This is a genomic window from Streptomyces sp. bgisy159 (assembly GCF_965341775.1).
In the GTDB taxonomy this organism is placed as follows: domain Bacteria; phylum Actinomycetota; class Actinomycetes; order Streptomycetales; family Streptomycetaceae; genus Streptomyces.
The window spans coordinates 1-56752 of the sequence record NZ_CBDQZH010000035.1 but is presented as its reverse complement, the minus strand read 5'-3'; the positions used below and the strand labels follow the sequence as shown (position 1 = coordinate 56752).

Here is a 56752-nt window from a genome sequence, read left to right as displayed (position 1 = left end):
CGGGTGGCGCGCCGGGCGGACGAGGGCCCCGCTCCGAACGAGCGCCGACACCACGGGTTTCGACGGCAGCGCACCTCCGCCTCCGTACGGGCGCCGGACGCCACACGACGCCGAACGCCACACGGACGCCGGGCACCGGACGCCGCACGGGCACCTGGCTGGACACGTGCACCGGACGCCGCGGGGCAGGGAAGGCAGCCCAGACGGCAGCACACAGACGGCAGCACGGACGGCAGCGCAGACCTCGTCACCCCCCAGACCTCAGCGACCCCAGGCACCGGCCGCCGGACACGCGCCGGCGGACCCGCGCAGGCGCCGGCAGCCGCGCAGGTCTCGGCAGCCGCACAGGCGCCGGGCAGGAGCAGACAGCGGGCGGACGCACGCCGTCAGCAGTCGCAGGCGCAGCACTCACAGCATTCGCAGCACTCGCACCCCTCGCAGCAGTCACAGCCGCCGCAGCAGTCGCTGCACCAGCCGCCCCGCTTCTTGCGCGACCACGGGCCCTCGAACTCGTCCGCGCAGCACACCTTGCAGGTGCAGCACAGCCCCAGCGCGACCGCGCACCCGGCCAAGAACCCCCGCTTCTCCGGCCGGTGCGGGTCCCCGAAGGGCGACCCCGGCGCGCCGAACGGCGTCTGCGGAGCCTGGGACGGCCCGAACGCCCCCTCGACGACACCCGTGACAGCGCTCCCACTCCCGCTCCCGTGCCCGCACGAGCTGGCCCCGAACGCCCGGTCCACCGACCGCCCCAGCTCGTGCGCGAGCAGCAGATGGGCGAGCTTGCCGTCGACGAAGTCGACCTCCCGCAGCGCAAGCCGGATCCCGTGCAGGGCGTCGTCGGCGAGGCGCCGGGCCTCGTTGAGGGAGGTGCCCGTGGCCGTCAGGGGGTTCCACGCGCCCGACGCGGCGTCAGCTTCCCAGTCCTCCACGGCGTCCAGCAGATGCGCGAGCCGCCCGAACAGCCGGCCGGCCTCGGCGAGCGGCTCGGCGTTGCCGGGCCGGCCGGCGAGCACCGCGGTGTGGGCGAAGGCGGCCGCGGTGGCCGTCTCGGTCGGCTCGGTCACGGTCAGCAGCGGGGTGCCGGGGCCGGCGAGCGCCTCGATGCCGGTCTGCCGGTCGACCGCGTCGAGGAGGACCGCCGTGTCGAACCCGACGGCGATGCCGCCGCGCTCCCCCGCCCGCCCCCAGCTCCCGGCGACCCGGCGGGCGGCGAGCGCCACCGGACGCCGGGCCAGCAGCCCGTCTCCGTCGGCGACGTGGTCGCGCACCTTGGCGGAGGCGAGCACCAGCGACACGGCCGCGGCGAGCCGCGCGCCCTCGCCCCGGGCGACGGAGGCGGTGCGCATCCCGCGCAGCGGGCACGGCCCTGCCGTACGCCGCCACCCGGTGGCCCGCTCGGCCTGAGCCTCCGTCAGGACGGAGATGAGCAGCCCGTCGTAGTTGGTGACGACGCGGGCGAACTGACCGTGGTCCGCGCGCAGCGCGAGGCACAGTCCGCACAGGTGCGCCATCCACTGGGTCTTGAGTGTGTCCCCGAGCCGGTGCCGGCACGGCCTGACGATTCCGAACACGACGGATCCCCCGTTGCTGCGATTGCTGCCGATTGCTGCGCTTGCTGTCCCGCAAGGTCGAACCGCCGCATGTTATCGACCGATCATCATCCCGGACCCGCCCCGTACGGCCGCCGGGGTTCACCCGTACGCACCGCTCATCACCCGTACGCGGCGATGAGTCATATTTCACTCTCAGTCAGCATCCGTACACCGTAGGACCCTTGGCAGGCCCGGGCTCTGTACGGATTCGCTGTGCACCAGTACCGTCACAAACCCCCCGCGCGGCGTCTATCCACTTGGCGCGACATCCGCATCATGGACGACCATGGGGATGCGGAAAGCAAGAAAGACCGCTGTGAGAGGAGGCGTCCATGGGATCGGTGCGCAAGGCGAGTGCCTGGCTTGGCCTCGTCGACGACAACGATGACGAGCGTTACTACGACGACGACTACTCCGAGGGGACCGACGCCGGGGACGCCTGGGTCACCGACCCCCGGGTGAAGGTCGCCACGGACACGGCAGAGGAGAAGGGCCGCCGGATCGGCACCGTCACCCCGGACAGCTTCCGGGACGCGCGGGCGATCGGCGAGCTCTTCCGCGAGGGCGTCCCGGTGATCATGAACCTGACGGCGATGGAGCCGGCCGACGCCAAGCGCGTCGTCGACTTCGCGGCGGGGCTGATCTTCGGGCTGCGCGGCTCGATCGAGCGGGTCTCCACCCGTGTGTTCCTGCTGACCCCCGCCAACACCGAGATCGTCAGCGGGGACCCGGCCGCGCACCGCGCGGACGGCTTCTTCAACCAGAGCTGAGGCAGGGCCGCTCACCGGCCCCGCCCCGCCGCCGGGCTCAGCGGAAGGCGTCCAGCCCGGTGAGCGCCTTGCCCAGCACGAGCTGGTGCATCTCGACGGTGCCCTCGTAGGTCAGCACCGACTCAAGGTTGGTCGCGTGCCGCATCACGGGGTATTCGAGGGAGATCCCGTTGGCGCCGAGGACGGTCCGTGCCGTACGGCAGATCTCGATCGCCTCCCGTACGTTGTTGAGCTTGCCGAAGCTGACCTGCTCGGGACGCAGGCGGCCGGCGTCCATGCGCCGCCCCAGGTGGTGGGCGAGCAGGATCCCCTTGTGCAGTTCAACCGCCATGTCGGCGAGCTTGGCCTGGGTGAGCTGGAAGCCGCCGATGGGCCGCCCGAACTGCTCGCGGGACGTCGCGTAGGCGAGGGCGGTCTCGAAGCAGGAGCGCGCGGCACCCATCGAACCCCAGACGATTCCGTACCGGGCGTGCGAGAGACAGCTGAGCGGCCCGCGCAGCCCGGTGACCTCCGGGAGCACGGCGTCGGCGGGCAGCCGTACGTCGTCGAGGACGAGTTCGCTGGTCACCGACGCCCGCAGGGACCACTTGTGCTTGATCTCGGGCGCCGAGAAGCCGGGGCTGTCGGTGGGCACGACGAACCCGCGGATCCCCTCCTCGGTCCGCGCCCACACCACGGCGACCCCCGCGACGGAACCGTTGGTGATCCACATCTTGCGGCCGTTGAGGATCCAGTCCGAGCCGTCGCGCTTGGCGTGGGTCCGCATCGCGGCGGGGTCGGAGCCGTGGTCGGGCTCGGTCAGTCCGAAGCAGCCGATCACCTCGCCGGCGGCCATCGCGGGCAGCCAGCGCTGCTTCTGCTCCTCGCTGCCGAACCGGTGGACGGCGTACATCGCCAGGGAGCCCTGCACGGACACCAGCGAGCGGATCCCGGAGTCGGCGGCCTCCAGTTCCAGACAGGCCAGCCCGTACTGCACGGCACTGGCCCCCGCACAGCCGTATCCCTCCAGCGACATGCCGAGCGCGCCGATTCCGCCGAGCTCGCGCGCGAGATCCCGGATCACCGGCAGCTCGCCGCTCTCGTACCACTCGGCCACGTACGGCAGCACCCGCTCCGCGGCCCATCGCCGCACGGTGTCCCGGACGGCGAGGTCCTCGTCGTCCAGCAGGTCGTCGATACCGAGAGGATCAGCAGGGTCGAACGCCACCACGAGGCCCCCAAAAAACTAGCACCGCTAATTACAACGCCGTCCCCGACGTTACCGCCGACCGCCGCCACCGCACCACCCGCGGCCACCGGCGGCGAACAGCCGCCCACGAGAGCACTCACCCCTTGCCCCGGCCGGGCGCGGAGCGCACGTGGGCGGGCAGGGCCCCCACGGAGACGGGCTGCACGCGCGCGGGCGCCCGTTCCTCGCACTCGCGCGGCGCCGGCACCTCCACCGCCTCGCACTGCATCGTCCGCGGCAACCGCAGCGCCATGGCCGCCCCGAGCAGCAGCAGCCCGGCGCTCACCAGCAGCGTGACGTGCAGTCCGTGCACGAAGGAGTCGCGGGCCGCCCGCCGCAGCGCGTCCCCCGCCGGGCCGCCCAGGTGCCCGGCCACCTCGTACGCCTCCCCCAGCGAGTGCCCGGCGGACCGCGACGCCTCGGCCGGCACCCCGGGGACCGAGGCCAGCCCCGGGGCGTACGCCGCGTTCATCACACTGCCGAGCAGCGCGATCCCGATCCCGGCCCCCAGCTGGTACGACGTCTCCCCGACCGCCGCCGCGCCCCCGGCCTGCTCCGCGGGCGCCTCGCTCAGCATCGACTCGTACGCCGCGAACAGCGTCGTCTCCAGCCCGAACCCCAGGAGCACGAACCCGGCCAGCAGCAGCGCCGGGGCGTCGGCACCGCCCATCGCGGTCAGCGACGCCACGGCCGCCGCCGTCAGGCAGAAGCCCCCGCACACCATGCTCCGGGGCCCGAACCGCCGCAGCAGCCGCGCACCGGCGAGCCCCGCCGCCATCGCCGCGAAGGTCAGCGGTAGCAGTCGCAGCCCGGTCTCCAGCGGGGACAGCCCCAGCACCAGCTGCAGGTACTGCGCCGCGATCAGCTCCAGACCGACCAGCGCCAGCATCGCCAGCACGATGCACGCCACCGCCGTGCTGAACGCGGGCCGCGCGAACATGCGCAGGTCCACCAGCGGATGGGCGCGCCGTCGCTGGCGCCGCACGAACAGCGTCAGCAGTCCGCCGCCCGTCGCCAGCGCCAGCACCGTCAGCGGGCTGTCGGCCGACTCACCGCCGCCCAGCCGTTTGACGCCGAGCACCATGCCGAACAGCCCGGCCGCCGCCATCAGCGCGCCGGCCACGTCCCACGGCCCCTCACCGCTGCCCCGCGACTCCGGCAGCAGCATCCGCCCCACCGGCAGACTGACCAGCATCAGCGGGATGTTGACGAGGAAGACCGACCCCCACCAGAAGTGCTCCAGCAGGAAGCCGCCCAGCAACGGCCCCACGGCCGCGCCCACGGCGGCCACCGCGCTCCAGATCCCTATGGCCAGCGCCCGCTCGCGCCGGTCCGGGAACACCTGCCGCAGGATGGACAGCGTGGCCGGCATGATCATCGCGCCGCCGACGCCGAGCAGTCCGCGCGCCACGATCAGTACCTGGGCGTCCGGGGCGAAGGCGGCCAGCGCGGAGGCGACCCCGAACAGCGCGTAGCCGAGCAGCAGGACGCGTCTGCGCCCCACCTTGTCGCCGAGCGTCCCGAAGAGGATCAGCAGCGAGGCGCAGACCAGCGGGTAGGTGTCGACGATCCAGAGCAGCTCCATGGCACCGGGCCGGAGGTCCTCGGTGACGGCGGGTACCGCGACGTGCAGCACGGTCGCGTCCACGGCGACCAGCAACAGGCTGACGCAGAGCACGACGAGGACGACCCAGCGGCTGGCACCGGCCCCGGCCGCCCGACGGCGCGACGCCGAGGCGGCCGTGGTCGTCCCGGACATGTACGTACCTCCCAGGTTTTCCCCCGCGTCCGGCGGGCTCGCGGGGTGGGGACGCCCCGCGGCTCGGCCGGGGAGGAGCGGTGTCCCCGGCCCGCGCAGACGAACGACGAGTGACACGCAGCGTACGCGAGTTCGCGCGCCGGTCACGTGGCGGACCTCTCACACCCCACGGAGAACCCGTGTGGCGTACGCCACTCCCACGAGTCCCTCCAGCACGCCGATTCCCATAGGCCCCGGCTTGCACACGCCTGCCGGGAACCGGGGTGCGCTCGGGCCCCCGTACTGACCGCAGGGGCGCGCGAGGCTCTGCTCCGTTCGCGCGGCACCGGAGCGCGACCGGCCCGCACGGCGCGCGCGCCGCGGGGCACGCCGCCGGAGCCGACACCGACCCACCATCCCGGCGCGCTCCGTGATCGCACGGCGCCCTCGCCGACCTGTGCGCTCCACCCCCGCTCCGCGCGCCCTCCGCCCTCCCGCCGTCGGGGACCAGCCGCCGCGGCTCACCAACGGCCGGTGACGGGTGAACGGCTCCGGTCAGCAGTGAATGGCGTCCGACCATTCGGTGAACCGTTTCGTAAGCCGACTAAAACGCGCCCGCACAGCAGCCAAAACAATTGGAAGCGCCCGCGTTCTCGGATTGCCCATTCCTACGGAATAAACATCATCCTGAGAGCAATCCCACATCACATCGTCATCACAAAGCCGTTGATTCGCCGGGTAACGCAGCTCACGCGCTGTAACGTCAATCGGGTGCGTACCGAACGAAACCTCACCCGTCTGGACCGGGTGTTCGCCAGGCTGGACCGGGAGCCGGAACGACCGGCGCTCCGCGACATGCCCAGCATGAGCCGGCACCGGGTGGCCCTGTTCGCGGCGACGCTGGCGTTCTACCTGGCCATCGTGTGGCTCGTGGTGACGACCTCCTGGCTGGTCCGGCTGGACTGGCAGGTCATGTTCTTCCGCCCCTATCAGCAGTGGCCGGAGGTCCACGCCTTCCTCGACTACTACGTGGTGCTCGGCCAGCGCGGCCCGACCGCGGTGATGGTCGCCGCCTGGCTCGGCTGGAGATCCTGGCGCCAGCACACCCTGCGCCCCCTGCTCACCCTGGGTGCCTCACTGCTGCTGCTGAACCTCACGGTCGGCGCCGCGAAGATCGGCATGGGGCGGCTGGGACCTCACTACGCGACCACCATCGGCTCCAACGAGATGTGGCTCGGCGGCGATATATTTCCGAGCGGTCACACCGCGAACGCCGTGGTCACCTGGGGAATCCTGGCCTACCTGGCGTCCACGCCCAGAGCCCGCCGCTGGCTGTCCGCGCTGTCCGCGGTGACCTCGCTCGGCGTGGGACTCACCACCGTCTACCTCGGTACCCACTGGCTGAGCGACGTCCTGCTCGGCTGGGCCGCGGGACTGCTGATCCTGCTGGCGCTGCCCTGGTGCGAGCCGCTGATCGCCCGCTCCGAGGCGTGGATCCTCGCCCTGCGGGACCGTCTGCGCGACGGCCGCACCGGTACGGCCCCGGCCCCGGTGGTGGTACCGCTCCGGGCCCGGCCGACCTCGGCCTCCTCCCTGGGCGAGGCCGCGACGGGTGCGGCTGCCGAGACGATCACGGCCCCCCACGAGACGGCCGCGGTCCCGGATGCCGGCGTCCTCCGGACGGCCGCCCCACCCCAGGAGGCAGCCCCGGACCGGGACGCGGTCCTGGCCCGGGAGGCAGCCCCGGCCCGGGAGGCGACCGCCGTACGGGAAGCAACCCCGGTACAGGAGGCGACCGCCGCGCGGAAGCCAACTCCGGCCCCGGCGCAGGAGGCGACCGCCGCACGGGAGGCAGGTGCCGTACGGGAGGCAGCCGCACGGGAAACGCGCGCCGGGCAGGAGACGGCGACCGCCCGGGACACCGCCCCGCACCGGGAGCCGGCCGCCCCGGTCCGTGGGTCCGCCGCCAGGCCGCCGGCCTACCTGGCCCCCGGCCCGCACCACGGCCGCTCCGAGCGCACCCCGGTCACTCCGGCCGGCAGCCGCAGACCGCCGCACGCCGACCGCGCCCCGCGCTCCGCGGCCACCTCCGCGGCCCGCCCGCTGACCGGCGGCTGACGGACCGGGCGCGGCGGGACCACCGGTACGCACCCACCCGGTCCCGCCCGCTCACCCCTTCCAGGCGCGGGCCACCCGCCCGTCGCGCACCTCGAAGTTCAGCCGTCCCACGCGGTACTCCATGGTGATGATCGCTCCCGGCGGCAGCGACCGCACCGTCGACCACCCGCGCTCGCGCGCGAGCCGCTCGGCCCGCTCGGCGTCGAGGCCGACATAACCGTCGGGGCTGTCCTGGGGCTCCGGGGGCGGAGTGGGAATGGGTGCCATACCGCCACGCTAGGCCGCCCGCCGCACGTCCGGAACCCCGGTGCCACCAACGGCGGATCACTCCGGTCACACTTCTGTCACAGGATCACGACACGCGCGCCGACCGCGATCCGTCACCGTCGGCCAGAATGAAACGCAGGGTCCCACGCCTCTCCGGTGTATTCGAACGCAATTCCCGATCGCGTCGGCGTTCCTTCGCCGAGTGGCCGGAAAACCCGCCGGAAGAAGCATTTCGTCAGGAGCGTCGGATTCGGATTCCGGCCGCTCACGGAGACCCCGCACCGCATAGGAATTGCACGGCATCTCCACAGAACCTCCGTACAGGTCGGCCGGGCCGTCAGCCGCCCGCTCCCGGCCCGTCCGCCCGGTCCAGCGCCCGGGACAGCCGGTCCCGCACCGTCCTGATCACATCGCTCAGCCCGGTCGGTTCCAGCACCTCGAAATCGAAGCCCATGAGCACGATGTGGATCACCATCACGTCGAGGCTCGCCGCCCCCGTGCGCAGTACGCAGGCATCGGGCCCGTCGGCCTCCAGCGTCCCGGCCGAGGGCGAGATCCGGTCGGCGGCGTCGGCCAGGGGCACCAGCAGCCGCACGGCCGCCTGCTCGGCGTACGCGCGCGTGGAGACACCGTGGGAGACGTAGGCGGCCAGGTCGTCGGCGGGCGGTTCGCGCGGGGCGAAGCGCGGACCGTGCGGCGGTCTCGGGGTGAGGCGGTCCACCCGGAACGTCCGCCAGTCGGCACGGTCCACGTCCCATGCGACCAGGTACCAGCGCCGCTCACTGCACACCAGGCGGTGCGGTTCGACCGTGCGGCGGGACACGGCGCCGTCGCCGCCCCGGTACTCGAAGCGCAGCCGCTCGGCGTCCCGGCACAGGTGGGCCAGCTCGGTGAGGACTGCCGGGTCGACGGCCGAGGAGCGCGGGCCGCGCAGCATCGGCACGGTGAAGGCGTTCAGGGCACCCACCCGGCGGCGCAGGCGCTGCGGCAGCACCTGCTCCAGCTTCGCCAGGGCGCGTACGGAGGTCTCGCCGATGCCGTCGATGCCCTGCCCGGCGGCGGTGCGCAGGCCGACGGCGACGGCGACCGCCTCGTCGTCGTCCAGCAGCAGCGGGGGCAGCTCGGCGCCCGCGCCGAGCTGGTAGCCGCCGCCGGTGCCGGGGCTGGCGTCGACGGGGTAGCCGAGCTCGCGCAGGCGGTCGACGTCGCGGCGGACCGTGCGCGCGGTGACGCCCAGCCGCTCGGCGAGCGCGGCACCGGACCACTCGCGGTGGGCCTGGAGCAGGGACAGGAGGCGCAGGAGGCGGGCCGAGGTGTCCAGCATGGGGGCCAGCCTGCCAGGAAGCTCCGACGCTCAGGGCCGGTAGGCGAGTTGGGGCACGTCGTCGAAGCAGTTCTCGGTCATCTCGCCCTGGGTGACCCAGCCCTCGCCGTCCTGCCAGCGGGCCACCGACAGGCAGGCGCGGCTGGTTTCCGGCGGCTCGGCGCGCGCTGCGAAGGAGACCGGCAGGAGCAGCCCGTCGGCGGTGAAGTCCCGGGTGCGCGCGATCCGGTCGTCCACGCACGCGCGCGTGACGCCCTCGGCGGCGCAGTCCCGCGCGGCCCGCGTGAACCACAGGGCGGCCGCCCACCCCTCCAGCTGCCACTGGGAGTGCGTCCGCAGGTCCTCGGTGGCCTTGCGGAACTCACGTACGGCGGGGTGCGAGGTGTCGTCGTAGTTGCGGCTCTTCCCGGTCGCCCACAGGGCGTTGCGGCAGCGCGGGGCGTCCCGGTAGTCGTCGAGGACGGCGGAGGTCCAGTTCTGCACGTTGGTGACCTTGGCGGTGACCCGGGCGCCCACGTCGTCCATCGCGGCGCACAGGCGTGCGTTGCCGTGTGTGTCGAGGGCGTCGAAGACGAGGTCCGCGCCGCGCCGCTTCAGGTCGGCCGCGACCGCGCGGAAGTTGGGCAGCGCGAAGTCGACCTGCTCGGTGACGACCTTGTAGCCCTCGGCCCGCAGCCCGCGCTCCACGAGCCGGGCGTAGGCGGCGGACGCGGCCTGGTTGTACGACACCACCGCGGCGGTGCGGGCGCCCTGCTCGCTCTTGAAGTACCGGTAGACCTCGGTACCGCCGTACAGTTCGCCGTCCCAGCCGACGGTGCCGTCCCGGGGCGCGCTGCTGCCGTAGATGCTGTACAGGTGCGGCCAGGTGTCGTAGGCGGGGCCGATGGGCTGGCCCCCGATGTCGGGCACGCGCGCGTGGGAGACGCGCGGGGCGCCCGCGTAGTCCAGGACGGTGGTGGCGACCAGGGCGACCACCCGGTCCTCCTCGAGCAGCCGGTGCACACAGGTGTTGTTGCCGACGCCGCTGCCCCCGTCGTCGCACTCGCGCACCTCGACGCGGCGTCCGGCGACGCCCCCGCGCGCGTTGAGGCGGTCGAAGTAGGCCTTGGCCCCGTCCCGCGGCCCGGTGAAGGCACCGCCGCCGACCGGGCTGGTGGCACTGGTGATGATGCCGACGCGCAGGGGCGGGGCCTGCGCGGTCGGGGTGCCGCGGTGTTCGAAGTCGCTCTCCGGGAGCCGGCTGCCGCAGGCCGCGGTCAGCAGGAGCAGCAGCGCGGCAGCCGCGGTCTCAGCAGCCCGGCATCGCCGTCGGCGAGCCATTGCCGCTCAGCGAGACCAGGGCGCACAGCGTGGTGACGGAGACCTTCCAGGTGCCGTCCTCCTGGACCGCCTTGCCGGAGGCGTTCGGCAGCGCGGTCTGGCCGGACACGATCAGGTCGTAGGTGACGGTGGCCTCGGTGGGCGAGGTGAATTCCACCTGTGTCACCCGGGCCTGCGCCTGGCGGCCGCGGGCGTCGTTGCCGAACATCCCCAGGACGGGGCCCATCCGGTCGCCGTGCTCCAGGACGGCCTGGCGTTCCGCCATCGAGGTGTCGGGGTCGAAGAACTTCTCCCAGTTCTGCCGGATCTCCTGCTCGGCGGCCGCCGGGTCCGCCGGTCCGCCGGCGGCCGACGACTCGTTCGCCGACCCGCCGGGCGTGGAGGTGACCGCTGTCGGGGACGTGGTCGCCTGACCGCCGTCGTCATCGTCGCCGCCGCACGCGGCGAGGGCCGGGGCGAGCAGCAGGACCAGGGCGGCGGCGATCGCCGTGCCCCTCCCCGCCGACGGTCCCGTGGGCCGTCCCGCCTTCCGCCGCCTGAGGTCACTCCCGAGAACCATATGGGTCACCCCCGGGTGTCGGTCCGGGCCCTGTGCGCCCGATGCTTTCAGGGTCGGCTCGCACGGGGCATAGTGCAAGCCATCGGCACATCGACACATCAGCACATAGTCCCCCCTTTCAGCCGGAGAGCGACTTCACCCGAAAAGCGACCTACGACAGGTGGGAGCCAGCGATGCGGACGGCGCGACTGCGGACCGTGCACCCGGTCGTGTGGGCGGGCTGGGCCGCGCTCGCCGCCGGAGCGGTGCTGTGCGTGCTCGGCTGGTACGGCGTGTCCGGCGAGCGGTTCGCCGAGCGGCAGCTGCCCTACCTGGCGTCGTGCACGGTGCCCGGTGCCGCGCTGATCGTCGCCGGGGCGGTGCTGCTCGCACACGCCCGCGACAGCGTGGCCGCCGGCCGGGTGGAGGAGCTGTACGGGTTGCTGGTGGCGGCCGAGCAGGAGGGCGACGCGGAGCCGGGTCGGCCGGCCGCGGCGCCCGTGGCGGTCAGCCGGGAGCTGCGGACGGTGCCGGGCGGCACGCTGTGGCACCGCGCGGACTGCCCGCTGGTCGCCGGGAAGCCGGAGGCGGTGCCGGTGGACACCGGGTTGGCGGCGAGCGGCGCCCTGCGCCCCTGCCCGGTCTGCGAACCGGACGCGGCGGACGGCTGAGCATGTCCTCGCTGACGTACGACCTCACCGTCGCCGGTCTCTCGGTCGGCAGCGCGGCCGCGTTGACCGGCATCGGGCTGATCGTGACGTACCGCGCGACGGGCGTGCTGAACCTCGCGCACGGGGCGGTCGCGATGGTGTGCGCGTACGCGCTGCGGCAGTGCGTGTCGGTGTGGGGATGGCCGCTGTGGCTGGGCGCTGCGGTCACGCTGCTGGTGCTGGCCCCGGCGATCGGGCTGGTGCTGGAGCGGTTCGTGTTCCGGCCGTCGGCCGTGCCGGGCGGCGACCCGGCGCGGTCCCTGGTCGCGTCGATCGGGGTGTTCGTGCTGCTGGTGGGCGGGGCGGCGCTGGTGTGGGGCCAGGGGGCGCAGCAGGATGTGCCGCGGCTGCTGCCGGCGGACCCCTGGGGTGCGTTGGCGGTCGTCGTGGCGCTGGCGGCCGCGGTGGCGGCGGTCGTGCGCCGGACGCGGTTCGGGCGGGAGCTGCGGGCGGTGGTGGACGACCGGCGGCTGGCGGTGCTGGGCGGCATCGACGCGGACCGGGTCGCCGCGGCGGGCTGGGCGTTCGGCTCGTTCACGGCGGGGCTGACGGGCGTGCTGCTGGCGCCGTACGTCCGGCTCGACCCGTACGGGCTGCCGCTGCTGGTCATGGAGGTGATGGCGGTCGCGGTGGCGGCCCGGATGCGCAGCCTGCCGGTGGCGATCGCGGTGGCGTTGGGCGTCGGGGTGGCGCAGAGCCAGCTGACGCGGCTGCACCCGGCGGGCTGGCAAGAGCCGCTGCTGCAGGCGCTGGGGGCCAATCTGTTCGTGGTCGCGCTGCTGGTCGCGGCACTGGCGCTGCCCGGCGTGGGCAGCGGTGACGCGCTGCCGCGCACGGCCACCGCGCGTGTGCCGGCCCCGCCGGGGGCGTGGGCCGTCGCGGTGGTGCTGTTCCTGCTCCCGCTGGGCCTCGCGGGCTCCGACCTGCACACGTCGGTCCAGGTGCCGGCGCTCGGCGTGGTGCTGCTGTCGCTGGTCGTGGTGACCGGCCGGGGCGGTCAGATCTCCCTCGGGCAGGCGGCGTACGCGGGGCTGGGGGCCCTGTTCACCGCCCTGCTGGCCGCAGGCCGCTTCCCGGGGCTGCCGCGGCTGCCGGAGCTGGCGGCGCTGGTGGTGGCGGTGCTGCTGGTGGCGCCGCTCGGCCTGCTCACCGGGTGGCCCGCGATCCGGCGCCACGGCCTCGCCCTGGCGCTGGCGACCTTCGCGGTGGGCGTCGGGGTGAGCCGTTTCGTGTTCGCCCAGCCGTACGCGACCGCCGGGCTGGCGGTGCGCCGCCCCGCCGGTTTCGACGGGGACCGCGCGTACTACGTCCTGGAGCTGGCGTTGTTGTGCGGCGCCCTGCTGGTGACGCGGCTCCTGCGCGGGGACCGGGCCGGCCGGGCGCTGGCGGCCGTGCGGGACGACGAGGCGGGCGCGGCGGCGTCGGGGGTGCGGGTCCCGTCCCTGAAGCTGCTGGCGTTCGTCGTCGGGGCCGCCCTGGCCGCGCTCGGCGGCGCACTGCTCGCCATGGGTCTGCGCGCCTTCGACCCCGGTGTGTACGACCCCGTCCGCAGCCTGCTCTGGTTCGCCGCGGTCGTCGTCCTGGGCGCCGACACCACCCTGGGTGCCCTGGCCGCGGCGGCCCTCCTGGTCGGCCTGGACGCGGGCACCCGGGGAGGTGTGGCGGCGGCCCTCGTCGGCCTCCTCGCCGTCCTCGTCGGCCGCCTCCCCCAGGGCCCGTACGAGGCGCTCCGCGCGCTGGGCCGCCGCCGAACCGGCACCCTCGCGCTGACCCCGGCGGGCCGGCGGGCGCGGGCCGGTCTGACGCGAGCCCGGCTGACGCGGACCGGCGGGCCGAGCACCGGCGGGTCGAGGACCGGCCCCAGCGGGCCGACCGGATCTGGGGGGCCGACGGAACCAAGTGGCCGCACCCGACCCACCGGACCGACGGGACCGGCTGAACCGACCGGACGTACCAGCCGCACCGGCCCCGGCCCCACCAGCGCCGCCGGCCCCGTCGGCCCCACCCGACCCACCAGACCGACGGGACCGGCTCCCGCCCGCTCGGGCGGGGCTTCCACCGCGTCCGGCCGGCCTCTCCCCGCCTCGGTCCGAGGCCGGCCTCCGGCGGACACCGCTCCCCCGGCCCGACCCGCTGCCGAGCCGCGCCCCCTCACCCAACCCCCACCTGCCCACCCCGTCCCCCCGCCCGAGCCGTCCCGCCCCACCGGCGAACCCCCACCACCACCCCGGCCGGCCCCCGCGGCCACCTCACCCGACCGTCCCCCCGGGCCGCGGCCCCGCCTCACAGCCGTCGGACTGCACGCCCGTTACGGCGGCTTCACCGCGCTCGGCGGGGTCGGGGTGGAGGTGCGGCCGGGACGGGTGACCGCGGTGGTGGGGCCGAACGGGGCCGGGAAGAGCACTTTGTTCCACTGCCTCGCGGGAACGCTGCGGCCCGTGCGCGGCCGGGTGCTGTTCGGGACGCGGGACATCACGCGGCTGCCGGCGCACGCCCGTGCCCGGCTGGGGATCGCCCGCACGTTCCAGCAGCCGGCGATGTTCTCGTCGCTGACCGTCATGGAGAACGTCCGGGTCGGTGCCGAACAGGGCCGGGTGCGGGATCCGGCGGCGGTGGCGCGCGCCCTGGCGCTGTGCGGGCTCGACGGCGCCGTGCGGGGGGCCCGCGCGGAGGGCCTGCCGACCGGGACGCTGCGCCGGGTGGAGCTGGCCCGCGCCCTGGCGGGCACCCCGCGGGTGCTCCTGCTGGACGAGCCGGCCGCCGGGCTGGACGGCGCCGAGGTCGCCGCGCTGACGCGGCTGCTGGCGGCGCTCGCCGCCGACGGCACCGCGCTGCTGGTCGTCGAACACGACCTCGACCTGGTGGCCGACCTGGCCGACGTGGTCCATGTGATGGCGGCGGGCCGGATCGTCGCCTCGGGCCCGCCCGGAACCGTGCTGGACGCCCTCGACGCCCTCGACGCGGAGGGGGCGCCGACGCCGTGACCCTCGCCCTGCGCCACGCGCGCGTGCGCTACGGCCCCCTGGAGGCGCTGCACGGCGTCACCCTGGCCGCCCCCTCCGCGGGCCTGACCGTCCTGCTGGGCCGCAACGGCAGCGGCCGGACGACGGTGCTGCGCGCGCTGGCCGGGACGGTGCCGCTGTCGGCGGGGTCGGTGGTGTGGGACGGCGCCGACGTCACCGGCGTGCCCGCGTTCCGGCGGGCCCGCCGGGGACTGTGCCTGGTTCCCGAGCGGCAGGCCGTGTTCGGCACGCTGACGGTCCGGGAGAACCTCGAACTGGCGGCCGAAGTCCTCGACCCTGCACTCGCCGCCTATCCCGCGCTCGCGGACCTGTTGCCGCGCCGCGCGGGCACGCTCTCCGGAGGCGAGCAGCGGATGCTCGCCCTGGCCCGCGCGCTGCTGTCCCGCGCGCGCGTGGTGCTCGTCGACGAGCCGGCCCAGGGGATGTCCCCCGCGGTCGCCGCCCGCACGTACGACCTGCTGGCCGCCCTGCCCGCGTGTGTGGTCCTCGCCGAGCAGCGGCTGCCGCCGGCGCTGCGCGAGCGCCCGGGGTTCGTGTACGAACTGCGGCGCGGCACGGTCGTGTTCAGCGGGGAGACGGCCGAGTGGCGGTCCCGTTCGGAGGGGGCAGCGGAGGGCCGGACACGGCCGGAACGCGGTCCTGGCCGCGCGCCGCCTCCGCCGGGATGACCAGGAGGGTACCGGGCCTCAGCCGGTCGGGGCGGCGGCCGAGCGTCTCCCTGTTGGCCCGGTACAGCGCCCGCCACCCGCCCTCGACCCGGTACCGGGCGGCGACGGACGACAGCGTGTCGCCGGTCCGCACGGTGTGCATGCGGCCCTCCAGCCCGTAGCGCCGGGAGCAGGCCGGCCACGCCGACCAGCCCTGTACGGCCAGTGCCTCCCGCGCGACCTCGGTCTGCTGTTCCCGGGTGGCGAGGTCGGCGCGCGGGGCGTGGGCCAGGCCGCCGTACTCGACCCAGGTCGGCTGCCAGAACTGGAGCCCGCCGTAGAAGCCGTTCCCGGTGTCGGCGTGCCAGCGTCCGCCGCTCCCGCAGTCGGCGACGCAGCCCCAGGGCCACGCGTCGACGACGCACGCGTAGGGGACGGGCGCGGGAAGCGGGCCGGGCGGGGGCGGCGGAAGGGCCGCGTGGGCGGCGGGGCAGGGGGTGGCGAGCAGGGCGGCGGCGAGGGCGAGCAGCGGGGCCGTGCGGAACATCGGGCCACGGCAGGCGGGCCGTCGTGGTGCCCTCGCAAGCCGCGCCCCGCACGGCGGGAGCCCCACCCGGTCGGCGGACCGGACGGGGCTCGTGCCGTGGGATCGCCCCCTTCGCCGGGGGCCGGGCTCAGAGGACGAGGCGCTGGCCGGGCACGATCAGGTCGGGGTCGGCGCCGATGACGGCCCTGTTGGCCGCGTAGAGGCGCTGCCAGGTGGTTCCGTTGCTCGCGGCGATGGCGCTCAGCGTGTCGCCGGCGCGGACGGTGTAGTCGCCACGGGAGCTGCCGCGGTTGGTGTGTCCGGCGGAGCGCCCGGACGCCGGCGCGGTGGGCTCGGCCCGTTCGGCCGGAGCGGTGTGCCTGGTGGTCGTCTTCTGCCGGGTCGCGCCCGATCCGCCGGACGCCGAGCCGGTCGCGGGCGCGCTTCCGGACGCTCCGGCGCGCGCCGAGCAGACCGGCCAGGCGCCCCAGCCCTGGGCGCGCTGGACCTTGGTGGCGACGGCGATCTGCTGTTCCCTGGTGGCCCCGTCGGCGGTCGGGGCGTAGGCGGTGCCGCCGTACGCGCGCCAGGTCGAGCCGGCGAACTGCAGTCCGCCGTAGTAGCCGTTGCCGGTGTTGATGTGCCAGTTGCCGCCGCTCTCGCACTGGGCGATGCGGTCCCACACTCCGCTGTCCGCCGCGGCGGCGTCGCCGGTCGCGGCCAGCAGTCCGAGCGGGGCGAGGAGTACCGCCCCGGCGAGGACCGCCGTGGTGCGCTTCTTGCGCGCGGTGTCGCGAGTGGTATCGGCACATTCGGACATGTAATTCCCTCTCGAACAACCCGGGACTTCCCCCAGGGCGGGGCGCTTCCCGCGCAGGGGCGCGGTGGGGCGCTCCGCCCCGTCCGCCGGCGGTGGTGCTGCGCGATCCTGCTCTGCGCGGCCGGCGGACGTCCCCGGGCGGTGCTCGGTGCACACGGCGGAGGAATGTAGGGACTGCGCGCAGCTCTCATCAACCAACTCCCCGTTCATGCAGGCCAGTTGACCGTTACCGCAGGTAGCCCGGCCGGCGATCCGCCCGCTCCGTGAGGCATTGCCCCGATATGGCCGACGGCAACTCGGGCAAACTGTGATTCAGTTCACGGACCCAATCACCGTTACCTTGACGTTACTTGACGGTGAGTGGTCGATTCGGCACCGAAAGCGACCGTCCGCGTCCGACGGTCGGATTCCGTTCGCCGTACTGCGTGACCCCCGCCACAGATCACCCGTTGTCTTCTTCATGAGCCGGGGAGCCACCCGGCCTACCGACGCACCGCACTCCGAGGGAGCCACCCGTGCCGCGCATGCTCGACGTCAGCGACGAGGTACGCGCCGAGATCGGCGACGAAGAAGCCGACCGGCTGCTCGCCGGAGAGAACGCCCCGGGCAGTTACGACTGCACGTCCTGCCGCACCCCGGGCGACTCCGAGCACGAGCGCACCAGCACCGTCCTGTTCATCGGCGAGGAGACCGCCGTCCTCGCCTTCGCCCACTCCACCTGCCTGCCCTCCCAGGTCGTGCAGGTCACCGAGGAGCAGTTGCAGGGCGCTGTCCGTTCCATCAGCGGCGACGCCGTCGACCTGGAGCCCGAGAAGGTCGTTCCCGAGCAGGCCGTGCTCGGCGTGACCAGCGGACTCGTGCTGATCGCCGGGGAGTTGCACCCGGCGCTCGTCGTCGAGCCGACGGCGCCGATCGTACGGCCGGGCGCCACCGGCGCCGGCGACGACTTCCTGCCGCTGCTGATCGAGCAGGGGTTCATGCCGCTCACCGAGCTGACCGAGGTGCCGCCGGTGCAGCACGGCTGGTCGGTGCTGCTGGCGATGGGCCAACTGCACGCGGTGCTGCAGCCGTCGGCGAACGGCGGTCAGCAGGTGGCCTGGTGGCAGGCGCACCAGCCGTTGCAGGTGACCGAGGGGTGGCGGGCCGCCGCCAACAAGCACCAGCAGGTCCTCATGTTCGCGGCCCCCGTGGGCACCATCGGACGGCAGCCGCGCGAGGACCTCATGCGCGACGCGCTCGACAAGGCCGCGGCCAACGGCAAGTTGGTGGCGGCGGCGATGCCGCTGGCGGGCACGTGACGCAGCACCCCGCGCCCCCGCGGCCCGGGGCCCGCATCCCTTCTCGGAACCGGTCGTTTTGACTTACGTGCACGCATACCACGTTCCCCGCCGCCCCTCGTACCCGTCGATCCCCTCCGCTCGGCCGGCTCAGGACCCCTTCGGCAGCCCCTCGGCCACGCCGATCTACGACGCGCTCTACGCCGAGTACGTCAAGTCCTTCCGCTCACTGCCGGGTGACCGCAGCGGCGAGGAGGAGCTGGGGTTCAGCGCCTTCGGGACGATCCCGATCGGGACGGGCTCGGACGAACGGCCCCGCCCCGGGTCGTTCAGCAGCTCCTACGGCGCCTACAGCGCGGGTGCGCAGAGCGCCCGGCAGGGGCTGGGGCCGCAGCAGGGACAGGGGCAGTGGCAGCGGGTCGGGCCGCTCGGGCAGCGAGCCGGCGCCATGCAGCCGGTGCCGGCGGCGCTGCCGCCGGGCCCGCGCCGCGCGTACTGACGCCGGGACGGCACCGAGCGCGGGACAGAGCGAAAGGGGCGGCCCCCTCGGGGCCGCCCCTTTCGCCGTGTGTCACTTCTTCTTCGCGCCGCGCTTCTCGCGCACCCGCACCGAGATGTGGATCGGCGTGCCCTCGAAGCCGAACTCCTCGCGCAGCCGGCGCTCGATGAAGCGGCGGTAGCCGGCCTCGATGAAGCCGGAGGCGAACAGGACGAACCGCGGCGGCTTGGTGCCGGCCTGGGTACCGAAGAGGATGCGCGGCTGCTTGCCGCCCCGGATGGGGTGCGGGTGGGCGGACACCAGCTCGCCCAGGAAGGCGTTCAGCCGTCCAGTGGGAACCCGGGTCTCCCAGCCCGCGAGGGCCGTCTCGATCGCCGGGACCAGCTTCTCCATGTGACGGCCGGTGTGCGCCGAGACGTTCACCCGCGGCGCCCAGGCCACCTGGCCGAGCTCGGTCTCGATCTCCCGCTCCAGGTAGTAGCGGCGCTCCTCGTCGAGGGTGTCCCACTTGTTGTAGGCGATCACCATCGCGCGGCCGGCTTCCACGGCCATGGTGACGATGCGCTGGTCCTGCACGGAGATGCTCTCGGAGGCGTCGATCAGGACGACGGCCACCTCGGCCTTCTCGACCGCGGCGGCGGTGCGCAGCGAGGCGTAGTAGTCCGCGCCCTGCTGGAGGTGGACGCGCTTGCGGATGCCGGCGGTGTCGACGAACTTCCAGGTGACGCCGCCGAGTTCGATCAGCTCGTCGACCGGGTCGCGGGTGGTGCCGGCCAGCTCGTTGACGACGACGCGCTCCTCGCCGGCCACCTTGTTCAGCAGGGAGGACTTCCCGACGTTGGGGCGGCCGATCAGCGCGATGCGGCGCGGACCGCCGACGGCCGCGCCGAAGGTCTGCTCGGGGGCGTCCGGCAGCGCCTCCAGGACGGCGTCCAGCATGTCGCCGGTGCCGCGGCCGTGCAGCGCGGAGACCGGGTGGGGCTCGCCGAGGCCCAGGGACCACAGGTACGAGGCGTCGGCCTCGCCGCTCGGGCCGTCGACCTTGTTCGCGCACAGCACGACCGGCTTGCCGGCCTTGCGCAGCAGCCGGACGACGGCCTCGTCGGTGTCGGTGGCACCCACCTTGGCGTCGACGACGAAGACGACGGCGTCGGCGGCCTCGATCGCGTACTCGGCCTGGGCGGCCACGGAGGCGTCGATACCGAGGACGTCCTGCTCCCAGCCGCCGGTGTCGACGACCTTGAAGCGGCGGCCCGCCCACTCGGCCTCGTAGGTGACCCGGTCGCGGGTGACGCCCGGCCGGTCCTCGACGACGGCCTCGCGGCGCCCGATGATCCGGTTGACGAGGGTCGACTTGCCGACATTGGGGCGGCCGACGACGGCGAGGACGGGCAGCGGGCCGTGGCCCGCCGCCTCGATGGCGCCCTCGACGTCCTCGACGTCGAAGCCCTCTTCCGCGGCGAGCTCCATGAACTGCGCGTACTCGGCGTCGCCGAGCGCCCCGTGGTCGTACTCGTGCTCGGCCGAGCCCTCGGGCCCGTTCTGGTCGTTCATGGAAGTCCGTACCTCGTCGTTCATCGTGGTGGTCGGTGGATCTCCGGACGTACGGTGATCCACTACTCGAAGTGTCGCTCAGCGCCCGGTGAGGCGCCTGGCGTTTTCCAGGTGGCCGGTGAGCTGCAGCTGGATGCGCTCGGTCGCCTCGTCCAGCGCCTTGCGGGTGCGCCGGCCGCTGCCGTCGCCGGCTTCGAAGGGCTCGCCGAAGACCACGTCGACGCGGCTGCGCAGCGGCGGCAGCCCCTTTATCAACCGTCCGCGCCTGTCGGAACTTCCCAGCACCGCGACCGGGACGACCGGTGCCCCGCCGCGTACGGCGAAGTAGGCGAGCCCGGCGCGCAGCGCGGCGAAGTCGCCTTCGCCGCGGGTGCCCTCGGGAAAGATCCCGAGGGCGCCGCCGTTGTCCAGGACGCCCAGCGCCTGCGTGATCGCGGTGCGGTCGGCGGAGGAGCGGTCCACCTTCAGCTGGCCGATGCCGGTCAGGAAGCGGTCGAGCGGGCCGACGAACGCCTCCTTCTTGATCAGGAAGTGCGTCGGCCGGGGTGCCACGCCCATCACCATCGGGCCGTCTATGTTGTGCGAGTGGTTGACGGCGAAGATCACCGGGCCGGTGGCGGGCACCTTCCAGGCGCCGAGCACCCGCGGCTTCCACAGCCCGTACATCAGGCCGACGCCGATCCGCCGGCCCACCTCGGCGCCGCGCTCTGAGGGAGCGGTCATTTCCCGGCCCGCTTCTCCTCGACGAGGGTGACCACGCGCTCGATGACCTGGGCGAGGGTCAGCTCGGTGGTGTCCACCTCGACGGCGTCGTCCGCCTTGGCGAGCGGGGACGTCTTCCGGCTGGAGTCGGCCGCGTCCCGCTTGATCAGGGCCTCACGGGTGGCGTGGACGTCGGTGCCCTGGCCGAGTTCGCCGCTGCGGCGGGCGGCCCGCGCCTCCGGAGAGGCGGTGAGGAAGATCTTCAGGTCGGCGTCGGGCAGCACGGTGGTACCGATGTCACGGCCCTCGACGACGATGCCGCGCCGGGCGTTCGCCGCGATGGACCGCTGCAGCTCGGTGATCAGGGACCGCACCTCGGGCACCGCACTGACCGCGCTGACCTCGGAGGTGACCTCCTGGGTGCGGATCGGGGCGGCCACGTCCACGCCGTCCACGGTGATCGTCGGCTTGACCGGGTCGGTTCCCGAGACGATGTCCGGCTTGGCGGCTGCCGCGGCGATGGCGGCGGCGTCCTCGGTGTCGATGCCGTTGGTCACCATCCACCAGGTGATCGCCCGGTACTGGGCGCCGGTGTCCAGGTAGCTGAGACCGAGCTGGGCGGCGACCGCCTTGGACGTGCTGGACTTGCCCGTGCCGGAGGGACCGTCGATGGCGACGATCACGGGCTGGGCGGCGCCGTTTTCCACGGGGGGACACCTTCCTGGTGCGGTACGAGAGCGGGTGTGCGGGGCGGATCCGCCCCGCACAAGGTTACTGGCTCCCCGAGTGCCCTCTCACGGCCCGGTCGAGCGGCCGCCGCTACTGCCGGACGGCCCAGCCCCGCTCGCGCAGCGCGGCGGACAGCACCGGTGCCGCCTTCGGCTCGACCATCAGCTGCACCAGGCCGGCCTGCTGCCCGGTCGCGTGCTCGATGCGCACATCCTCGATGTTGACGCCGGCCCGGCCCGCGTCGGCGAAGATGCGGGCCAGCTGGCCCGGCTGGTCGTCGATGAGCACGGCCACGACCTCGTAGGCGCGCGGCGCGGTGCCGTGTTTGCCGGGGACGCGGACCTGGCCGGCGTTGCCCCGGCGCAGCACGTCCTCGATGCCGCTGACGCCCTCGCGGCGCTTGTCCTCGTCGGAGGACTGCAGGGCCCGCAGGGCGCGGACCGTCCCGTCGAGGTCGGCGGCGACGTCGGAGAGCAGGTCGGCGACCGGCCCGGGGTTCGCGGACAGGATGTCGATCCACATCCGGGGGTCGGAGGCGGCGATGCGGGTCACGTCCCGGATGCCCCCGCCGCACAGCCGTACCGCCGACTCCTCGGCGTTCTCCAGGCGGGCGGCGACCAGGCTGGAGACCAGGTGCGGCATGTGGGAGACGAGCGCCACCGCGCGGTCGTGCGCGTCGGCGTCCATGACGACGGGTACGGCGCGGCAGTGCGAGACCAGCTCCAGCGCGAGGTTGAGGACCTCGGTGTCGGTGTCCCGGGTCGGGGTGAGCACCCAGGGGCGGCCCTCGAACAGGTCGCCGCTCGCGGCCAGCGGCCCGGACTTCTCCCGGCCGGACATCGGGTGGGTGCCGATGTACGCGGACAGGTCCAGCCCCAGTGCCTCCAGGTCGCGGCGCGGTCCGCCCTTGACGCTGGCCACGTCGATGTAGCCGCGGGCCGCGCCGCGCCGCATGGCGTCGGCGAGCACGGCCGCCACGTGGGCGGGCGGCGCGGCGACCAGGGCGAGGTCGACGGGCCCCTCGGGCGGCTCGTCGGTGCCGGCGCCCAGCGCGGCCGCCGTACGGGCCTGCCCGGGGTCGTGGTCGGCGAGGTGCACGGTGACGCCCCGCTGGGCCAGGGCGAGGGCGGCGGAGGTGCCGATCAGCCCGGTTCCGATGACGAGCGCGGTCCTCACTGGGCGATGTCCTTGCGCAGGGCGCCCGCGGCGCCGAGGTAGACGTGGGTGATGCCGGAGCGCGGCCGGTCCGACTCGACGTGCGCCAGGAGGCGGACGACGCGCGGCATGGCGCCCTCGATGTCCAGTTCCTGGGCGCAGATCAGCGGTACGTCGACGATGCCCAGCTTGCGGGCGGCGGCCGCCGGGAAGTCGCTGTGCAGGTCGGGGGTGGCGGTGAACCAGATGCTGATCAGGTCGTCGGTGGTGAGGGAGTTCCGCTCCAGGACGGCCGTGAGCAGGGCTCCGACCCGCTCGTCCATGTGCCCGGCCTCGTCCCGATCCAGTTGGACGGCCCCCCGGACCGCTCGTACCGCCACTGTGCTGCTCCTCGCGTTTCGGCTTGCTCCCGCCCAGCGTAGTCAGCCCGCGCTCTTCGGCGGCGCGCCGCCCGCCCGCTGAGACGGGCGTCGCGGCGGCTGCCGGGCGGACCGGGCGGGTGTCTCCGGCGGGGTTCCGAGGGCGGGGTGTGCGGGCTCCTCCGCTGTCCCCCGGAACGCGCCCTTGCGCCACTTCGGGTGAGTACGCCCCCGATGCGCCTCTTTACGGGTGGCGGGCCGTCGGCTCTGATGTCAGGCAGACCCGCCTCGGGGGAGGCCGTGATGAAACGTCCGGGACCGCTGCTGACCCTGCTCTCGGGACTGGTGTTCGCGCTGGTCCTGCTCGTCCTCGACACGACGACGGGGACGCGGGACGCGTCGTCGGCCGATCGGGGTGCGCGGCCGTCGGGCTCCCCGGCCGCTGTGTCCCCGGCCCCGGTGCCCTCGGCGCCCTCGCCGTCCGCGACGGCGACGGCCGCCGCGCAGACCGACTACACCGGGCGGACCGACGACGACGCGGCGGCCGTCGCGGTGTCCGTGCGGGGCCGGAAGGCGATCGCGTACTACTGCGACGGCCGTACCCGGGAGTCCTGGCTGAGGGGGGACGTGGCGGACGACGGCTCGCTGCACCTGACCGGCGAGGGCGGTACCCGGCTGGACGGCACGCTGACGGCGGGGGTGCGGGTGCGCGGCACCGTCGATGCCGGCGGGCGGCACGCCTTCACCGCCGAGCGGTCCGCGCGGCCGTCCCGGCTGTGGCGGACCACCGCCACCGTGCGCTCCGCCCGGATCGACAGCGGCTGGATCGTACTCAGGGACGGTTCCCAGGTCGGAGTCCTCACCCGCGACGGCGTGCCGGAGGCGGCTCCCCCGATCGACCCGGGTACCGGCGCGGTGACGCTCGACGGACGGCGGCTCACGGCCCGGCCGGTGTCCCCGTGACCGCCGGTGACCCGGCAACGGCCGGCGCCCCGGTGACCGCCGAGACTTCCCCGACCGCGGGCACCTGCCCGACCGCCGAGGCTCCCCCGAACGCGGGTGCCGGTGAGACCGCGGGTGCCGGTGAGACCGCAGGTGCCCGTGAAGGTGCCCGTGTGACCGCGGGTGCCCGTGAAGGTGCCCGTGTGACCGCCCATTCCCCGGTCCCGGTGACGCCCGGTCAGCGCGGCGTCGGACCGCGTGCGATCCCACGACCAGGGAGGCGACCATGACCGTCGACCCGAACGCCGCCACCCAGAGCGTCCCGCCCCCGCCCCGGCCCGCCGGGGGCGTCACCGCCCTGCTGGTGCCCGCCCTGGTCGCCGCGGCGGTCGCGGTGGCCCTCGGCGTCTACGGCAGGGTCCACGACCCCGCCGGGACCGCGTTCAGCCTGGCCGGGTTCAGCGGCACCGGGGCCGTGAAGTCCTGGCTGGCGACGACCGCGGTCCTGCTGGCGGTGGTGCAGTCGGTCTCCGCCCTGATGCTGTACGGCAGGTTGCCGGGCCCGCGCTGGGTGCCGGTGCTGCACCGCTGGTCGGGCCGGGCTGCGTTCCTGACGGCCGTGCCCGTGGCGGTGCACTGCCTGTACGCCCTGGGCTACCAGACCTACGAAACGCGCGTGTTGTGGCATTCCGTCCTGGGTTGCTTCTTCTTCGGTGCTTTCAGTGCGAAGATGCTGTTGCTCCGCTCGGAGCGTCTTCCGGGCTGGCTACTGCCGGTCATCGGCGGAGCGGTCTTCGCCGCCCTCACCCTGATCTGGCTGACCTCCGCCTTCTGGTTCTTCCGCACGTTCGGAGTGACGACATGACCCACCCCGCGACACGCCGCACGGTCCTCCTCGCGACGGGCGCCGCCACCCTCGCCGTGAGCTGTGGCGAATACGGCGACGAGGACAACTCGTCCGAGACGGAGTCGCCCGCGGCGTCGGCGAACGCCTCGGCCGGACAGGTGCTGGCGGCGACGGCCGACATCCCGGTCGGCGGCGGCACGGTCTTCAAGGAGGAGAAGGTCGTGGTCACCCAGCCGGCACAGGGCGAGTTCAAGGCGTTCTCGGCGATCTGCACCCACCAGGGCTGCACCGTCAACAAGGTCGCCGACGGCACGATCGACTGCCCCTGCCACGGGAGCAGGTACCGCATCGAGGACGGCTCCGTGGCCGCGGGCCCGGCTCCCCGGCCCCTGCCCGCCGAGCAGATCGCCGTCGAGGGCGACTCGATCAGACTGGTCTGACCGCTCAGGCGTCCCAGAGGGCGCCGAGCGTCACCAGCTCACTGCCGTGCTCCACCCGGTCCGCCCACTCGCGGGGCCAGGCGTCGACCCCGGCGTGGGCGCCCGCGAAGGCACCGGCCAGACAGGCCAGGGAGTCGGAGTCGCCGGAGGTGCAGGCGGCCCGGCGCAGCGCGGTCACCGGCTCGTCGGTGAACAGCAGGAAGCACAGCAGCCCTGTCGCCAGGGCCTCCTCCGCGATCCATCCCTGCCCCGTGGCCAGGCACGGGTCGGTCTCCGGGTCGGGGTGGCGCAGTGCCTCGGCCAGCCGGTCCAGGACGCCCAGGCACTCGTCCCAGCCGCGCGCGATGAAGTGCTCGGGGCTCGGGTCGTGGGCGCGGGTCCACAGGTCGCCGAGCCAGGTGTGGTGGTAGCGGGTGCGGTTCTCGACGGCGTACGACCGCAGCAGCGCGACCAGTTCCGCCGGGTCGGTGTCCTGCGCGAGCAGGTGCACGGCGTGCGCGGTGAGGTCGGAGGCGGCCAGCGCGGTGGGGTGCCCGTGGGTGAGGCCGGACTGGAGCTGGGCGGCGCCGGCGCGCTGCTCGTCGCTCAGGCCGGGCGCCAGGCCGACCGGGGCGACCCGCATGTTGGCGCCGCAGCCCTTGGAGCCGATCTGACTGGCGTCCTGCCAGGCCCGTCCCTCCGCCTTGAGCAGGTTGCAGGCGCGCAGGCAGGTGTTGCCCGGGGCGCGGTTGTTGTCCGGCGACTGGTACCAGTCCACGAACTCCTCGCGCAGCGGGCGCTCCAGCCGCTTCGGGGCGAGCACACCGCGGTCCATGGCCGTGCGCAGGCCGCGCGCCACGGCGAGGGTCATCTGGGTGTCGTCGGTGATGAGGGCCGGCTCGGGCAGCCGCATCTCCCGCCAGGGACCGTACTTGGCGAGGATCGAGGGCACGCTGTGGAACTCGGTCGGGTATCCGAGGGCGTCCCCGAGGGCGAGGCCCAGCAGTGCTCCGGTGGCTGCGTTGTTCGGCATGTGATCACCATTCCCTTTATCGTCACACTGACCTTAAAGGGAACGGTGATCACCCGCAAGGGGCTCCGGCGAAGCGCGGCCCGGGGTCCCCGAAGGCTCCTAGAGGTCGACCTCCTGCATCAGCATGCCGACCTCGGTGTTGGACAGCCGGCGCAGCCAGCCCGACTTCTGGTCGCCCAGGGTGATCGGGCCGAAGGCGGTGCGCACCAGCTTCTCCACCGGGAAGCCCGCCTCGGCCAGCATGCGCCGCACGATGTGCTTGCGGCCCTCGTGCAGGGTGACCTCGACCAGGTAGTTCTTGCCGGTCTGCTCGACGACCCGGAAGTGGTCCGCGCGCGCGTAGCCGTCCTCCAGCTGGATGCCGTCCTTGAGCTTCTTGCCCAGGTCGCGCGGGATCGGGCCGACGATGGCCGCGAGATACGTCTTCTTCACACCGTACTTGGGGTGGGTCAGCCGGTGCGCCAGCTCCCCGTGGTTGGTGAGCAGGATGACGCCCTCGGTCTCGGTGTCCAGCCGGCCCACGTGGAACAGCCGGGTCTCCCGGTTGGTGACGTAGTCCCCGAGGCACTGCCGCCCCTCCGGGTCCTCCATCGTGGAGACCACACCGGCGGGCTTGTTCAGCGAGAAGAACTGGTACGACTGCGTGGCCACGGTCAGGCCGTCGACCTTGACCTCGTCCTTCTCCGGGTCGACCCGGCGGCCCTGCTCGAGCACGATCTCGCCGTTGACCTCGACCCGGGCCTGCTCGATCAGTTCCTCGCAGGCTCGCCGGGAGCCGTAGCCCGCGCGGGCGAGGACCTTCTGCAGGCGCTCGCCCTCCTGCTCGGCGCCCGGGAAGGTCTTCGGCAGCTTGACGTCCTTCTTGCCCGCGTACCGCTCGCGGTTGCGCTCCTCGACCCGTGCCTCGTACTCACGGGAGCGCGCGGGGGCCGTACGGCCTCCGCGGCCCTGTCCCTGCGGGGACTGGGACTGCTTGGGGCCGCCCTTGGCGCCGCCTCGGGCCGCGCCGCCGCGCCCGGACTTGGGGCCGTCCTTGGTGGCGCCGGGGCCCACGTCGTAGCGGCGCTCCTCGGGGCGCGGCTTGCGCGGACGGCCCTGGCCGCCCTGCTTGTCGTCCCTGTTGTTCCCGGCGCCGCGGTGGTTACCGCGTCCGCTGTTCCTGCCGCTGCCGCTGCTTCGCATCAAAGTTCCGTCGTCGTCGTGTGATCGTCGTCTGGCGCCGGACCGTCCTCGGGAGCGTCCGGGTCGAACGACACAACGCCCTCCTGGGTCTCGGCCTCGATCGCCTCCGCCTCCGGGAGGAAGGGCGCGAGCTCCGGGAGCTCGTCCAGACCGCGCAGGCCCATCCGCTCCAGGAAGTAGTTCGTCGTCCTGTACAGGATCGCACCTGTTTCGGGTTCCGTGCCCGCCTCCTCGACCAGACCGCGTTGCAGCAGGGTGCGCATCACGCCGTCGCAGTTGACCCCGCGCACCGCGGAGACCCGGCTGCGGCTGACCGGCTGGCGGTAGGCGACGACCGCGAGGGTCTCCAGCGCGGCCTGGGTGAGCCGGGCTGTCTGGCCGTCCAGGACGAGCCGCTCGACGGCGGCCGCGTACGCCCCGCGGGTGTAGAACCGCCAGCCGCCCGCGACGAACCGCAGTTCGAAGCCGCGGCCCTGCGCGGTGTACTCGTCGGCCAACGCGCGCAGCGCGTCCGCGATCTGCCGCCTTGGCCGTTCCAGGATCCGCGCCAGGTGCTCCTCGGTCGCGGGCTCGTCCACGACCATCAGCACGGCCTCCAGTGCGGGTCTGAGTTCCAGACCGGCGACGGAACCCGATCCGGCCGGCCGTGCGCCGGTCCGTCCACTCACGCCTTCTCCTCCTCCCCGGCCCGCTCGGGCGGCCGGTCGAACTCGTCCGTCACCCTCGGCGCCTCGGCCCCGTCCCCGCCGGTCCAACGCACCAGCAGCGTCCCGAGGGCGGTCTCCTGCTCCAGCGCGACGGCCTTCTCCCGGTACAGCTCCAGCAGCGCCAGGAAGCGCGCGACGACGGTGAGGGTGTCGTCGGTGTCCTCGACGAGCGTGCGGAAGTCGGCCTCCCCCAGCTCCCTCAGCCGCGCGACGACGATCCCGGCCTGCTCCCGCACGCTGACCAGCGGGGCGTGGATGTGGTCCACGTACACCTGTGGCTTCGGCTTGGGCTGCATCGCCTTCACCGCGAGCCTGGCGAACCCCTCGGCACCGATGCTGATGACCACCTCGGGCAGCAGCTCCGCGTGGTGCGGCTCCAGGCCGACGGTACGGGGGTAGCGGCGGGCCTCGTCGTCCAGCCGGTCGGTGAAGATCTCCGCGACCCGCTTGTACGCGCGGTACTGCAACAACCGCGCGAAGAGCAGGTCCCTGGCCTCCAGCAGGGCCAGGTCCGCCTCGTCCTCGACCTCCGCGGCGGGCAGCAGCCGGGCCGCCTTGAGGTCGAGCAGCGTGGCGGCCACCACCAGGAACTCGGTCGTCCGGTCGAGGTCCCAGTCCGCCCCCATGGCCCGGATGTGCGCCATGAACTCGTCGGTGACCTTCGACAGCGCCACCTCGGTCACGTCCAGCTTGCGCCGCGAGATCAACTGCAGCAGCAGGTCGAAGGGTCCCTCGAAGTTGGCCAGCCGCACCTTGAACACCGCGTCCCCGTCGGGGGCCTGCGGGGTCGCGGCGGCTTCCGTGTCCTCAGCGGCCGTCGAGGGCACGGCTGCTTCCGCGACCGCGCCGGTCGCGACGCGCCCCGGTGCCTCCACGTGCTCGGCGCCCTCGGACGCCCCGGCCGCCTCCGAGGGCGCGGCCTGCTCGGGCGTCGCGTCCCGCGCGGGTCGCGCCGCCCCGGTGCGCTCGCTCGTCGCCGGAGGAAAGGCACCCCGCGCACTCTCCGAAGACGCGCCGGCTTCCGCACGCCCCGCGGGTTCCGCCCGCTCGGGAGTCGTCCCGGTGACCGGCGCCCGCACGCGCCGGGCGGCCTGCGCGGCCTCGGCGGCTGTGCGCCCGTCCGGCCCGGCGCCACCCGGGGCCGCCTCCGGCCCCGCGCTCCGCGCCGGCTCGACGGCGCGCTCCGGCTCCGTCGACCGCGCGGCGCTGTCCGGGGCCTCGGCCTGTCGCGGACCTCCGGCCCCCGGGGTGTCCGGAGCCGGCCGCGCCTCGGCCGCGTGCCCCGGCCGGGCGGCCCCCGGCGGCTCGTCGGCCGCGTCGTCGTGCCCCGTGGCGCCGACGGTCTCGGGGAGCACGGTGGCCCGCGGCCCCCGGCCCAGCGCGCGCCTGCGTCCGCCGGGCGTGCCGGGGCCGGGTGAGTCACCGTTCGACGAGGTCATAGCCCTCGCAGGCTACCGCTACCGGCCGCGCAGCCGCCGTACGAGGATGCTCGCATCCCCCCGCGCCTCCAGGTCGGCGAGCACCACGGCCACCGCCTCGCGCACGATGCGCCCGCGGTCGACGGCCAACCCGTGCTCGCCGCGGAGCACCAGGCGGGCGTGCTCCAGGTCCATCAGTTCCTCGGCCGACACGTACACGGTGATCTTCTCGTCGTGCCGCTCGCGCCCGCTGGGCCGGCGGGCCGCGGCACGTCCGCGCTTGCGGGGCGCTCCGGCGGCGGCAGCGTCCCCGGCAGAACCTTCCTGCACCGTGCGGCGCGCCGCGCGCTCCGTGCCGGTGCGGCTGCGGGACTCGCCGCCGTCGGCCGGTTCGGTGCCGGCCGCGGCGTGCTCGGCGCCCGGCCCGTCGCCGCCCTGCGCGGGCACGGCGGGCGGCGCGTCCTCGCCCGAGGCCGCGGCGGAGGCGGCCGGGTGCGCCGCCCCGTCGCTCTCACCGGCGGGCGCGGGCACCCGCGCCTCACCGCCCGCCTGGCGGCGGGGAGTGGACGGCTGGAGCGCCATCCCCCCTGTCGTACGGAAGAGTTCGTCGGCCCCCGGCAGACTCACTCGGCGTGACACCGGGCGAGCACCTCCCTGGCGAGCTGGCGGTAGGCGGCGGCACCGACGGAGTTGGAGGCGTAGGTGGTGATCGGCTCGCCGGCGACCGTGGTCTCCGGGAAGCGGACCGTGCGGCCGATGACCGTGTGGTAGACGTGATCGTCGAAGGCCTCGACCACCCGCGCGAGGACCTCGCGGCTGTGCACCGTGCGCGAGTCGTACATCGTGGCGAGGATGCCGTCGAGCTCCAGGTCCGGGTTGAGCCGCTCCTGGACCTTCTCGATGGTCTCGGTCAGCAGCGCGACCCCGCGCAGCGCGAAGAACTCGCACTCCAGCGGGACGATGACCTTGTGGGCGGCCGTCAGCGCGTTGACCGTGAGCAGACCCAGCGAGGGCTGGCAGTCGATCACGATGTAGTCGTAGTCGGGCATCAGCGGCTTGAGCGCGCGCTGCAGCGTCGACTCGCGGGCCACCTCGGAGACCAGCTGGACCTCGGCGGCGGACAGGTCGATGTTGCTGGGCAGCAGGTCCATGTTGGGGACCGCGGTCTTCAGCAGGACCTCGTCGGCCGACATGCCCCGCTCCATGAGCAGGTTGTAGACCGTGAGGTCGAGTTCCATCGGGTTCACGCCGAGGCCGACCGACAGCGCGCCCTGCGGGTCGAAGTCGACCAGCAGTACGCGGCGGCCGTACTCGGCGAGCGCGGCACCCAGGTTGATGGTCGACGTGGTCTTGCCGACGCCGCCCTTCTGGTTGCACATCGCGATGATCGTCGCGGGGCCGTGGTCGGTCAGCGGGCCCGGGATCGGGAAGTACGGCAGCGGGCGCCCCGTGGGGCCGATGCGCTCACGGCGCTGGCGGGCCGCGTCGGGCGCGAGCGTGGCCGCGTACTCCGGGTCGGGCTCGTACTCGGCGTCGGGGTCGTAGAAGTGCCCGTCGGGCAGTTCGTCGTAGTCGGCGAAATGGTCGTGGGGCGCGCCACTTCCGTCGCCGGCCATGGCGTTCACGTGATGACCGTCCAAGCTCTGGTGTGCTGACAGAGCCGTGTGGGGGCCGGACTGGCTCTGGTGGGCTGCGAAGGTGCGGACAGCGACGGAGCCGACAGCCTCGAATCCCGCGGAGCCCTGGCCCCGTGCAGGCATTCCTGGTTGACCACCCCCGGGAGAAAATGTCGACTCATTCACAAGTCGTCTTACCTCCTTGGTGACCAGGAAACTTCTAGACAAGGTCAGCGTGGCACCATGCCGACGGTTGGCGACTCTATGGCGTGTCGGGCGTCCGCAGCAACACAATCCGCCGGACCCGGCCCGATGTGTCGGCAATGAAACATCCTGCTGTCAAGGGCGTACGGCCGTCGCACAGCAGGTTTCACCGGCGTGCGAATCGGTCGAAGGGTTACGTTCGAGGCGAGTTGACCGAGAATCGCAAAGTGACCATACACACATCCGGCCGGACCTTGTGGGACAAGGTCCGGCCGGATGTGTGCGGTTGACGACCTGTGTTGACGAATCGCCTTTTCCCTGCGGATGACTTGAACCCGCCGGTCGAGCGGAAGGCCGTCGCGCGGCTGCGGCACAGTCGCCGCGGGGCTCAGCCCAGAAGCGCGCCGAGCTCCACGTGCTCCAGGCCGTGCGCCTCGGCGACCTCGCGGTAAACGACCTTGCCGTCATGGGTGTTGAGGCCCTTGGCGAGCGCGGGGTCCCGGCGCAGCGCCTCGACCCAGCCGTTGTCCGCCAGCGACACGATGTACGGCAGGGTCGCGTTGGTCAGCGCGTAGGTGGAGGTGTTGGGCACCGCGCCGGGCATGTTGGCGACGCAGTAGAAGACCGACTCGTGGACCTTGAAGGTCGGCTCGGCGTGGGTGGTGGGACGGGAGTCCTCGAAGCAGCCGCCCTGGTCGATCGCGATGTCGACAAGGACACTTCCCGGCTTCATCCGGGAGACCAGCTCGTTGGTGACCAGCTTCGGCGCCTTGGCGCCCGGGATGAGGACGGCGCCGATGACCAGGTCCGCGTCGAGGACGGCCTTCTCCAGCTCGAAGGAGTTGGACATGACGGCCTTGATCCGGGTGCCGAAGATCCTGTCGGCCTCGCGCAGCTTGTTGATGTCGCGGTCGAGCAGGGTGACGTCGAAGCCCATGCCGATGGCGATCTGGGCGGCGTTCCAGCCGGACACGCCACCGCCGATGACGACGGCCTTGGCCGGCAGGACACCGGGGACACCGCCGGGCAGCACGCCGCGGCCGCCGGCCGCGCGCATCAGGTGGTAGGCGCCGACCTGGGGGGCCAGGCGGCCCGCGACCTCGGACATGGGGGCCAGCAGCGGCAGCGCGCGGGAGGGCAGCTCGACCGTCTCGTAGGCGATCGCCGTGGTGCCGGACTCGATCAGGGCGTCCGTGCACTCCTTGGAGGCGGCCAGGTGCAGGTAGGTGAAGAGGGTCTGGTCCTTGCGGAGGCGGTGGTACTCCTCGGCGATGGGCTCCTTGACCTTCAGCAGCAGGTCGGCGGTGGCCCACACCTCGTCTGCGGTGTCCAGGATCCGCGCACCGGCGGACACGTACTCGTCGTCCGTGATCGACGAGCCGGCACCGGCGCCTCGCTCGATGACGACCTGGTGGCCGTGGCGCACCAGCTCATGCACGCCGGCGGGGGTGATGGCCACCCGGAACTCGTTGTTCTTGACCTCGCGGGGAATGCCGACCTTCACGTCGATCACGGTCCTTGGCTCAGAGGGTGTGGGGCATAGCAAGACATACCCGGGTGAATGACGCGCACCGGGACGCACCGCAGGAGAACGTGCGGCAGAGCCAGTTTAATGAAGGCGTTCCCGCTGTCTAGCCTTTCATTGCATCAATCTTCAGCGGATGTACTGCGGATTTCGCAGGCGTCAGTGGAAGGTTTCAGCCCTTCCTGCCCCAGGATGCCCTCCGCCGCCGCGCGGTGCGGCCGGGCGGCCACCGGGTCGCCGAGCCGTTCCAGGGTGTCGGCCAGCCGCAGCTGCAGCGCGGCCTGGAGCCGCTCTTCCTCCGCCCGGCGCGCCCACTCCACCGCCTCCTGGCAGGTGCGCAGGCTCTCCTCGGGCCGCCCCGCGTACTCCTGCACCCGGGCCAGCTCGCTCAACGCGCGCGCGTGCGCGGCGACATCGCCGCTCCTGCGGTACCCGGCGAGCGCGGCCCGCCAGTTGCGCGTCGCCTCGCCGTAGCGGCCCGCGTAGGTGTGCGCGGCGGCGATACGGCCGTACAGCCGGGCGGCGTCGCCCTGCTCGTCCCGGGCCAGCCGCTGTGCGAGAGCCCGGCCGAACCAGTCGGCGGCCCGGTCGTAGTCCCCCAGCTCCAGATGCGCGCCGCCTACGGATTCCATCGCGCGGCCGGTCGCGTACGGGTCGTTCGCCTCCCGTCCGGCATCCAGCGCGGCCCGGTAGCGCACCAGGGCCTCCGCCGTGCGGCCGGTGCGGGCGTCGACGTCGGCCAGGTTCAGCAGGGCGGCGGCCTTCTCCCGGGGCAGGCCGCGGCGCTCGGCGACGTCCAGCACCAGCCGGTGGACTCCGTACAGGTCGGGCGCCGCCGCCTGGGTGCCGAAGTGCGCGACCATCGCCCGCACCAGCTGGGACATCAGCCGCCGGGCCAGGGTGTCCAGCTCGCCGTCGGCGACCGCGAGCCGGGCGGCGGCGAGCAGCGCGGGCCGACGGGCGCGCAGCCAGTCGGCCGCGGCGCCCGGGCCGGCGAAGCGCAGGGCGCGCGGCATGCCCTGGGCCCTCTCACGGATCTGCGGGTCGTCCGTCTCGGCGGCCGCCCGGCAGGACTGCAGCAGCCGGACCGTGCGTTCCAGCATCCGGGCGCGGGCCAGCTGAAGCTCGGCCGGGCGCTCGTGGGTCTGGGCGGCGGCCCGCAGCAGCGGGTGCAGACAGCCCGGCACCTCGTACTGCGGCAGTGGGGCGTCGACGGCGCGCAGCAGGCCGAGCGCGGTGAGGTCGTCCAGGGTGGTGTGCGCGGCACCGACCGAGCAGCCGGCCAGCGCCGAGGCGGTGTGCGGGTCGACGAGGCCGGCCGGGGCGAGCCAGAGCAGTCGCAGTATCCGCGCGGCCGGCGCGGGCAGCCCTGCGTGCACCAGCCGGAACAGCCGGTCCAGGGGGGCGCCCTCCCCGTCGGTGTGCAACTGCTTGGCGAGGTCGGCGACGGCTGCCTTGGGGTGGGCGGCGAGCCAGCCCCCGGCCAGCAGCAGCACGGCGGGCTGGCCCTGGCAGATCTCGACCAGGCCCTCGGCGGCACGCGGGTCGACGGTGATCCGCACCGAGCCGGTCAGCCGGGTCAGCAGCTCCAGCGCGGACTTGGTGTCCAGTCCGCCGAGCGTGCAGGGCCGCACGTCCGGGATGCCGGTCAGCGGGCCCGAGGACACGGCCACGGCCAGGCTCTCGGGGGCGTCCGGCAGCAGCGCGTCGACCTGCTCGGCGCCGGTGGCGTCGTCGAGCAGCAGCAGCGCCCGCCGGCCGGCCAGGGCGTCGCGCAGGGCCGCCGTGAGATCGTCCTCGTCGGCACCGGCGGGGGCCGGCAGCGACAGCGCGGCCAGCAGCTCGCGCGCGGCCCGCTCCACCGGGACGGCGGTGCCGTCGGGCTCGCTCAGCCGGGCGCGCAGCACGCCGTCGGGGTAGCGGTCGGCGACCTGCCGTACGAGTTCCTCGGCCAGGGCCGTGCGGCCGCTGCCGGAACGCCCGGCGATGAGGAGCACGCGCGCGCGGGGTGGTTTCTTTCCGGCCAGGGTGTCCAGGCCCGCGCGCTCGATGTCGGCGCGCAGTTCCTTCAGTTCCCTGGTGCGGCCCAGGAACGGCCCGTCCTCCGACGGGTCTGGGGACAGCCGCACGCCGTCTGTGTCCACCGCCTGATCCGTCACGGGCCACACTCCCGTCCCACTGCGCACCGGGACCCGCCGGAACTCCGGACCGGGCGCTTCCAGAGCCTAGTTCACGCTCAGCGACGTTCCGGCCGGAGCAGGACGGTGACGGGGCGGGGACTCCCCTGATCGGATCAACGGATCGTAGGACCCGGCGGCCCGGTCGCGGCCGGGCGGGGCCGGGCGCGACCGTCGGGGCCGGGCGGTGCCGGGCGCGACCTTCGGGGCCGGGCCGGGCGGGCCCGCCGGGAGAGTCCCTAGGCCTCGAAGGGCCGGGCCGGCCAGGGGGCCTCGGCGGGGCGCAGCGCGTCCAGGCCGTCGCCCTCCCGGGCGGCCACCAGCGCCAGCACACCCACCACGAGACAGTTGTTGTGCAGCTCCCCCGCGAGCACCCCGCGCACCAGCTCGCTCACCGGTACCCGGGCCGACTCCAGCTCGATCTCCTCGTGCTCCGCCTCGAACGGCCGCCCGTCCGCCGCCGACAGCCCCCGCGCGAGGAAGATCCGCACCGCCTCGTCGCAGCCGCCGGGGGTGGTGTACACATCGGTCAGCACCCGCCAGTCCTCGGCCTTGACGTGCGCCTCCTCGTACAGCTCGCGCTGGGCGGCGTGCAGCGGGTTCTCCCCGGGCACGTCGAGCAGCCCGGCCGGGATCTCCCACAGCTTCTGCCGCACCGGGTGCCGGTACTGCCGGATGACGACCACCCGGTCCTCGTCGTCGAGCGCGAGCGCGGCGACCGACCCCGGGTGGACCTGGTAGTCGCGCCGGGCCACGGAGCCGTCGGGCATGACCACCTCGTCGGTGCGGACGGAGGTCTTGGCTCCCCGGAACGGCATCTCGGTCCCCCGGATCTCCCACTCCTCGGCGGCGTCCTTGATCGTCATGCCAGTCCTTCCACGTGCAGAAATGCGGCCGGGGCCCGCAGCATTGAATGCGCGCGCCCCGGCCACCGTACAACTGACGTGTCACTCGGAGATCTCCTGGAAGATCCGCCGGACGTTCTACTCGGCCTACTCGGCGATCTTCCGCTCGACCGCCGCCTTCACCAGCCCGGCGAACAGCGGGTGCGGCCGCGTGGGCCGCGAGCGCAGCTCGGGGTGGGCCTGCGTGGCGACCAGGTACGGGTGGACGTCGCGCGGGTACTCCACGTACTCGACGAGCTTGCCGTCCGGGGAGGTGCCGGAGAACAGGATGCCCGCCTTCTTCTCCAGCTCGGCCCGGTAGGCGTTGTTCACCTCGTACCGGTGGCGGTGCCGCTCCTCGACGTACTCCTTGCCGTCGTACACCTCGCGCACGATGGACCCCTCGGCCAGCTTGGCCGGGTACATGCCCAGCCGCATCGTGCCGCCCATGTCGCCCTCACCGGCGACGATGTCCAGTTGCTCGGCCATGGTGGAGATCACCGGGTGGGCGGTCGCCGGGTCGAACTCGGTGGAGTTGGCGTCGGAGATGTCGGCCAGGTTGCGGGCGGCCTCGATCACGATGCACTGCAGGCCGAGGCAGAGGCCGAGCAGCGGGATCTTGTTCTCGCGGGCATAGCGGATCGCGCCGACCTTGCCGAGCACCCCGCGGTCGCCGAAGCCGCCCGGGATGCAGATGCCGTCGACGTCGGCGAGCTGGGACTTGGCGTCGGCCGGGGTCTTGCAGTCGTCGGAGGTGACCCACTTGATCTTCACGCGGGCCCGGTTGGCGAAGCCGCCGGCGCGCAGCGCCTCGGTGACCGAGAGGTAGGCGTCGGGCAGGTCGATGTACTTGCCGACCAGGGCGAGGGTGATCTCGTGGTCCGGGTTGTGGACGCGGTCGAGCAGGTCGTCCCAGGTCGTCCAGTCCACGTCGCGGAACGGCAGGTCCAGCTTGCGCACGACGTAGGCGTCCAGGCCCTCGCCGTGGACGGTCTTCGGGATGTCGTAGATGGACCGCGCGTCGGGGCAGGCCACCACGGCGGCCTCGTCGACGTCGCACATGAGCGAGATCTTCCGCTTGATCGCGGTCGGCACCTCGCGGTCGCAGCGCAGCACGATCGCGTCCGGCTGGATACCGATGTTGCGCAGCGCGGCGACGGAGTGCTGGGTCGGCTTGGTCTTCAGCTCACCGGACGGGCCGATGTAGGGAAGGAGCGAGATGTGGACCACGAAGACGTTGTCCCGGCCGACCTCGTGGCGGACCTGGCGGACGGTCTCCAGGAAGGGCAGCGACTCGATGTCGCCGACCGTGCCGCCGACCTCCGTGATGACGACGTCGACCTCGTCGGTCGCCATCCGCCGGATGCGGTGCTTGATCTCGTTGGTGATGTGCGGGATGACCTGCACGGTGTCGCCCAGGTACTCGCCGCGCCGCTCCTTGGCGATCACGGTCGAGTAGACCTGGCCGGTGGTGACGTTGGCGGAGCCGTCGAGGTCGCGGTCGAGGAACCGCTCGTAGTGGCCGATGTCCAGGTCGGTCTCGGCGCCGTCGTTGGTGACGAACACCTCACCGTGCTGGAAGGGGTTCATCGTGCCCGGGTCGACGTTCAGGTACGGGTCGAGCTTCTGCATCACGACGCGCAGGCCACGGGCCTTGAGCAGCATGCCGAGGCTGGAGGCGGTCAGACCCTTGCCCAGGGAGGAGGCGACACCCCCGGTGACGAAGATGTGCTTGGTCGTCGTGGCGGTGCTGTTGCGATAAGCAGCGGGCGGCATGGCCAAGAGGGGGCTCCCGTGGTCGCGGTCTGGAGGGTGCGGTCGGGGGTTTCTCACCCACCGGTCCACGGGCTACCAGGGTATCAGCGCCCAGGAGCGCCCGCTTCCGGCCACACCCCGCGCACCCTCCGCACACACGCCGACACAGAAGTGCGCACAGGCACGTGCCCCTCACCCCTCGCTCACCCGATCGGCTCAGTCGCGTTGCCCCGAGCGGCACACAGATCATCTACGTGCGTCGTATCCTGCTCGGACACTCGCTGCCGAGCCCGGCCGGCACTTACGGCACACCCCCGCCAGTCCGTCCCGGAACAACGAGAGCTCGTCAGTTCGTTGAGCGATGATTGTTGGTGCTCAGCGACGCATTACAACGACCCCCCTGACCGCACTAGCGACAGCCCCATGCACGTGGGGCGACGTGGCCGTTCGACTGGAGTTTGCACGTGGCCGGGCGCATCGAGGACTACGCACTCATCGGAGACATGCAGACCGCTGCCCTGGTCTGCCGTGACGGGACGGTGGACTGGCTCTGTCTGCCCCGCTTCGACTCGCACGCGATCTTCGCCGGGCTGCTGGGCACCGAGGAGCACGGCTTCTGGCGCCTCGGGCCCGCGCACGCCTCCGAATCCGAACCGCCACGCGCGGACCGGCGCACCTACCGGGGCGACTCGCTGGTCCTGGAGTCCGAGTGGGACACCCCGCGCGGCACCGTCCGGGTGACCGACTTCATGCCTCCGCGCGACGGCGCCCCGCAGCTGATCCGCATCGTCGAGGGCGTCTCCGGGCGCGTCCCGATGCGTTCGACGCTGCGGATGCGGTTCTCGTACGGCCGGGTGGTGCCGTGGGTGCACAAGCACGAGGGCCGCACGGTCGCCGTCGCGGGCCCGGACTCGGTGTGGTTCGACACCGAGTGCGAGACCTACGGCAAGCAGCTGACGACGTACGCCGACTTCACGGTGGCCCCGGGTGACCGGATCGCGTTCACCGTCTCGTGGCAGCCCTCCCACAAGGAGCCGCCGCCGCTGCCGGAGCCGGAGCAGTCGCTGGAGGCGACCGAGGAGTTCTGGCGCGAGTGGGTGGAGCACTGCACCTACCACGGTCCGTACCGGGAGGCCGTGGTCCGCTCGCTGATCACCCTGAAGGCCCTGACGTACGCCCCGACCGGCGGCATCGTCGCGGCCCCGACGACCTCCCTGCCCGAGGACATCGGCGGCGTCCGCAACTGGGACTACCGCTACACCTGGCTGCGGGACGCGGCGATCACCCTGTCCTCGCTGCTGCGCACCGGCTACCGCGAGGAGGCCCGCGCCTGGCGCGAGTGGCTGCTGCGGGCCGTGGCGGGCGACCCGGAGAACCTGCAGATCATGTACGGCATCGCCGGTGAGCGCGAACTCGGCGAGGCGGAGCTGGACTGGCTGCCCGGGTACGAGAACTCCGCGCCGGTCCGGGTCGGCAACGGCGCCGCGCACCAGCTCCAGCTGGACGTCTACGGCGAGGTCACCGAGGCCCTGCACCTCGGTCACATGACGGGCCTGGCCCGCAACGACTACGCCTCGCTGCTGCAGCTGAAGCTGATCCGCTACCTGGAGAAGCACTGGGACGAGCCGGACGAGGGCATCTGGGAGGTGCGCGGCCCGCGCCGCCACTTCGTGCACTCCAAGGTGATGGCCTGGGTCGCGGTGGACCGCACCATCAAGCTGATCGAGTCCGGCGACGCGGACGGTCCGCTGGAGCGGTGGCGCGAACTGCGCGACGACATCCACCGGGACGTGTGCGAGAAGGGCTACGACAAGGAGCGCAACACCTTCACGCAGTCGTACGGCTCGAAGGAGCTGGACGCGTCGCTGCTGCTGATCCCGCAGATGGGTTTCCTTCCGCCCGACGACAAGCGCGTCATCGGCACCATCGAGGCGATCCAGCGCGAGCTGTCCACTCCGGACGGGTTCATCCTGCGCTATCCGACGCAGGGCGACGACGAGGGTGTCGACGGCCTGCCGGGCGACGAAGGGGCGTTCCTGGCCTGCTCGTTCTGGATGGCGGACGACCTGGCGATGATCGGCCGGGTGGACGAGGCCCGCAGGCTGTTCGAGAAGCTGCTCTCCCTGCGCAACGACCTCGGTCTGCTCGCCGAGGAGTGGGACCCCGGACTGCAGCGCCAGGTCGGGAACTTCCCGCAGGCGTTCAGTCACGTTCCGCTGATCGACACGGCCCTGCGGCTGACGGCCTCGGGGGCGTACGGGGGCTGACCCTGACGATTCGGTGACGCGCGGCGGTCCCACCGGGCCGCCGCCCGCGTACCCGTCTAGCCTGGAAGCGGACAAGAACCCCTTCTCGGAAGGGGGGCGGCCATGGCTTCCCCAACCAAGGCGGGCGCGGCGCTCTCGGCACTGCGCGAGGATCTGGCCGGCGAGGCGATCACCCCGGGGGACCCCGGCTACGACGAGGCCCGCACCGTCCACAACGGCATGATCGACCGGCGACCGGCGGTGATCGCCCAGTGCGCGAACGAGACCGATGTCGTCCGGACCGTGCGGTTCGCCCGTGACCAGGAGCTGCCGATCGCGGTGCGCGGCGGCGGGCACAGCGTGGCGGGCATGGCGCTCAACGACGGCGGTGTGGTGGTCGACCTGCGCCGCATGCATCAGGTGACGGTCCGTCCGCAGGACCGGGCGGTCCGCGTCCAGGGCGGCGCCTTGATGAGCCATCTGGACCGGGCCACCGAACCGTACGGACTCGCCGCGGTGGGCGGCCGGGTCTCCACCACCGGTGTCGGCGGCTTCGTCCTGGGCGGCGGCACGGGCTGGCTGGACCGGCTGTACGGGCTCGCCTCCGACAGCCTGCTCGACGTGGAGCTGGTCACCGCCGACGGCTCCCGGGTCCACGCGAGCGCCGAGGAGAACCCGGAGCTGTTCTGGGCCCTGCACGGCGGGGGCGGCAACTTCGGCGTCGCCACCGCCCTCACCCTCAGGGCGCACGAACTGCCCGCGTTCGCCGTCGCGCTGCTGCTCTACCTCCCCGCGTACGGCCCCGAGGTGCTGCGCATCTTCCGGCAGATCATGGAGTCCGGACCGGACGAGGCGAGCGGCGGCGTGCTGTACATGACCGGCCCGCCCGAGGAGTTCGTCCCGGAGCACCTGGTCGGCAAGCTGGTCTGCGCGGCGCTGGTGACGTACGCGGGCAGCGAGGCGGGCCTGCGCGGGCTGGCCGATCCGCTGCTGGCGCTGCCGCACGAGGCGGAGATCGCCGGGGCGATGCCGTACGCCGACTTCCAGTGCATGCTGGACGATCCGCCCGGTCTGCGGAACTACTGGTCGGCGGAGTACCTGTCCGGCGCCCCGGACGACTTCCTGGACGCCTTCGGCGCCCTGGCGGACACCCTGCCCGTGCCGACCGGCACCCAGCACGTGCTGTTCCCGCAGGGCGGCGCGATCGCCGCCGGGCCGCACGAATTCCCGATGCCGTACCGGGACGCGCCCTGGGCGGTGCACCCGTTCTCGACGTGGGAGGACCCGGCCGACGACGAGCGCTGCCTGCGGTGGGTGCGGGACGTGCGGGCGGGCGTGCGGCCGTGGAGCACCGGCGCGGTCTACCTCAACTTCATCGGGGACGAGGGCGCCGACCGGGTGGTGGCCGGCATCGGCGCCGAGAACACCCGCCGGCTGGCCGAGGTGAAGCGGCGCTACGACCCGGACAACGTCTTCCGCTTCAACCACAACATCAAGCCGGCCTGAGACGGCCGACGCGGTGCCGGGCGACGGGCGCCGGCGACCGTCCGGCGTCCTGCCGCTCGTCCCCGGCACGCGCGCGGATGCCGCCGGAACGCCCGCGCGGGTACCGTCCGCTGCATGGACAGCCGCACGGACCACCGATTCGACAGCCAGGGCGCCGGGATCACCGTCCGACGTGCCCTGGAGCTGCCCGGCCTGCGCAGCGGCCTGCCCGAGATCCTCGCGGGCGAGGAGCGGCTGGACCGGACCGTGCGCTGGGTGCACGCGGGCGAGGTCCCCCACATCGCGTCCCTGCTCAAGGGCGGCGAACTGCTGCTGACCACGGGTTACGGTCTGGGTACCCGCCCCGCCGAGCAGCGGGCGTTCGTGCGCACCCTGGCCGAGCGGGGCATCGCCGCCCTGGTGATCGAACTGGGGCCGCGCTTCACCCGGCTGCCGTCGGCCCTGGTGGACACAGCCCGCTCCACCGGGCTGCCGCTGGTCCAGCTGCACCGCGAGGTGCCGTTCGTGACGGTGACCGAGGAGATCCACACCGAGATCGTCAACGGCCACTACGCGCTGCTGCAGCGCGCGGAGGAGGTGCACCGGCGGTGCACCGAGGCCCTGCTGGGCGGCGGCGGAATCCCCCAGGTGCTGGGCATCCTGGCCGACTTCGGCGGCAATCCGGTGTTCCTGGAGACCACCGACGGCCGGCTCCTGTACGCCGCCGGGGCCGGGCCCGAGGGCGCGGATCCGCTGCAGGTGTGGGAGGGGATGCGCGGACCGCACAAGGACGCGCCACCGCCGGCGGGCTCGGTGCTGGTGGACGTGCCCGGCGGGGGCCCGGGCCCGGGCTCGGTGCGCGCCCGCCTGGTCCTGCTCCCCGTGCGCGCCCCGCTCGCCCCGGTGCACCGCATCGCGGCCGAACGCGCGGCCGGGATCCTCGCCGTGGTCCTCATGCACGCCCGTCAGGAGGAGGAGCTGGCGGCGCGCGGCCGGGGCGACTTCCTCACCGACCTGGCCGAGGGCCGGATCGCCGCCGGGGACGCCCCGGCGCAGGCCCGGGTGCTCGGCTTCAAGCCGGGCGACAGCCCGATCCTGCCGGTGGTGATGCGCCTCGGCGACGTCCTCCCGCCCGCCGGGGGCACCTCCCGCGGCAGTGAGTCCGAACGCGGGGGAGGCTGGGCGGTGCTGGCCCGGGCGGTCGCGGAGGAGCTGACCTCGGTGGGCCTGCCGGTGCTGTTCGGGGTGCGCCCGGTGGAGGGCCGCGTCCCCCTGCTGCTGGGACTGCGCTCGGGGTCGGAGCGCCCGGCGGTCGCGGACCGGGCCGCCGCGGCGCTGCGGGCCGGGGTCGAACGGGCCGGGATGCAGCGGCCGGGCGCAGCGCCGCCGGTGGTGGTCGTCGGGGTCGCGGGCGGCTGGGCGGCTGCCTCCGCGGGACTGCGCCACGCGGCGGAGACGGCGACCGCGGCCCTGGGCCTGCCGGACCGCCCCTGGTACGACGCCCGTCGGCTCGACATCGACCTGCTGCTGTGGCGACTGCGCGACCACCCCGACCTGGCCGCCTTCGTGGACCGCGCGATCGGCCCGGTCCGCGACCACGACCGCCGCTCGAAGCCGCCCCTGCTGCCCACGCTGGAGACCTATCTCGCACACGCCGGCCGCAAGGCGGAGACGGCCCGCGAACTCCATCTCAACCGCCAGACGCTCTACAACCGCCTGGCCCGCATCGGCGAGTTGCTGGGCACCGACCTGGACGACCCGCAGACGGTCCTGGCCCTGAGCCTGGCGCTGAGGGCACGGCGGCACGTGCCGTAGCGACGCGGCCCGCCCCGCGTCCGCTCATCCCCAGGGGCGTGGCTGGGTCAGTTCGTCGTAGACGCTGAGCACCTGGGCCACGGTCTCGTCCTCCGTCGGCCAGGTGGCCGCCTGCCGCGCTCCCAGCTCACCCAGCGCCGCGCGGCGAACGGGGTTCCCGAGCAGCCGCACGACCGCGTCGGCGAGAGCACCGGGGTCGTCGCGCGGCACCAGTTCGGCGGCGTCCCCGACGAGTTCGCGCACGCACCCTGTCAGGGCTGCCACCAGCGGTACGCGCGCGTGCAACGCCTCCTGCGCCAGCACCGGCCGGGCCTCCCCGGCCCCGGGCAGCAGCGCGAGATCGGCGGCGGCGACCAGCTCGCCGACGTCGTCGCGCGGCCCGAGCAGCCGGACCGGCAGTTCCTCGTCCTCGATACGGCGTTGCAGCGCGGGCCGCAGCGGCCCCTCCCCCGCGATGACGAGCAGCGGCGCGGGGTCCAGCCGACACCACCGGTGCGCGGCGTCCAGCAGTACGTCGTACCCCCGGTGGCGGTCCAGGGAGCCGACAGACATCAGCAACGGCCTTTCGACCGCGCCCAGTTCGGCCCGCACCTTGGAGCGCGTCCGGCCGGGGTCGCCGGGCGGCCCGGCCGGGCGCGGTCCGGGCAGCGACACGGCCGCGAGCCGGGCGTCCCGCGCGCCCGTGCGCCGCGCCCGGTCGACCAGGTCGGAGGACGTGCCGAGCACCACCGACGCCGTGCGGGCCACCCGCCGTTCCAGCAGGCGCAGCAGGTGGGCGCGCGCGCCGTCGGCGTACGCCCGGTTGTGCCAGGTGACGACCAGGGGGGTGCGCCTGCCGCTGAGCGCCAGGACGGCCCGGAAGGAGGCGTGCAGGCCGTGCGCGTGCACCAGGTCGGCGTCCGCGCAGGCCGCCCGCAGGGCCGCGACCGAACCCGGGTCGCTGCTGCGCGGCACGGCGACGTGGTCGGCGCCGGCGCCCGTGAAGTCGTAGGCGTGTTCCGCATCGTGAGGGGCGCACACCGTCACCCGCACGCCCCGCGCGGCGAGCCCGGCGGTCAGCGAGCGCACATGGGCGCTGCTGCCGGCGTTTCCGCCGCCCAGCACCTGTACGGTGCGCAGCGGCGACCGGCCGTGCGGGGCGGGGCTGCTCACGTGGCTCACGCGGCCGGGGCTCCTGGTTCAGGCGTGGGACGGTCACGAGGAAACGTACCGAAGAACCGGGCGGCGCAGCGGGCCGCGCGGTGTTCCTCCGCGTACACGTACTCCCTGCGTCAAGGATGCCAGCACGCACGGGTGTTCCGGGACGCCGGACGCCCACAGGCCCGCCGGACCGGGCCCCAGGGTCACCCACACGAGTGACGGTGTGCGGTTACGTACGAACGGACGCCGGCCCGCGTGGCCCGGCAGCCCGCGTGGCCCGGCAGCCCGCGTGGCCCGGCCGCCGCCGGGGCTGGTCTTCGGCGGCGGCATCATCCCCGAGGCGGACCCCGGCCGGCTGCCGTCTCAGCCGTCGCCGCGCGCCGACGCCAGCAGTTCCTCCGCGTGGGCCCGCGCGGTCTCGGAGTCCTCCTGCCCGGCGAGCATCCGGGACAGCTCCCGGACCCGCTCCTCCCCCTCCAGGGCCTTCACCCCGGACCGGGTGACCGACCCGTCGTCGGTCTTCTCCACCAGCAGCTGCCGGTCGGCGAAGGCGGCCACCTGCGGAAGGTGGGTGACGACTACGACCTGCGCGCTCTTGGCGAGCCGGGCCAGGCGGCGCCCGATCTCGACCGCGGCCTTGCCGCCGACCCCGGCGTCCACCTCGTCGAACAGGTACGTCGGCACCGGGTCCGTGCCCGCGAATACGACCTCCACGGCCAGCATCACGCGCGAGAGCTCACCGCCGGAGGCGCCCTTGGCGATCGGCCGGGGCGGCGCCCCCGGGTGCGGGGCCAGCAGCAGTTCGACTTCGTCGGCACCCGACGGCCCGTACGCCACCGCGCGCCCGCCGACCTCCACGCCCTCGGGGTCCTCCGTCTGCCGGATCGCGAAGGACACGCGCGCGTGCGGCATCGCCAGTGAGGCCAGTTCGGCGGTCACGGCGGCCGCGAACCGCTCGGCCGCCTCGGTGCGCGCGTCGGTCAACGCCTGCGCGAGTCCGCCCAGTTCGGCACGGAGCGCGTCCCGTTCGACGGTCAGCTCGTCGAGCCGCTCGTCGTCGGAGTCCAGTTCGGTCAGGCGCGCGGCGCTCCGCTCGGCCCACGCGAGCACGGCGGTGACGTCCTCACCGTACTTGCGGGTCAGCCCGGTCAGCGCCGCCCGCCGCTCCTCGACGGCCGCCAGCCGCAGCGGATCGGCGTCCAGATCGTCGGCGTAGCCCGCCAGCTCACCGGCCACGTCGCCGAGGAGGATGCCGATCTCGCCGATCCGGTCGGCGAGCGCGGCCAGCGCCGGGTCGTGCGACCGTACGGCCTCCAGGGCCCGCTGGGCACCCGCGACGAGCGTGGCCGCGTCGATGCCCTCGGGATCCTCGGGGTTGCCCGCCAGCGCGGCGTGCGCTGCCGACGCCGCTGACGACAGCGCCTCCGCGTGCCCGAGCCGCTCGGCCTCCTCGGCCAGTTCCCCGTCCTCACCGGCCCGCGGCTCGACGGCGGCGATCTCGTCGAGGCCGAAGCGCAGCATGTCGGCCTCCTGCGCCCGCTCACGCGCGCGCGTGGTGATCTCCTCCAGCTCGGCGGAGACGGCCCGCAGCCGCCGGTAGGCCTCGGTGTACTTGGCGAGCGGCACAGCGACCGCGTCTCCCGCATACCGGTCCAGCGCCTGCCGCTGCCGGTTCAGCTTCAGCAGTCCCTGCTGGTCGGTCTGCCCGTGCACGGCCACCAGCTCGTCGGCCAGCTCGGCGAGCACGCCCACCGGCACCGACCGGCCGCCGACATGCGCCCGCGACCGCCCCTCGGCGGAAACGGTACGGCTGATCAGCAGCGCCCCGTCGTCGAGGTCGGCCCCGGCCTCCTCGGCCCGGACCACGGCCGACGAGTCCGCGGGCACACTGATCCGGCCCTCGACGACCGCCTTCCCGGCCCCGATCCGCACCAGCGCGGGGTCGGCGCGCCCGCCCAGCAGCAACCCCAGGCTGGTGACCACCATGGTCTTGCCCGCACCCGTCTCACCGGTGACGGCGGTGAACCCGGGTGACAACTCGACGACGGCGTCGTCGATGACTCCGAGGGACCGTATCCGCATCTCTTCCAGCACGGGGAAGACCTTACGAGGTCCGGTCGGCGAAGTGCGAGGTGCCCTTGTCACCCGGGCGAGTGGCCCACCCGCGAGCCGCTAGTGCGGGGCGCCTCGCCACCCGGACACGGGCAGGGCGAACTTCGCGACCAGCCGGTCCGTGAACGACGCGTGGTGCAGCCGGGCGAGCCGCACCGGCACCGCCCCCCGCCGGACCTCCACCCGGGCCCCGGGCGGCAGGTCGAACGTCCGCCGTCCGTCGCACCACAGCACCCCCGGCGGGATGTGCGGCAGCAGTTCCACCGCCAGCACCGAGTCCGGCGAGGTCACGAGCGGCTTGGCGAACAGCGCGTGCGCGCTGATCGGCACCATCAGCAGCGCCTCCACCTCGGGCCACACCACCGGCCCGCCGGCGGAGAACGCGTACGCCGTGGACCCGGTGGGCGTCGACAGCACGATGCCGTCGCACCCGAAGCCGGTCACCGGCCGCCCGTCGATCTCCAGCACCACTTCGAGCAGCTTCTCGGCGCCGGCCTTCTGCACGGCCGCCTCGTTGAGCGCCCAGTCGGTGTGCACGATGTCCCCGTTGCGGTGCACGACGACGTCGACCGTCATCCGCTCCTCGACCTCGTAGGCCCGGGACACCACCCGGTCCACGACCTTGTCGAGGTCGTCCCGCTCGGCCTCCGCGAGGAACCCGACGCGCCCCAGGTTGACGCCGAGCATCGGCACCCCGGACGCCCGCGCGAACTCCGCGCCCCGCAGCAGTGTCCCGTCGCCGCCGAGGACGATCAGCAGCTCGCACCCGTCGAGGCACTGCGGGGTGGCCTCCTTGACCAGCTGCACCTCGTCCGGCAGCGGCAGGTCGGCGGCCTCGTACTCCAGGACGCGCACGCCGATCCCGGACCGCAGCAGCCCCTTCACCACCAGCTCGGCGCTGCGGATGGCCGCAGGCCGGCCGGTGTGGGCGAGCAGGAAAACTGTACGACCTCGGTTCTGTGTCAACGCGGCCCCTCCGCCACTGCACGGTCAACGTCGGCCGGGTCCGGTTCCGGTGCCCCGGCCCGCAGCCACAGAAAGTACTCGACGTTCCCGGACGGCCCGGGCAGCGGACTGGCGGTGACCCCCTTCACCCCGAGCCCCAGCTCCCACGCCTTCGCGGCCACGCCCCGCACGGCCTCGGCCCGCAGCTCGGGGCTGCGTACCACGCCCCCGCTGCCCAGCCGCTCCTTGCCCACCTCGAACTGCGGCTTGACCATCATCACCAGGTCGGCGTCCGGCCTGGTGCACCGCGCCAGGGCCGGCAGCACCAGCCCGAGCGGGATGAAGGACAAGTCGCCCACGACAAGATCCACAGGTTTCCCATCGATCGCCTCAAGCGTCAACTCGCGTACGTTCGTACGGTCCTTGACGGTGACGCGTTCATCGCTGCGCAGGGACCAGGCGAGTTGTCCGTATCCGACGTCGACGGCGACGACGTGCGCGGCTCCCGCCCGCAGCAGCACATCGGTGAACCCGCCGGTGGACGCCCCGGCGTCCAGCGCCCGCCGCCCTTCGACGACGAGCCCCCGCGGCACGAACGCCTGCAGCGCGCCGGCGAGCTTGTGCCCGCCGCGCGAGACGTACTCGGGATCGCTGTCGTCGGCCGCCACGACGATCGCCGCCGCGGTCTCCACCTGGGTGGCCGACTTGGTCGCGACGGTCTTGCCGACGGTGACCCGCCCGGCGGCGATCAGCTGGCCGGCATGCTCCCGCGAGCGCGCGAGCTTCCGGCGCACCAGCTCCGCGTCCAGACGACGACGTGCGACTCCTGCCACGTTCGGTTCAGCTCCTGCTCTGGTATGACGGCGAGGACGCCGCCGGGAAAGAGGTCGGGGGCGCCGGAGGTCCCGGGCGGGCGTCGAGCGCGGTGAGCGCGTCGCGCAGCCCCCGGTGCACATCCTCGTACACCTCGACGTGCCCGTCGGTGGCGAGGTGGTCGGCGTCGGCCAGCCGCGCCAGCCGGGCGTCGACCTCGGCATTGCCGGTGGGGGTACGGGGGACGTCCAGCGGGGCCGGGGCCGCGGGGTCGGCCACCGGCTCCTGCGCCTCGGACTCCGACGCCTCGAACTCCGACGCCTCGGACTCCTGCGCCTCGGACTCCGACGCCTCGGGCTGCGGCACCTCGGGCGGGTCCGTCTCCACAACCGTGTCGCTCATGCCCAGACGCTACCTCGAACCGCTGCGGTACCGTCGCTCACGATGGCGACGATCGAGGAGTGCCGTACCGCACTCGCACAGCTTTCGGACCAGATGGCCCGCGCCGAGGGCGACCTCGGCGCCGCCGCCGCCCTGGAACGCTCGGTGAGCTGTCACCTCACCGACCTGGACGTCACCTTCGTCGGCAGGATGACGGGCGGCCGGATCAGGGTGGACGACACCGTTTCGGGCACCCCGCGCGAGAAGGCGCAGATCCGGCTGGCCATGACCGGCGACGACCTCGTGGCCCTGGTCGACGGCGAACTGCACTTCGCCAGGGCGTGGGGCTCGGGCCGGGTCAGGCTGCACGCGGGCCTGCGCGATCTGTTCGTCCTCAGGAAGCTCCTGTAGCGCCCGCCGTGACGGCCGCGCGCGCCCTGCGGGCCGCGGGCACCACCAGCGGGGTCCCCGTCTCGGGGTCGTCGATCACCTGGCAGCGCAGGGTGAAGACCTCCTCGACCAGCTCCGCCGTGACGATGTCGCTCGGCGCGCCCTGCGCGATCACCTCGCCACCCTTCAGCGCGATGAGATGGGTGGCGTACCGGGCGGCGTGGTTCAGGTCGTGCAGGACGGCCACCAGCGTCCGCCCCTGCTCCTCGTGCAGGTCGGCGCAGAGGTCGAGGACGTCGATCTGGTGCTGGATGTCCAGGTAGGTCGTCGGCTCGTCGAGCAGCAGCAACGGTGTCTGCTGGGCCAGCGCCATGGCGATCCACACGCGCTGGCGCTGACCGCCGGAGAGCTCGTCGACGTAGCGGTCGGCCAGCTCGGCCACGCCGGTCCGCGCCATCGAATCCCGCACGACCTGCTCGTCCTCGGCCGACCACTGCCGCAGGACGCCCTGGTGCGGGTAGCGGCCGCGGCCGACGAGGTCGGCGACGGTGATGCCGTCCGGCGCGACGGACGACTGCGGCAGCAGACCCAGCGTCCGCGCCACCTTCTTCGCCGGCATCGACTGAATGGCCTGCCCGTCCAGCAGGACCCGGCCCTCGGACGGCTTCAGCATCCGCGACAGCGCCCGCAGCAGCGTCGACTTGCCGCACGCGTTCGGACCGACGATCACGGTGAAGGAGCGGTCCGGGATCTCCACCGAAAGGTGCTCGGCGATGACCCTGCGGTCGTAGGCGAGGGTGACGTCGTCTGCGCAGAGGCGGTTCACGGTGCTCCTTGGGGTGTTCTGGCTCCTCGGGGCGTCCCGGTGCGCGGGGGACCTCATATGCGGCCCGCCCTGCGCTCGGTGACCAGCAGCCACAGCAGGTAGACGCCGCCGAGGACGCCGGTGACCACGCCGACGGGCAGTTGTCCGTCGCCGAAGAGCCGCTGCGCCGCCCAGTCGGCGGTGACCAGCAGCGCCGCGCCCATGCACAGGGCGGGCACCAGGTTGGGACCCGGCGAGCGGGTCAGGCGCCGGGCGAGCTGCGGCGCCGTGAGGGCCACGAAGCTGACGGGGCCGGCGGCCGCGGTCGCGGTCGCGGTGAGCAGGACGGCGCAGACCATCAGCAGCATCCGTACCCGCTCCACCCGCACGCCCAGCGCGTACGAGACGTCGTCGCCCATCTCCATCATCCGCAGCCCGCGCGCGTTGCCGAGGACGAGCGGGACGAGGACGCAGAACAGGGCGAGCAGCGGCCAGACCTGCTTCCAGTCCCGGCCGTCGAGGGTCCCGGTCATCCACACCACCGCGCGGGCCGCGTCGACCAGGTCGGCCTTGGTGATCAGGTAGCCGTTGACGGCGGTCGCGATCGCCATGACACCGACACCGACCAGGACCAGCCGGTAGCCGTGCACGCCCTGCTTCCAGGCGAGCAGGTAGAGGGCGGCGCCGGTGACCAGGCCACCCACGAGCGCCCCCGCGGTCACCGCTTCAGCGTCCCCGGAGAACAGCACGATGACGACCAGCGCGCCGGCCGTCGCACCCTGGCCGAGCCCCAGCACGTCCGGGCTGCCCAGCGGATTGCGCGACACGGCCTGGAACAGCGCCCCGCCGAGCCCCAGCGACGCACCGACCAGCAGGCCGACCAGAACGCGCGGCAGCCGCAGCTCGGTGACGATGAACTCCTGGCCCTGCGTCCCCTCCCCGAACAGCGTCCTGAGCACGTCACCGGCCGGGATCGGGTAGTCGCCGGTGCCGATCAGCACCACGCTCGCGGCGAGCGCGGCCCCCAGCAGCAGCACGACGACGGCCAGCGCCCGCACGTCGAGCCGGACGGACAGCCCGCCGGGGGTGCGCAGCGCGCGCGGGGCGCGGGGCGCGGCATCGGTCCCGGTTGAAGCGGTGCTCCTGCCCGTGGTCTCGGTCTCCGTCTCGGTCTCCGTCTCCGTCTCCGTCACGGTCTCCGTCGCGGTCTCGGTTTCCGTCTCGGCCTCCGTCTCCGTCGCGGTGTCGGTTCGGGTCGTAGTGTCGGTTGCGGTCTCGGTCTTGGGCCCGGTCTTGGGCCCGGGCTCGGGCTTCGTCCTCACAGCTGGGCCGTCCTTCGCCGTCGTACGAGGAAGATGAAGACCGGGCCGCCGATGATCGCGGTGATGATGCCCACCTGCACCTCCGACGGGCGGGCCACCACCCGGCCGATGACATCGGCGCCCAGCAGCAGCACCGGCGACAGCACGGCGGCGTACGGCATGATCCAGCGCAGGTCGGGGCCGGTGAAGGAGCGCACGATGTGCGGCACCATCAGCCCGACGAACGCGATCGGCCCGCAGGCGGCGGTCGCCGCCCCGCACAGCAAGGTGGCGGCGAGCATGGACAGCGCCCTGGTCCGGTTCAGGTCGGCGCCGAGCGACCGGGCGGTGTCGTCGCCCATCTCCATGGCGTTCAGCGGGCGCGCGAGCACCAGCGCGAGGACGGTACCGGCCACGAGGAAGGGCAGCACCTGCCAGATCGTCTCGTCGGTCGCCGACGACAGCGAACCCACCGTCCAGAAGCGCATCCTCGCGAGCGCCGCGTCATCCATGATCATCACGGCCTGGAGATAGCCGTAGAGCGCGGCGCTGATCGCGGTACCGGCCAGCGCCAGCCGCACCGGTGTGGCGCCCCGGCTCCCGCCGAGGAACCACACCAGCCCGCCCACGGCGGCGGCACCGAGGAAGGCGAACCACACGTAGCCGTTCAGACTGGTGACGCCGAAGAAGGTGATGGCGGTGACGACGGCGGCCGACGCGCCGGCGTTGATACCGAGCAGCCCCGGGTCGGCCAGCGGATTGCGGGTGAGCGCCTGCAGCACGGCCCCGGCAAGCCCCAGCGCGGCTCCGGCCAACAGCCCGAGCACGGTCCGCGACAGCCGCTCCCCCACGACGACATCGCCGTAGGTCCCCGAGTCCGCGAACACCCCGTGCCACACCTGGGCGACCGACAGCTCCTTGGCCCCGACGGCGACACTCGCCACCGCGACCGCCACGAGAAGCCCCAGCGACGCCAGCAGTCCGGCAACCCGCACCGCCTGCCGCCCCGGCGGCCCGGAAGCCGGCTCCACACCCCGTTCGAGAACACTGTCGACCAACACGCAGTTAGGTTAGCCTACCCTGCCAAGTGCCCGGCCCTGGGTGGCGGCAACCCGGCAGCCGCACAGCGCACCCGGCTCCCGGTCCCGCCGGTACCCCGCTCACACCCCCAACCGCGCCAACGCCTTGTCTCCCTCCAGCGCGCACACTCCGTCACCGGCCGCGGACCACGCCGCCGCACACAGCGCGCGCAGGCCGTCCACCACCTCCCCCTCTCCCGCCAGCTCCAACCGCTCCCCGCCAGCCGTGGCGGTCCACCCCCCGCACGCGAACCCGCCGCCGACACCCGTCACTTCGGGCTGCCCACCGAGCAGCCCCCGCAGATCCAGGTCCACATACGTCGGCCGATGCCGCGGCGGCGCGGCCAGCAACCGCGCCCCGTCGGTCACCCCGGTCAGTACCAGCAGCGAGTCGACGCCCCCGTTGAACGCGCCCTCGATGTCCGTGTCCAGCCGGTCCCCCACCACCAGCGGCCGCTCGGCCCCCGTACGCAGGATCGTCTCCCGGTGCATCGGAGGCAACGGCTTGCCCGCCACCTGGGGCTCCGCCCCGGTCGCGATCCGCACCACCTCCACCGCGGCCCCGTTCCCCGGCGCGATCCCCCGCCCGCTGGGAATCGTCAGGTCCGTGTTGGAGGCGAACCAGGGCACCCCGCGCGCCACCGCGTACGCGGCCTCCGCGAACCGCCCCCACGGCAGCTCGGGCCCGCCGTACCCCTGGACGACGGCCGCCGGATCGTCGTCCGCCGACTCGACCGGCACCAGCCCCCGCTCCCGCAGCGCGACCCGCAGCCCCTCCCCGCCGACCACCAGCACCCGCGCTCCCGCCGGCACCTGTTCGGCGATCAGCCGCGCGACTGCCTGCGCCGAGGTGATGACGTCATCGGCCCCGGTCGCTATCCCCAGCTCCGTCAGGTGCTCCGCCACGGCGTCGGGCGTGCGCAGCGCGTTGTTGGTGACGTACGCCAGCCGCATCCCGCCCTCCCGGGCGACGGCCAGCGACTCGACGGCGTGCACGATGGCGCTCCCGCCCGCGTACACCACGCCGTCCAGATCGAGCAGCGCCGTGTCGTACGCCTCGCTCAGGGCCTGCTCGCAGCCCGCGGGCCTCGTCCTCACGGCCTGGCTCATTGCACATCGCTCCTCGTTCGCTCGCTTTCCCCCGATCATCGCGCATACCACTGACACACGTACGATGCCCTGATGAACACTGCGGGTCACTCGGAAGCAACGTCGCCCCGAGGTATGGAACTCATCCCGTTCCGAGGTCTGCGCTACAACCCCGACCGGGTCGGCAGCCTCGCCGCCGTCACCTCCCCGCCGTACGACGTCGTCGTCCGCCCCGACGGTCTGCACCGCCTCCAGGACGCGGACCCCCACAACATCGTCCGCCTCATCCTGCCCCAGGCCGGCTCGCCCAGCGCCGGCCGGGAACAGGCCGCCGACACCCTGCGCCGCTGGCTCAGCGAGGGTGTGCTGACCAGCGACCCCGAGCCCGCCCTCTACGTCTACGAGCAGCGGGACACCGACGGCCTGCTGCAGCGGGGCCTCATCGGCACGCTCCGCGTCTCCGACCCCGCCGAGGGCGTCGTCCTCCCCCATGAGGACGTGATGCCCCACATCGTCGCCGACCGCGCCGCCCTCATGCGGGCCACCCGCGCCAACCTGGAACCGCTGCTGCTGACCTACCGCGGCAACGGCACCGCCGCCGACGTCGTCGACCGCACCGCCCGCCACACGCCCCTCCTGTCCACCACCACCGCCGACGGCTACTGCCACCGCCTCTGGTCGATCACCGACCCGCGGGACCTGGCCGCCGTCCAGGCGGACCTCGCCCACCACCAGGCCCTGATCGCCGACGGCCACCACCGCTGGGCGACCTACCGCCGGCTGCGCGCCGAGCACCCCTCCCCCAGCCCCTGGGACCACGGCCTGGTCCTGCTGGTCGACACCGCCCGCTACCCACTGAGGGTCCGCGCCATCCACCGCCTCCTGCACGGCCTCCCGGTCGCCGACGCCCTGGCCGCCGTCGCGGACCGGTTCCGCGTCCGCCGGCTCGGCGTCTCGCTGCCGGAGGCCCTGGCGGCCCTGGCGGACGCGTCCCGCGAGGGCAACGCCTTCCTCCTCGCCGGCGACGGCGCCTTCCACCTCGTCGACCGCCCCGACCCGGCCCTCCTGGCGCGCACCGTCCCCGCCGACCGCCCGGCCGCCTGGCGCACCCTGGACGCCACGGTCCTGCACGCCACGCTCCTCCCCCACATCTGGCGCATCCCCGAGAACGACCCCAGCCGCATCGCCTACATCCACGACACGGCGGCCACGGTCGCCAAGGCGGAACACGACGGCGGCACCGCCGTCCTGATGCATCCCGTCCGCGAGGAGGTCGTCCGCGACCTGGCACGCCAGGGTGTCACCATGCCGCGCAAGTCGACTTCCTTCGGCCCGAAACCGGCGTCGGGCCTGGTCCTGCGCACGATGGACCTCTAGAACGCAGGAAGGGGCGGAACCCCCTGAGGGAGGTCCCGCCCCTGGCGTCGGATCCGGACGATCAGTCCTCGTCCGTCACATCGCCCTTCTCGTCCTTCTCGTCCTTCTCCCGTCCCTGTTCCTCGCCCTGCTCCTCGGTCGTGGCGCCACCGACGCCCTCGCTGTCGTCGAGGGCGTCGACGAACTCCACGCCGTCGAGCTCGGCCAGCCGGTCCGAGGCGTCCGTGCTGCCGTCCCGGTCCGCCTCCACGGCCTTGGCGAACCACTCCCGCGCCTCGCCACTGCGTCCGGCGGCCAGCAGCGCGTCGGCGTACGCGTACCGCAGCCGTGCCGTCCACGGCTGCACGGCGCTGGAGGCCAGCTCCGAGCTCTGCAGCGTCACGATCGCCGCGTCCAGCTGCCCCATGTCGCGCCGAGCACCGGCCGCCACGAGCCGCATCTCGACCTGCCCTGCCTTGTCGAGCTTGTTGACCTCGGGGGCACCGGCCATGTCCAGCGCCTTCTCGGGCCGCCCGAGTCCGCGCTCGCAGTCGGCCATCACCGGCCACAGCTCCGCACTGCCCGTCATCCGCCGCGCGGCCCGGAACTCCGCGAGCGCCTCCGCGTACTTCTGGCTGGCGTACGCCGCGAACCCGGCCGCCTCCCGCACGGCGGCGACCCGCGAGGCAAGCCGCAGCGCCACCCTGGAGTAGCCGTAGGCGCCCTCGGGGTCCTCGTCGATGAGGCGGGCGACCATCACCAGATTCTTGGCGACGTCCTCGGCCAGCGTCTTGGGCAGGCTCTGCAGCTCCTGCCTTACGTCCTTGTCGATCTCGTCGCCGGTGACGTCCTCGGGGATGGGAAGCCGCTTGATCGGCTCGCGATCCCGGTCACGGTCTCGATCCCGGTCGTCACGGAACCGTCCACCACCCCGCCGGTCCTCCCCGGGACGCCCACGGAAGCCACCCGGCCGACCGCCACGGTCATCCCGCCGGTATCCGCCCCCGCCGCGCTCGTCCCGCCCGCGGAACCCACCGCGCTCACCGTCCCGGCGGTCACCTCGGCGATCGTCACGCCGGTCATCGCGGCGCTCGTCATGCCGGAACGACGGGCGGTCGCCACGGTCGTCACGCCGGTCGTCACGCCGGAACGACGGGCGGTCGCCGCCACGGTCGTCACGCCGCTCGTCACGCCGGAACGAGGGACGCTCGCCACGGTCATCACGCCGGTACGAAGGCCGGTCGCCACGGTCGTCACGCCGGTACGAAGGCCGGTCGCCACGCTCACCACGGTCGTCGCGCCGGAACGGGGGACGGTCGTCACGCCGCTCGTCACGCCGGAAAGAGGGACGCTCGCCACGGTCGTCACGCCGGTACGAAGGCCGGTCTCCGCGCTCACCACGGTCGCCGCGTTCCTCGCGGCGGAACGAGGGACGGTCGCCTCGATCACCGCGGTCATCACGGCGGAACGAAGGACGGTCGTCGCGCCGCCCGTGCCCCGCTCGGTCACCGTCCCGCCGGTCATCGCGCCGGAAGCCTCCACGGTCGTTGCCCCGCCTGTCGTCACGGCGGTCGTCACGACGCTCATCACGCCTGTCGTCACGGCGGAACGCAGGACGGTCCCCTCGGTCGTCACGGCGGAAGCCTCGCTCCGAGCCCCGTTCACGGTCGTCCTGCCGACGGAATCCACCCCGGTCCCCGTCACGCCGGTCGTCACGGCGGAACCCACCGCGGTCGCGGTCGCGGTCGCCGTCGCGCCTGCCGTATCCGCCCCGGTCGCTGTCGCGTCGGTCGTCCCGACGATCGTCGCGCCGGTCGTCACGGCGGTCGTCTCGACGGAAGCCGCCACGGTCGTTGTCGCGGCGGAAGCCGCCGCGGTCCCCGCGGTCGCCGCGGTCCCCACTGTCCCGTCGCCGCTGGTCGCGCTCCGGCCGGTCGCCGGGAGAGTTGGTGGACATGGGTGACTCCTGTCTTCGGTACCGCAAGTATTCTCGCGCAGCCGACTAGCCGGCGCGCTTCGGAAAAACAAAAAAGGACCCCTGGTCCCAGCTGAACGCTGGTGACCAGGGGTCCTCCAAAGATTGTTCGGCGGCGTCCTACTCTCCCACAGGGTCCCCCCTGCAGTACCATCGGCGCTGTGAGGCTTAGCTTCCGGGTTCGGAATGTAACCGGGCGTTTCCCTCACGCTATG

49 protein-coding genes, 1 rRNA gene and 1 pseudogene are annotated in these 56752 nt (G+C 73.7%); 15 read left to right on the top strand and 36 right to left on the bottom strand.

Annotated features, from left to right (window positions below):
• Nucleotides 1-386: 386 nt before the first annotated feature.
• Nucleotides 387-1571, bottom strand: a complete 1185-nt coding sequence (locus ACSLTV_RS27215) for a DUF5685 family protein (RefSeq protein ID WP_432138541.1) — start codon at nucleotides 1569-1571, stop codon at nucleotides 387-389.
• 353 nt (nucleotides 1572-1924) lie between these two features.
• Here ACSLTV_RS27215 and ACSLTV_RS27210 point away from each other — a divergent pair, with 353 nt between their 5' ends.
• Entirely contained in the window at nucleotides 1925-2362 is a 438-nt protein-coding gene (locus tag ACSLTV_RS27210) for a cell division protein SepF (RefSeq protein WP_432138542.1), read from the top strand.
• 37 nt (nucleotides 2363-2399) lie between these two features.
• Here ACSLTV_RS27210 and ACSLTV_RS27205 read toward each other — a convergent pair whose 3' ends face one another.
• A complete protein-coding gene (locus tag ACSLTV_RS27205; protein ID WP_435613044.1) occupies nucleotides 2400-3572 on the bottom strand; it encodes an acyl-CoA dehydrogenase family protein in 1173 nt (390 codons plus the stop codon).
• Between the two features lie 115 nt (nucleotides 3573-3687).
• Nucleotides 3688-5349 carry an MFS transporter gene (locus tag ACSLTV_RS27200; RefSeq protein ID WP_432138544.1) on the bottom strand — a complete coding sequence of 554 codons (1662 nt, stop codon included), beginning with the start codon at nucleotides 5347-5349 and terminating at the stop codon, nucleotides 3688-3690.
• A 750-nt stretch (nucleotides 5350-6099) separates the two neighbouring features.
• Between ACSLTV_RS27200 and ACSLTV_RS27195 the strand changes: the two genes are divergently transcribed.
• The gene (locus ACSLTV_RS27195; protein ID WP_435613043.1) at nucleotides 6100-7446 is read left to right on the top strand and encodes a phosphatase PAP2 family protein; all 1347 of its coding nucleotides are present in this window, start codon (nucleotides 6100-6102) and stop codon (nucleotides 7444-7446) included.
• 51 nt (nucleotides 7447-7497) lie between these two features.
• Here ACSLTV_RS27195 and ACSLTV_RS27190 read toward each other — a convergent pair whose 3' ends face one another.
• The 4 genes from ACSLTV_RS27190 to ACSLTV_RS27175 all read right to left on the bottom strand — a co-directional run bounded on the left by ACSLTV_RS27190 (nucleotide 7498) and on the right by ACSLTV_RS27175 (nucleotide 10916).
• On the bottom strand, nucleotides 7498-7713 hold the full coding sequence (locus ACSLTV_RS27190) for an I78 family peptidase inhibitor (protein WP_432138546.1): 216 nt from the start codon (nucleotides 7711-7713) through the stop codon (nucleotides 7498-7500).
• 337 nt (nucleotides 7714-8050) lie between these two features.
• The gene (locus tag ACSLTV_RS27185; RefSeq protein ID WP_435613042.1) at nucleotides 8051-9037 is read right to left on the bottom strand and encodes a helix-turn-helix transcriptional regulator; all 987 of its coding nucleotides are present in this window, start codon (nucleotides 9035-9037) and stop codon (nucleotides 8051-8053) included.
• A gap of 30 nt (nucleotides 9038-9067) precedes the next feature.
• Nucleotides 9068-10357 carry an ABC transporter substrate-binding protein gene (locus ACSLTV_RS27180; protein WP_435613041.1) on the bottom strand — a complete coding sequence of 430 codons (1290 nt, stop codon included), beginning with the start codon at nucleotides 10355-10357 and terminating at the stop codon, nucleotides 9068-9070.
• Nucleotides 10326-10916 carry a hypothetical protein gene (locus tag ACSLTV_RS27175; RefSeq protein WP_432138549.1) on the bottom strand — a complete coding sequence of 197 codons (591 nt, stop codon included), beginning with the start codon at nucleotides 10914-10916 and terminating at the stop codon, nucleotides 10326-10328. Before ACSLTV_RS27175 ends, ACSLTV_RS27180 begins: the two co-directional genes overlap by 32 nt.
• A 173-nt stretch (nucleotides 10917-11089) precedes the next feature.
• Between ACSLTV_RS27175 and ACSLTV_RS27170 the strand changes: the two genes are divergently transcribed.
• From ACSLTV_RS27170 to ACSLTV_RS27160, 3 genes are read left to right on the top strand one after another with little or no spacing between them, the layout of a single operon-like run.
• Nucleotides 11090-11566: a hypothetical protein gene (locus ACSLTV_RS27170; protein WP_432138550.1), complete on the top strand. Its 477-nt coding sequence runs from the start codon at nucleotides 11090-11092 to the stop codon at nucleotides 11564-11566.
• A 2-nt stretch (nucleotides 11567-11568) separates the two neighbouring features.
• Entirely contained in the window at nucleotides 11569-14589 is a 3021-nt protein-coding gene (locus tag ACSLTV_RS27165; RefSeq protein ID WP_435613040.1) for an ABC transporter permease subunit, read from the top strand.
• A complete protein-coding gene (locus tag ACSLTV_RS27160) occupies nucleotides 14586-15296 on the top strand; it encodes an ATP-binding cassette domain-containing protein (protein WP_432138552.1) in 711 nt (236 codons plus the stop codon). The genes ACSLTV_RS27165 and ACSLTV_RS27160 overlap by 4 nt, the downstream gene beginning before the upstream one ends.
• On the opposite strand, the gene ACSLTV_RS27155 is transcribed toward ACSLTV_RS27160, so the two are convergent.
• Entirely contained in the window at nucleotides 15193-15822 is a 630-nt protein-coding gene (locus ACSLTV_RS27155; RefSeq protein ID WP_435613039.1) for a transglycosylase family protein, read from the bottom strand. The genes ACSLTV_RS27160 and ACSLTV_RS27155 overlap by 104 nt on opposite strands.
• Nucleotides 15823-15949: 127 nt before the next feature.
• Complete coding sequence (locus tag ACSLTV_RS27150; protein WP_435613038.1) at nucleotides 15950-16621, bottom strand: transglycosylase family protein; 672 nt, start codon at nucleotides 16619-16621, stop codon at nucleotides 15950-15952.
• A 515-nt stretch (nucleotides 16622-17136) separates the two neighbouring features.
• On the opposite strand from ACSLTV_RS27150, the gene ACSLTV_RS27145 reads away from it, so the two are divergent.
• Together ACSLTV_RS27145 and ACSLTV_RS27140 are read left to right on the top strand one after the other, a co-directional pair.
• On the top strand, nucleotides 17137-17919 hold the full coding sequence (locus ACSLTV_RS27145) for a hypothetical protein (protein ID WP_432155645.1): 783 nt from the start codon (nucleotides 17137-17139) through the stop codon (nucleotides 17917-17919).
• A gap of 67 nt (nucleotides 17920-17986) precedes the next feature.
• A complete protein-coding gene (locus tag ACSLTV_RS27140) occupies nucleotides 17987-18397 on the top strand; it encodes a hypothetical protein (RefSeq protein WP_432138556.1) in 411 nt (136 codons plus the stop codon).
• Between the two features lie 72 nt (nucleotides 18398-18469).
• On the opposite strand, the gene der is transcribed toward ACSLTV_RS27140, so the two are convergent.
• The 5 genes from der to aroH form a co-directional block, all read right to left on the bottom strand.
• Nucleotides 18470-19951 carry a ribosome biogenesis GTPase Der gene (gene der / locus ACSLTV_RS27135; protein ID WP_432138557.1) on the bottom strand — a complete coding sequence of 494 codons (1482 nt, stop codon included), beginning with the start codon at nucleotides 19949-19951 and terminating at the stop codon, nucleotides 18470-18472.
• A 78-nt stretch (nucleotides 19952-20029) separates the two neighbouring features.
• Nucleotides 20030-20674: a lysophospholipid acyltransferase family protein gene (locus tag ACSLTV_RS27130; RefSeq protein ID WP_435613037.1), complete on the bottom strand. Its 645-nt coding sequence runs from the start codon at nucleotides 20672-20674 to the stop codon at nucleotides 20030-20032.
• The gene (gene cmk / locus ACSLTV_RS27125) at nucleotides 20671-21360 is read right to left on the bottom strand and encodes a (d)CMP kinase (protein WP_432138559.1); all 690 of its coding nucleotides are present in this window, start codon (nucleotides 21358-21360) and stop codon (nucleotides 20671-20673) included. Before cmk ends, ACSLTV_RS27130 begins: the two co-directional genes overlap by 4 nt.
• A gap of 112 nt (nucleotides 21361-21472) precedes the next feature.
• Nucleotides 21473-22558 carry a prephenate dehydrogenase gene (locus ACSLTV_RS27120; RefSeq protein WP_432138560.1) on the bottom strand — a complete coding sequence of 362 codons (1086 nt, stop codon included), beginning with the start codon at nucleotides 22556-22558 and terminating at the stop codon, nucleotides 21473-21475.
• Nucleotides 22555-22917 (bottom strand): chorismate mutase, encoded by a 363-nt coding sequence (gene aroH / locus ACSLTV_RS27115; RefSeq protein WP_432138561.1) that lies wholly within the window; start codon nucleotides 22915-22917, stop codon nucleotides 22555-22557. The genes ACSLTV_RS27120 and aroH overlap by 4 nt, the downstream gene beginning before the upstream one ends.
• Nucleotides 22918-23199: 282 nt before the next feature.
• On the opposite strand from aroH, the gene ACSLTV_RS27110 reads away from it, so the two are divergent.
• From ACSLTV_RS27110 to ACSLTV_RS27100, 3 genes are all read left to right on the top strand, one after another.
• Nucleotides 23200-23859 (top strand): hypothetical protein, encoded by a 660-nt coding sequence (locus ACSLTV_RS27110; RefSeq protein ID WP_432155643.1) that lies wholly within the window; start codon nucleotides 23200-23202, stop codon nucleotides 23857-23859.
• Nucleotides 23860-24124: 265 nt separating this feature from the next.
• A complete protein-coding gene (locus tag ACSLTV_RS27105) occupies nucleotides 24125-24703 on the top strand; it encodes a DUF6529 family protein (protein WP_435613036.1) in 579 nt (192 codons plus the stop codon).
• Nucleotides 24700-25125 (top strand): Rieske (2Fe-2S) protein, encoded by a 426-nt coding sequence (locus ACSLTV_RS27100; protein WP_432138564.1) that lies wholly within the window; start codon nucleotides 24700-24702, stop codon nucleotides 25123-25125. Before ACSLTV_RS27105 ends, ACSLTV_RS27100 begins: the two co-directional genes overlap by 4 nt.
• A gap of 4 nt (nucleotides 25126-25129) precedes the next feature.
• Here the strand turns inward: ACSLTV_RS27100 and ACSLTV_RS27095 are convergent, their stop codons facing one another.
• From ACSLTV_RS27095 to ACSLTV_RS27050, 10 genes are all read right to left on the bottom strand, one after another.
• Entirely contained in the window at nucleotides 25130-26137 is a 1008-nt protein-coding gene (locus ACSLTV_RS27095; RefSeq protein WP_435613035.1) for an ADP-ribosylglycohydrolase family protein, read from the bottom strand.
• Between the two features lie 99 nt (nucleotides 26138-26236).
• Entirely contained in the window at nucleotides 26237-27319 is a 1083-nt protein-coding gene (locus ACSLTV_RS27090) for a pseudouridine synthase (RefSeq protein ID WP_432138566.1), read from the bottom strand.
• Nucleotides 27319-27987 carry an SMC-Scp complex subunit ScpB gene (gene scpB, locus ACSLTV_RS27085; RefSeq protein ID WP_432138567.1) on the bottom strand — a complete coding sequence of 223 codons (669 nt, stop codon included), beginning with the start codon at nucleotides 27985-27987 and terminating at the stop codon, nucleotides 27319-27321. Before scpB ends, ACSLTV_RS27090 begins: the two co-directional genes overlap by 1 nt.
• Complete coding sequence (locus tag ACSLTV_RS27080) at nucleotides 27984-29105, bottom strand: segregation/condensation protein A (protein WP_435613050.1); 1122 nt, start codon at nucleotides 29103-29105, stop codon at nucleotides 27984-27986. The genes scpB and ACSLTV_RS27080 overlap by 4 nt, the downstream gene beginning before the upstream one ends.
• 378 nt (nucleotides 29106-29483) lie before the next feature.
• Nucleotides 29484-30026, bottom strand: a complete 543-nt coding sequence (locus ACSLTV_RS27075) for a hypothetical protein (RefSeq protein ID WP_432138568.1) — start codon at nucleotides 30024-30026, stop codon at nucleotides 29484-29486.
• Nucleotides 30027-30067: 41 nt separating this feature from the next.
• Nucleotides 30068-31204: a ParA family protein gene (locus tag ACSLTV_RS27070; protein WP_432138569.1), complete on the bottom strand. Its 1137-nt coding sequence runs from the start codon at nucleotides 31202-31204 to the stop codon at nucleotides 30068-30070.
• A gap of 448 nt (nucleotides 31205-31652) precedes the next feature.
• Nucleotides 31653-32768, bottom strand: coding sequence for an alanine dehydrogenase (gene ald, locus ACSLTV_RS27065; RefSeq protein ID WP_432138585.1), 1116 nt, complete (start codon nucleotides 32766-32768; stop codon nucleotides 31653-31655).
• Between the two features lie 143 nt (nucleotides 32769-32911).
• Nucleotides 32912-34948: a tetratricopeptide repeat protein gene (locus ACSLTV_RS27060; RefSeq protein ID WP_435613034.1), complete on the bottom strand. Its 2037-nt coding sequence runs from the start codon at nucleotides 34946-34948 to the stop codon at nucleotides 32912-32914.
• A 257-nt stretch (nucleotides 34949-35205) separates the two neighbouring features.
• On the bottom strand, nucleotides 35206-35832 hold the full coding sequence (locus ACSLTV_RS27055; RefSeq protein WP_435613033.1) for an NUDIX domain-containing protein: 627 nt from the start codon (nucleotides 35830-35832) through the stop codon (nucleotides 35206-35208).
• A gap of 126 nt (nucleotides 35833-35958) precedes the next feature.
• Nucleotides 35959-37626: a CTP synthase gene (locus tag ACSLTV_RS27050; protein WP_432138586.1), complete on the bottom strand. Its 1668-nt coding sequence runs from the start codon at nucleotides 37624-37626 to the stop codon at nucleotides 35959-35961.
• A 443-nt stretch (nucleotides 37627-38069) separates the two neighbouring features.
• Between ACSLTV_RS27050 and ACSLTV_RS27045 the strand changes: the two genes are divergently transcribed.
• From ACSLTV_RS27045 to ACSLTV_RS27035, 3 genes are all read left to right on the top strand, one after another.
• Complete coding sequence (locus ACSLTV_RS27045) at nucleotides 38070-39872, top strand: glycoside hydrolase family 15 protein (protein WP_432138572.1); 1803 nt, start codon at nucleotides 38070-38072, stop codon at nucleotides 39870-39872.
• A 102-nt stretch (nucleotides 39873-39974) separates the two neighbouring features.
• Nucleotides 39975-41357 carry an FAD-binding oxidoreductase gene (locus tag ACSLTV_RS27040; RefSeq protein ID WP_435613032.1) on the top strand — a complete coding sequence of 461 codons (1383 nt, stop codon included), beginning with the start codon at nucleotides 39975-39977 and terminating at the stop codon, nucleotides 41355-41357.
• Nucleotides 41358-41471: 114 nt separating this feature from the next.
• Nucleotides 41472-43151, top strand: a complete 1680-nt coding sequence (locus ACSLTV_RS27035; protein WP_432138574.1) for a PucR family transcriptional regulator — start codon at nucleotides 41472-41474, stop codon at nucleotides 43149-43151.
• A 24-nt stretch (nucleotides 43152-43175) separates the two neighbouring features.
• On the opposite strand, the gene ACSLTV_RS27030 is transcribed toward ACSLTV_RS27035, so the two are convergent.
• The 5 genes from ACSLTV_RS27030 to ACSLTV_RS27010 all read right to left on the bottom strand — a co-directional run bounded on the left by ACSLTV_RS27030 (nucleotide 43176) and on the right by ACSLTV_RS27010 (nucleotide 48563).
• Nucleotides 43176-44312, bottom strand: coding sequence for a glycosyltransferase family 4 protein (locus ACSLTV_RS27030; RefSeq protein ID WP_432155639.1), 1137 nt, complete (start codon nucleotides 44310-44312; stop codon nucleotides 43176-43178).
• Nucleotides 44313-44654: 342 nt separating this feature from the next.
• A complete protein-coding gene (gene recN / locus ACSLTV_RS27025) occupies nucleotides 44655-46373 on the bottom strand; it encodes a DNA repair protein RecN (protein ID WP_435613049.1) in 1719 nt (572 codons plus the stop codon).
• A gap of 90 nt (nucleotides 46374-46463) precedes the next feature.
• The gene (locus ACSLTV_RS27020) at nucleotides 46464-47369 is read right to left on the bottom strand and encodes an NAD kinase (protein WP_432138576.1); all 906 of its coding nucleotides are present in this window, start codon (nucleotides 47367-47369) and stop codon (nucleotides 46464-46466) included.
• Nucleotides 47366-48181 (bottom strand): TlyA family RNA methyltransferase, encoded by an 816-nt coding sequence (locus ACSLTV_RS27015; protein WP_432138577.1) that lies wholly within the window; start codon nucleotides 48179-48181, stop codon nucleotides 47366-47368. The genes ACSLTV_RS27020 and ACSLTV_RS27015 overlap by 4 nt, the downstream gene beginning before the upstream one ends.
• Nucleotides 48182-48188: 7 nt before the next feature.
• Complete coding sequence (locus ACSLTV_RS27010) at nucleotides 48189-48563, bottom strand: hypothetical protein (protein WP_432138578.1); 375 nt, start codon at nucleotides 48561-48563, stop codon at nucleotides 48189-48191.
• A 42-nt stretch (nucleotides 48564-48605) separates the two neighbouring features.
• On the opposite strand from ACSLTV_RS27010, the gene ACSLTV_RS27005 reads away from it, so the two are divergent.
• Nucleotides 48606-48953, top strand: coding sequence for a sterol-binding protein (locus tag ACSLTV_RS27005; protein WP_432138579.1), 348 nt, complete (start codon nucleotides 48606-48608; stop codon nucleotides 48951-48953).
• Here ACSLTV_RS27005 and ACSLTV_RS27000 read toward each other — a convergent pair.
• The 4 genes from ACSLTV_RS27000 to ACSLTV_RS26985 form a co-directional block, all read right to left on the bottom strand.
• Nucleotides 48937-49815, bottom strand: a complete 879-nt coding sequence (locus ACSLTV_RS27000) for an ABC transporter ATP-binding protein (RefSeq protein ID WP_432155638.1) — start codon at nucleotides 49813-49815, stop codon at nucleotides 48937-48939. The two genes, ACSLTV_RS27005 and ACSLTV_RS27000, sit on opposite strands and share 17 nt — an antisense overlap.
• Nucleotides 49812-50831 (bottom strand): FecCD family ABC transporter permease, encoded by a 1020-nt coding sequence (locus ACSLTV_RS26995; RefSeq protein ID WP_432138588.1) that lies wholly within the window; start codon nucleotides 50829-50831, stop codon nucleotides 49812-49814. Before ACSLTV_RS26995 ends, ACSLTV_RS27000 begins: the two co-directional genes overlap by 4 nt.
• Before the next feature lie 224 nt (nucleotides 50832-51055).
• A complete protein-coding gene (locus ACSLTV_RS26990; RefSeq protein ID WP_435613031.1) occupies nucleotides 51056-52099 on the bottom strand; it encodes a FecCD family ABC transporter permease in 1044 nt (347 codons plus the stop codon).
• A 99-nt stretch (nucleotides 52100-52198) separates the two neighbouring features.
• A complete protein-coding gene (locus tag ACSLTV_RS26985; RefSeq protein ID WP_432138582.1) occupies nucleotides 52199-53227 on the bottom strand; it encodes an HAD-IIA family hydrolase in 1029 nt (342 codons plus the stop codon).
• A gap of 72 nt (nucleotides 53228-53299) precedes the next feature.
• On the opposite strand from ACSLTV_RS26985, the gene ACSLTV_RS26980 reads away from it, so the two are divergent.
• Complete coding sequence (locus ACSLTV_RS26980) at nucleotides 53300-54583, top strand: DUF1015 domain-containing protein (protein WP_432155636.1); 1284 nt, start codon at nucleotides 53300-53302, stop codon at nucleotides 54581-54583.
• A gap of 61 nt (nucleotides 54584-54644) precedes the next feature.
• On the opposite strand, the gene ACSLTV_RS26975 is transcribed toward ACSLTV_RS26980, so the two are convergent.
• From ACSLTV_RS26975 to rrf, 3 genes and pseudogenes are all read right to left on the bottom strand, one after another.
• Entirely contained in the window at nucleotides 54645-55319 is a 675-nt protein-coding gene (locus ACSLTV_RS26975) for a tetratricopeptide repeat protein (RefSeq protein ID WP_432138589.1), read from the bottom strand.
• Between the two features lie 501 nt (nucleotides 55320-55820).
• Nucleotides 55821-56366: pseudogene (locus tag ACSLTV_RS26970) on the bottom strand (DEAD/DEAH box helicase); the annotation flags it as partial.
• A gap of 278 nt (nucleotides 56367-56644) precedes the next feature.
• Nucleotides 56645-56752 (bottom strand): 5S ribosomal RNA (gene rrf / locus ACSLTV_RS26965); the annotation flags it as partial.

Coding starts and splice junctions, on each gene's coding strand:
- ACSLTV_RS27155 (WP_435613039.1), bottom strand. CDS start 15,822: ATGTTCCGCACGGCCCCGCTGCTCGCCCTCGCCGCCGCCCTGCTCGCC.
- ACSLTV_RS27090 (WP_432138566.1), bottom strand. CDS start 27,319: ATGCGAAGCAGCGGCAGCGGCAGGAACAGCGGACGCGGTAACCACCGC.
- ACSLTV_RS27150 (WP_435613038.1), bottom strand. CDS start 16,621: ATGTCCGAATGTGCCGATACCACTCGCGACACCGCGCGCAAGAAGCGC.
- ACSLTV_RS27050 (WP_432138586.1), bottom strand. CDS start 37,626: ATGCCGCCCGCTGCTTATCGCAACAGCACCGCCACGACGACCAAGCAC.
- ACSLTV_RS27095 (WP_435613035.1), bottom strand. CDS start 26,137: ATGCCGAACAACGCAGCCACCGGAGCACTGCTGGGCCTCGCCCTCGGG.
- ACSLTV_RS27170 (WP_432138550.1), top strand. CDS start 11,090: ATGCGGACGGCGCGACTGCGGACCGTGCACCCGGTCGTGTGGGCGGGC.
- ACSLTV_RS27175 (WP_432138549.1), bottom strand. CDS start 10,916: ATGGTTCTCGGGAGTGACCTCAGGCGGCGGAAGGCGGGACGGCCCACG.
- ACSLTV_RS27070 (WP_432138569.1), bottom strand. CDS start 31,204: ATGCCTGCACGGGGCCAGGGCTCCGCGGGATTCGAGGCTGTCGGCTCC.
- ACSLTV_RS27040 (WP_435613032.1), top strand. CDS start 39,975: ATGGCTTCCCCAACCAAGGCGGGCGCGGCGCTCTCGGCACTGCGCGAG.
- ACSLTV_RS27010 (WP_432138578.1), bottom strand. CDS start 48,563: ATGAGCGACACGGTTGTGGAGACGGACCCGCCCGAGGTGCCGCAGCCC.
- ACSLTV_RS27185 (WP_435613042.1), bottom strand. CDS start 9,037: ATGCTGGACACCTCGGCCCGCCTCCTGCGCCTCCTGTCCCTGCTCCAG.
- ACSLTV_RS27165 (WP_435613040.1), top strand. CDS start 11,569: ATGTCCTCGCTGACGTACGACCTCACCGTCGCCGGTCTCTCGGTCGGC.
- ACSLTV_RS27035 (WP_432138574.1), top strand. CDS start 41,472: ATGGACAGCCGCACGGACCACCGATTCGACAGCCAGGGCGCCGGGATC.
- ACSLTV_RS27000 (WP_432155638.1), bottom strand. CDS start 49,815: ATGAGGTCCCCCGCGCACCGGGACGCCCCGAGGAGCCAGAACACCCCA.
- ACSLTV_RS27110 (WP_432155643.1), top strand. CDS start 23,200: ATGAAACGTCCGGGACCGCTGCTGACCCTGCTCTCGGGACTGGTGTTC.
- ACSLTV_RS26985 (WP_432138582.1), bottom strand. CDS start 53,227: ATGAGCCAGGCCGTGAGGACGAGGCCCGCGGGCTGCGAGCAGGCCCTG.
- ACSLTV_RS26980 (WP_432155636.1), top strand. CDS start 53,300: ATGAACACTGCGGGTCACTCGGAAGCAACGTCGCCCCGAGGTATGGAA.
- ACSLTV_RS27005 (WP_432138579.1), top strand. CDS start 48,606: ATGGCGACGATCGAGGAGTGCCGTACCGCACTCGCACAGCTTTCGGAC.
- der (WP_432138557.1), bottom strand. CDS start 19,951: ATGAACGACCAGAACGGGCCCGAGGGCTCGGCCGAGCACGAGTACGAC.
- ACSLTV_RS26975 (WP_432138589.1), bottom strand. CDS start 55,319: ATGGTCGCCCGCCTCATCGACGAGGACCCCGAGGGCGCCTACGGCTAC.
- ACSLTV_RS27055 (WP_435613033.1), bottom strand. CDS start 35,832: ATGACGATCAAGGACGCCGCCGAGGAGTGGGAGATCCGGGGGACCGAG.
- ACSLTV_RS27075 (WP_432138568.1), bottom strand. CDS start 30,026: ATGGCGCTCCAGCCGTCCACTCCCCGCCGCCAGGCGGGCGGTGAGGCG.
- ACSLTV_RS27105 (WP_435613036.1), top strand. CDS start 24,125: ATGACCGTCGACCCGAACGCCGCCACCCAGAGCGTCCCGCCCCCGCCC.
- ACSLTV_RS27130 (WP_435613037.1), bottom strand. CDS start 20,674: ATGACCGCTCCCTCAGAGCGCGGCGCCGAGGTGGGCCGGCGGATCGGC.
- ACSLTV_RS27190 (WP_432138546.1), bottom strand. CDS start 7,713: ATGGCACCCATTCCCACTCCGCCCCCGGAGCCCCAGGACAGCCCCGAC.
- ACSLTV_RS27180 (WP_435613041.1), bottom strand. CDS start 10,357: ATGGCTCGCCGACGGCGATGCCGGGCTGCTGAGACCGCGGCTGCCGCG.
- recN (WP_435613049.1), bottom strand. CDS start 46,373: ATGCGGATACGGTCCCTCGGAGTCATCGACGACGCCGTCGTCGAGTTG.
- ACSLTV_RS27200 (WP_432138544.1), bottom strand. CDS start 5,349: ATGTCCGGGACGACCACGGCCGCCTCGGCGTCGCGCCGTCGGGCGGCC.
- ACSLTV_RS27100 (WP_432138564.1), top strand. CDS start 24,700: ATGACCCACCCCGCGACACGCCGCACGGTCCTCCTCGCGACGGGCGCC.
- ACSLTV_RS27210 (WP_432138542.1), top strand. CDS start 1,925: ATGGGATCGGTGCGCAAGGCGAGTGCCTGGCTTGGCCTCGTCGACGAC.